Source organism: Prosthecobacter sp., assembly GCF_044222345.1.
Lineage (GTDB): Bacteria > Verrucomicrobiota > Verrucomicrobiia > Verrucomicrobiales > Verrucomicrobiaceae > Prosthecobacter.
In genome coordinates, this window is record NZ_JBGANL010000020.1 from 1 (window position 1) to 57,671 (window position 57,671).

A 57,671-nucleotide genomic window follows, 5' to 3' on the forward strand; every position below is an offset into this window, starting at 1 on the left:
CGCGCCGCCTGCTGCTCCTGGTCGCACTGGTGGCCGTGTGCGTTCTGGCGCTGCGTGGTGGTTCATTTCATGTTCTTCGTTCCTGGATCAACTACGCCCTGCAAATGGTCACGCGTGAATCTTTGTCTTTGCCCTACCCTGCTCCGCCTTCGCCGGAGGAATGGCGTAGTCTAAAGGCGCTGGAGCGGCTGGCTGATGTGCGTGCGCGGCTGCTGCCGAAGCTGCAGGAGGAACTGGCGGCGCGGAAGTGTGCGCTGGGTCAGCCGGCTTTCATTCGCATTTTCAAGGAGAGCCGTGAGCTGGAGCTGTGGATGCAGGGGAGCGCGGGCGAATGGCGGCTGTTCCGCAGGTATCCCATCGCGTGTTTTTCGGGCACGCTGGGGCCGAAGACGCGTGAGGGGGACCTGCAGGCACCGGAGGGTTTTTACAGCGTGACGCAGCAGCAGATGAATCCGGCGAGCAGTTATCACCTAGCGTTTAACATCGGGTATCCGAATGCGTATGACCTGGCGCAGCAGCGAACGGGCAGCCTGATCATGGTTCACGGGGATGTGTGCAGCGTGGGGTGCTTTGCGATGACGGATGCGGTGATTGAGGAGATATATCTGGTGGTGGAGGCGGCGGTCAGCGGTGGTGGGAGCGTGGCGGTGCATTGTTTTCCGTTTCGGATGACGGCGGAGAGGATGGGGAGCGCGGAGGAGGCGAACCGGGAATTTTGGCGAGGGCTGCAGGGAGGCTATGATGTTTTTGAAAGGGAGAAGCGGGTGCCGGATATTGCGGTTGTGGGTGGGAGGTATGTGGTTAGGTGAAGGAGTGGTGGTGGAGATGCCGGGGCGTTTGTGAGGGGAGCGCGGGGAGGTGGACAGGATTAACAGGATGCAGGATTACAGGATGGACGGAGGTGGAGTGGTGCGGTTTTGGAGAGTCAGCGGACGCGCGGGCCGCACATGGAATGTGCGGACCACTCCGCGGTGGGTGATGGAGAAGCGGGTGCCGGATATTGGGGTAGTGGGTGGGAAGTATTTGGTTAGGTAGAGGAAGTGGTGGTGGAGATGCCGGGGCGTTTGTGAGGGGAGGTGGACAGGATTAACAGGATGCAGGATCACAGGATGAACGGAGGTGGAGTGGTGGGGTTTTGGAGAGTCAGCGGACGCGCGGTCCGCACATGGAATGTGCGGACCACTCCGCAGTGGGTGAAGTGGTACGGTGGGTAGAAAGACGGGGGCTCAATGGGCTGATGGGGGTGGATTTTTTTGAGGGAATTTTATTCGGTGTTCGACCTGACAGGCGAGCCCCCCTATCCTCTGGTGACCCAACAGGCGGGACGCCTGTTCTACGATTTTATGAACTCACTTACGCTTACTGCTGCCAGGACTTTTGAATGGACCACGCTGCCGGAGGCTCTGGCTCCGGGACCGGGAGAGGCGCTGGTGGGGATTCGGGCGATTGGGATCTGTGGGACGGATTTCAGCGGGTATCTGGGGAAGATGCCGTTCATTGAGTTTCCACGGATTCTCGGGCATGAGCTGGGGGTGGAGGTGCTGGCGGTGGGTGATGGGGTGACGCATGTGCAGGCGGGGGATCGGTGCTCGGTGGAGCCGTATCTGAACTGTGGAGAGTGTCATGCGTGCCAGCGGGGCTGCACGAACTGCTGTGAGACGCTGCAGGTGCTGGGGGTGCATTGCGACGGGGGGATGCGGGAGCGGATGGTGCTGCCGGCGCACAAGCTGCATGCGTGCAATGCGCTGGACTTTGAGCAGCTGGCGCTGGTGGAGACGCTGGCGATCGGCTGCCATGCGGTGAACCGGGCGCAGGTGGCTGCGAGTGATGACGTGCTGATTGTTGGCGCGGGGCCGATCGGGCTGACGGTGCTGGAGTTTGCGCGGGCAGCGGGGGCGGCGATCACGGTGCTGGAGCTGAATGCGGCGCGGCGGGAGTTTGTGGCCAAGCACTACGCAGGGGTGAAGGTGGTGGAGACGCTGGCGGATGAGGAGGCGTTTCAGGTGGTGTTTGACGCGACGGGGCATGCGGGGTCGATGGCGGGGACGCTGAGGCATGCGCGGTTTACCGGAAGGATTGTGTATGTGGGGATCACGAAGGAGCCGGTGATGATTGATGATCCGCTGTTTCACCGGAGGGAGCTGACGCTGCTGGCGAGCCGCAATGCGGTGGCAGCGGATTTCCCGAGGATTCTGGGGATGATTCAAAGCGGGCAGATTGATACTAGGCCGTGGATCAGCCACCGGTGCGAGTTTGCGGAGCTGCCGGGGGAGATGGAGGGGTGGCTGAAGCCGGAGGCTCGGGTGATCAAGGCGGTGGTGTCGGTGGGTGGATTAGGGGCTCTTACTGCTTGAGAGGCTGAATCATTGGATCGATCCGTGCTGGTCGTGAGATCCGTGGCTCAAGTCCGGAGTTTTTAACCACGGATTTCACGGATTATCACGGATGACAGAGGCTGAATCATTGGATCGATCCGTGCTGGTCGTGAGATCCGTGGTTCAATGTTGAAATTTACAACCCATGAAAACAGACAAGATGCTTTACCGCCCCCAGTCGGAGTCGATTATCGGCGCGGCGATGCTGGTGCTTAACACGTTGAAACCCGGCCTAAACGAAAAGGCTTATGAAAATGCGATGGTCATCGAGTTGAAGAAGCGGGGGCACCGCATCGAGCAACAACGACGGTTTGATGTTTATTACGACGGTCAGTGGGTGGACACGCTGGTTCCTGACCTGCTGGTGGATGATCTTATCATCATTGACCCCAAGGTTGTCACCGACTTCAATGAGACCCACATCGCCCAGATGATGGGGTACCTCGCCATCACAGGGTTTCGACTAGCCCTCCTGATCAACTTCAAACATGCCGACCTTCGCTGGAAACGCGTCGTTAACTGAATGAGTGGCCGACCTCAATTTTTTCAGAACTCTCAAGCACGGATTGTCACGAATGACGGAGATTGGGAAAATCGGCATTCGTCATTTGGCTGCTCTACTGTACCATCTCTCCCACTACTGTTTAACAACCCTCCCCTTCCCCTCCAGCCATGCCTACTCTTACTGTCCAGCCACGCGCGCGTCTTTTTCACGGTCACCTTTGGGTTTATGCGACGGAGATCCAGAAGCGCTTTGGGGATCCGAAGCCGGGGGATGTGGTGCATTTGCAGGATGTGAGGGGGAAGCCGCTGGGGAGCGCGATTTACAATCCGCAGTCGCAGATTTCGGCGCGGCTGTTTTCGTATCGTCGGCAGGATCTGGACCTGGACTTTTTCACGCGGCGCATCCAGCGGGCGATGAAGGTGCGCGAGGCGGCGGGAGTGGATTTGAACCTGTGCCGCATCGTGTGGAGCGAGTCTGATGGGCTGCCCGGCCTTATTGTGGATCGCTACGGCGACTTCCTGGTGCTGCAGACGCTGACGCTGGCGATGGATCTGCGCAAGGACCTCATCATCCAGGCGCTGAACGATGTGCTGAAGCCACGGGGGATCGTGGAGCGCAACGAAGGGGCAGTGCGCAAGGCCGAGGGCATGGAGCAGATCAAGGGTGTGGTGAGCGGTGAGACGCCGACGCCGTTTGTGGTGCGGTATCAGGGCAGCGCGTTTCATGCGGACCTGCTGGAAGGTCAGAAGACGGGGCTGTACCTGGATCAGCTGGACAACTACCAGCTTGTGTCCGCCCTCGCGAAGGGACGTCGGGTGCTGGACTGCTTTTCGAATCAGGGCGGCTTCGCCCAGGCCTGCGCGCTGGCGGGTGCCAGTGAGGTGACGGCGGTGGACATCAGCGAAAGCGCCACGGAGGTGGCGAAGCAGAATGCGGCGATTGCCGGGGTGCAGATCAACTGCATCGCTGAGAACTGCTTCGACTTCCTCAAGCGCAACGAGGCGGCGGCGGCGCGGTATGATTTGATCATCCTTGATCCGCCGTCGTTCACGAAGACGAAAAGCTCGGTGCGAGATGCGCTGCGTGGGTACAAGGAGATCCACCTGCGGGCGATGAAGATGCTGGAACCGGGCGGAATCTTTGCAACCTTCACGTGCTCCCACCATGTGAGCGCGGAGGAGTTTCACAGCAGCATCACGGATGCGGCGGTGGATGCGAAGAAGACGCTGCGGCGGGTGACGACGTACACGCAGCGTCCGGATCATCCGATCCTGGCGACGATTCCGGAGACGGAGTATCTGCGCGGGTATGCGTATGAGGTGGTGGCGAGCTGGTAGAGGTGAAACAAGCAGCCATCTGGGCTACGCCCTCTCGAAATCAAAAACCATGCATCTTACCATTGCAGCGGCCTCCACAGCACTCTTCTCGACTTGGGTGTTTGTGGAGAACTTTGGCCTGCTCTTTGATGCCGGAGATGGCATCAGTGCATCGTTAGGTCAAAAGGGACGCAAAGTACGGCACGTGTTCGTCACTCATGCGGATCGGGACCACGTATGCGGACTGCTTCAGCTCCATCAACTCAACGCACGTGATGGCATCCCTCATATCTTCTATCCGAAGGATTCCGGTTCATTTCCCGCGCTGAAGGACTTCATGGAAAAATTTGATCCTCAATCCGGCCCGGCCACGTGGAGAGGACTCGCACCGGGAGAAACGGTGCCGCTGGATAAAACGCATTTCATCGAAGCCCGCACCTCGGAGCATGTCACGATGGGAGATCTCACGAAATCTCTCGATTACACGCTGTGCGCGGTGCGCCGGAGTTTGAGGCCGGAACTAACAGGAATGAACGGCGCGGAAATCGGAGCACTGAGAAAGGAGCACGGAGAAGACGCTGTCACCGAACCTCAGATCGAAAAGCTCGTCGGATACTCCGGAGATGCACCGCAGCTGCGTCCTGAACGCTGGTCCGGAGTCAAAATCTTGTTTCACGAAGCCACATTCCTGGCTCCTGAAACCGCACGCAGTTCCCACTCCAACCTTCCCGATGTGATCGCTTCAGCGGCCCAACTTGATCTTGAAGCTCTGGTTCTCCTCCACTTCTCAGCTCGATACAAAGCCGACGAAATCGTGCAGGCCGTCCGTCAGCACGCTGCGGCCGCGAAGGTCGGTTTTCCGGTGTTCGTCATCTTGCCGGGTCAGGTTTATTCGGATCTGCTTTCAACAGAACCTGTTTGGGAGCCGGGTTGCTTTCTTGATCGGGAAGACTGCGAAGAGCGCCAGGAAGGGCTGATTTAAACCGCAGAGAATGGACGGACGCAGAGATTTGTGTTTGAGATGGTGGAGCGGGGTGGCGGTGCTGGGGAATGTGGGGGCCGGGGTGATTGAGGGGGCGCTGATCGACAGGCATGAGTGCTTATCGTACTGATCTGGAGGCGGGATCATGAGGGTGTCTGAACAACACGGTCATCAGGAGAGGCTGCGGAAGCGGCGGCTGCGTGTGTGGTGCTCCGAATTGGCCGGGTGCGCGGGGCGTTTCTCCGGAGTGAGCTGAAGCTCACGAGTGCTTTATTACTCGGTGATAAGCTTGTTGAGCGTGTAGTAGGCCATGCGGTGCCAGAGCGGGGTGCCGTCTTTGGACTTGAGCTGGGGGAGCTGGAATTCGTGGACGTAGCCGGGGCGGAGGGTGGTGGGGCACTGGACTTCGAGGGTGAGGCCGTCGGGGCTGAGCTGGGCGGAGTCGATCTTGAGGGGCTGGGTGTCGAGCTCGTCGCCGCCGTATTTGCTCTGGAAGGGGTAGGTGTAGCTGGTGCCGGTGAGGGTGGTGAGGGAAGCGGGATCTACCGGGAGGGTGAAGGTGAAGCGGAAGCCGGATTGGGTGAGCTGCAGGGTGCGCACTTCGAGCGGGGTCTTCTGCGTCCAGACGATGCGCTGGAGGCCGAAGGGGCGATTGCCTTTGCTGTTCCAGCCGCGGTTTGACTGGCCGACGACGAGGGAGCCGTCCTGGAGGAAATTGAGCCCAAGTGCGGCGCACTGAAGGCCGTCAATAAATGGGAAGCAGGCGCCCTGGTATTCGCCGCCGACTTTTTCGAGGAAGACGCGGTTCACGCCGCTGAGGACGAATTCGCCGAGGAAGAGCTGCTTTTCGAAGGGGCCGAATTTGCCGGGGCTGAGATCGCAGGCGATGCCGGTGCCGCTCTGGCCCATTTTCACATAAGGGAGCCAGACGGCGGGCGGGGTGTAGCCCTGCACGGTCTTCATGGCTTCGGCGACGGTGATGCCGTCGGGCTGCTTGGGCGCGATCTTGACGGGCGATTCGGGACGCATGGCGTCGGGGATGGAGTCGGCGTGGGAGAAGTAGGCGCCTTTGCGTGCGTGCATCAGCGGGGTGGTGGGCATCCAGTTGCCCTGCTGATCGGTGATGAAGATGTCGCCTTCGGCATTCTGGCCGATGCCGCAGGGGCTGCGGAAGCCGGCGCAGAAGGGTTCGAGTTTTCCATGCGGGGTGCTGCGCACGACCCAGCCGCGCCAGAGGGGATGCTTTTCTTCATCGCCTGCGCCTTTCCAGGCTTTGCCCATGCTGCAATTGAGCGAGGTGTAGAGATTGCCTTCTTTGTCGAACACGGGGCCGTAGGCGTACTCGTGGTAGGCGCCGGAGACGCCCCAGCCGGTGGAGGCGCAGAGGTATTCGTCGGCCTTGCCGTCGGCGTCGGTGTCGCGCAGGCGGGTGACTTCGGAGCGCTGGGTGGCATAAAGTGCTCCATCATGCCATGCGAGGCCGAGGATCTCGTGGAGGCCGGTGGCGAAGAGCTTGAAGCCGGGCCTGGCGGTGTCGGTGGGATTTTGGGAGATCCAGACTTCGCCTTTGCGGAGGCCGACGGCGAGTTTGCCATCGGGGAGGATGGCGATGCCGCTGGCTTCGAAGTTGACGCCTTTGGGGAGCTCGTAGGTTTCGGTGCGGTAGTAGGCGGACTGGTCCTGGGCGTTGGCAATTGAAGCGAGGGCCAGGAGACCAAGGATTAGCCGCAGAGGGGCGGAGAGGCCGAGGGAGCAGAGGCGATGGACGGAAGCGTGCGGGCTTCGCTGGCGGGCTGTGGTCTGCGAGGATGGCGCGGACTCACGCTGCGGGCTGAGGACAGCCCGCCCTACCTGAATCAAGTTTACCATGACAGGATCTCCTTTGTTTGCTGGCCGTTGATGGTGATGATGTGCTCGAAGCCGCCTTTGACGGGGCGGAGGGTGTCTTCGATTTGCCGGCCGTTTTCGCGGTAGCGGAAGGTGGGGATGCCGTCTTTGCCGAGGGTATAGCCGCCGTAGGTGCGCGCGCTGGCAGATGCTGGCATTAGCTTGACCTCGGTGCCGAGGGGTTTGATGGGGGGCATGGAGCGGTCCTGCCAGTTGCTCATGGCATCGAGGAAGCGGCCTTTCCAAATGATGGCCCAACGGCTGGTCTTGGCATCGAAGGCGGCATTGAGTCCGCCGGGGAAACCGACACCGATGGCGTGGGTGCCGACGCCTTCGATGAAGCTGCGGAAGATGATGGGGCGCTTGCCGGCATCAGGCTTCAGCTCGAAATCGGCGGAGGACATGAGGCCTTCGGGCAGCGGCTGGCCTTCGATCTCGCGGAGGTAGGTCCAGATGCTTTCGATCTCCTGATCGGCCTTTTTGCGGCCGACGAACATGGGAGGCATGACGGTGCCGGGCTGCGTGACCTGGGGATTGAGGAGGAGTTCTTTGAAGTACTCGGGCTGCAGGCGCTCGGCGGTGTGGGTGAGGCGGATGACGGGCGGGCCGAGTGATTTGCGATCCTTCATGCCATGGCAGGAGACGCAGGCGAGGCCCTTAGCACCGAGGAGCTGACGTCCGGCTTCGGCGCGGTGATGCTTGGCGAGGCCGCTGACATCGATCTGGAAGGGTTTTTCCAAGGCATCGGCTTCATTGAGCCAGGTGATGAGCATTTCGGTTTGTTCGCGGCCAAAGCTGGGCATGCGGGTGTCCATGTAGGGGCGGACGCTGCCGTCTTTGCCCCAGAGGATTTTTTCAAACCAGCCGCGGGTGAGCTTGCGCCCGACTTTGTCGAGATTGGGCGGGAGATTGCCGAGCTGGCCGAGTGACTCTGCGGTGGAGTCGTTGACGCCGAAGTATTGGGCGCGGGGATCTTCGGGGCCGCCCTTGCCATCGCGATCGTGGCAGGCGTAGCAGTTGAGGCGGGTGAGCTGCCAGTCCACTTTCTCCTGCGCGGTGAGTGTGGGGGCGTCTTCTTTTTGGATGAGGGCCAGAGCGAGGGTGATGGCGCGTTTTTCGAGGGCGTTGAGATCGTAGCGAGGAGTGCCGGAGGGTTGTTTTTCGGCGAGGCAGCCGAGGGTGGGAGAGAGGGCTTTGAGGGGTTTTGTGGCGGTGGATTTAGCTGAGCTTTCAGAGGCGGCTAAAGACGGGACTGCATCACTCGTTTTGTGGCAGGCGATGCAGTTCAGCTTTTGGAAGAGTTCGCGGCCTTTTTCGATGGTTTGTTTGGGGAGCTTGAGGGCTGCGCGGGCGGCGGCTTTTTCGGCGACGCGGCCGACGTGGAGGTAGGCGGCGATGTCGGAGGCCTGCTGGGCGGAGAGGCGCATGTCGGGCATGCGGCCTGAGGGGCGGACGGAGAGAGGATCGTGGAGGAAGTGGGAGAGGGCGGTAAAGTCGTAGGCGTCTGCGAGGGCGATGGGCACGGAGGCATTGCCGGGTTTTTCGACTTCGGCATCTGCGGCCACTTTGGGAGGGCGCACGTCCTTGGCGGGCTCATGGCAGGCGACGCAACCGACTTTGTGATAGAGGTCCTTGCCGCGCTCGGCATCGCCAGCGGGGACTTTGGGCAGGTCTTGTTTCAGGCTGCTGAGGTATTCCACGAGGGCTTCCACTTTTTCGTCATCGCCTTCGGCACCTGCGAACAAGCCGGGCATCTGCGTGCCTTTCTTGCGTGACTGCGGGCTGCGGATCATGAGCCAGAGGGTGTCGGGATCAAGGCGGGAGCCCACGGCACTGAGATCGGGGCCGGGCTTTGGCTTGAGGCGCTCCTGCCATGACTTCGGCACGGCATGGCAGGTGGTGCAGTTGAGCTCCGCGAGGAGCAGCAGGCCGCCGTTTACCAGTGATTCGTCCGGGTCTTCGGGAATGTGGAACTGATCGAAGGTGTAGACGAAGGCGTGATTGATGGGCTCGGCCTGGAGAGGATGGGCCTGAACCTGGCCGCAAAAAAACGCAGAGGCCGCAAAAAGGGTCCAGAGTTTTGAGGTATTCATTTTTGCGTGTTCTTGCGTCGCTTTGCGGCCATTCAGATCCGATTTAAATGCCCATCTTGGCACGCTCGGCGTCGAGGGCTTTGATCCAGGGTGCGACGAAGTGGCCGGAGTCGTGGTAGGTGCGGCCGGAGTACATGTGCTGGTCGATGACGCAGGGTTCATTGACATAGATGCCGCCGCAGATTTCGAGGTCGAATTTGCACTTGGCGACGGTGGCCATGCGGAGGCCTTTGACGATGTCTGCACGGGCGGGGATTTCGACGCCGTGGCAGACGCTGGCGCAGGGTTTCTTCTGCTCCCAGAACCACTTGGTGATGCGGAGGAGATCAGCGTCTTCGCGAATGTACTCAGGGGCGCGGCCGCCGCTGAAGAAGATGCCGACGTATTCCTCGGGATTGATGTCTTTGAAGGCGATGTCGGCATCGATGCTGTAGCCTTCCCACTCCTTGGTGATGGTCCAGCCGGGCTTGATTTCGTGCAGCACCATCTGGTATTTCCGCTTTTCCGGCGCGGCGACGACGGGCTTGTAGCCTCCCTCGATGAGGCGGTAGAAGGGGTAGAGGGTGTCAACGGTTTCGGTGGCGTCGCCGACGATGATGAGGACTTTGGCTTCGGACATGGTGTGTGGGTGGAGTGTTGGTGTGTTGATTAAAGATTGGTGACGAGATTGTCGAGATGGTTCTTTGCGCGGACGATTTCCGCGGTGGTCTCTGCGGCGGTGGGGAGGATAGGGATGCCGCGGGGGGTGGGGTGCATGAAGATTTCGGTGGGGCCGGTGAACTTGATGGCTTTGAGGGCTTGCAGCAGGGGTTTCCAGTCGAGTTTGCCGCGACCAGGGAGCTGCTGGAGTTCTTCGTTCTTGGGCATGGGCTTGAAGCAGCCGTGACCAAACTCCCAGGCGTAGAAGAGGGTCATCTTTTGGTCGATGTGGGTGATGAGATCTGAGAGCAGCTTTTCATCCTGCGGGAGATGGTAAGGGGCGAAGGCGATGCCGATGCCGGGGATGCTGCGGATGTCATCGGCGAGCCAGCGGAGGGAGTCGGGGGTGTCGATGAGGTTGTTGACGTGGTTTTCGATGCCGAGGGTGAGGCCGTTTTCCGCAGCGAGCGCGGCGTGGGGTTTCATCTTTTCCACGAAGGCTTTGACGTTCAGCTTGAGCTGCTCGGGGGAGACCTTGTAGTCCCCTGCCCCGCCGGTGACGATGAAGGTGCCACCGAGTTTTTTCACGATGCCAATCTCTTCGGTGAGTCGGAAGGGGCCGAGGTCATAGCGGGTGGTGCCGCCGAAGGTGAGGCCGTGCTGCTGGAGCATGGCGGCGAATTTGTCGTGGCCGATGGCGTCGATCTCCTCGCGCTGGGTGCCGTGTTTTTTGGGCCAGAGTTCGATGCTGGTGGCGCCGGTCTTTTTGACTTCGGGCAGAATTTCCGTCAGGGGAAGGCTGCCATACATGGAGGAGGCGAGCATGTAGTTCAGCTTCCACGGCGGTGCGTCTGCCGCAAAGGCTGGAGCGGCGGAGAGAGCGGAGAGTGTTTGCAGGAAGCGACGGCGGCTGGTCATGGGGGAGTAAACGACGAGGAGGGCGCGTCTTCATTCAGACTTTGATTTGGGTTCTTCAGGTTTTGCGGCGGGGTGGAGGAGGTCGATTTAGCACCTGTACAAGAGCGGGATTCCGACGACCTGGCCGCAGACGCATGCTGGCGAAGGTGATTCGAGCGCCCCTCACCCCGGCCCTCTCCCCGAAGCCGGTCTTAGAGCAGTGTGATCAGGGGCGGGTAGAGGGAGACTGATTTGGCATCGCTGGATTTATAGCGATTGGCAAAACTCGTTTCCTAGGAGGGCGAGTTTGGGGAGGTTCGGTTTGCCGCAGAGAGGCAAAGGAGCAGAGGGAGCGGAGATTTATCTCAAACGTGACTGCATGCCGTGGCCACGCGGTTTTGCTGGAGTCGAATGCCGAAGGGAGGGAGGAATCGAATTTGAACCGCTGATGAGACGCTGACATGACGCTGATTCAGAATCCGGAATCCAGAATCTGAAACCTGGGGACTTATGGCGTGCGTTGTGAAACAACGCAGCTGCGTCGCTCGGACGACCAGAGGCGGCATCGGAGTGCCGCGCTCCCAGGGCAGCAGATTCACTTATCCTGAACGCGTTCGAGCTGGGCACCGAGAGCGGCGAGTTTGTCGTCGAGGTGTTCGTAGCCGCGGTCGATGTGGTAGAGGCGGTTGATCTCGGTTTTGCCTTCGGCGACGAGGCCGGCAAGGACGAGGGCGGCGGAGGCGCGGAGATCGGAGGCCATGACGGGAGCGCCTTTGAGGACGCTGCCGCCGCGAATGCGGGCGGTGGCGCCCTGGAGGTCGATATTGGCCCCCATGCGCTTCATTTCGGCGCAGTGCATGAAGCGCTGCGGGAAGATGGTCTCGGTGATGGTGCTGGTGTCATTGATGACACAGGCGAGGGCGCACATCTGCGCCTGCATGTCGGTGGGGAAACCAGGATAGCAGAGGGTGGTGAGATCGAAGCCTTTGGCGTTTGGATTGGGCTTCACGGTGATGCTGTCCTTGGTGATGTCGATGGGGAAGCCGCATTTGATCATGGCATCGGTGACGGCTTTCATGTGCTCCGGCATGACGCGCTTGAGGGTGACGCCATCACCAAGCATCGCACCGGCGACGAGGAAGGTGCCTGCCTCGATGCGGTCCGGAATGACGACGTGCTCCGCGCCATGCAACTCCTTCACGCCTTCAATGGTGATGCGGTGGGTGCCTGCGCCTTCGATCTTCGCGCCCATCTTGATGAGGAAGTTGGCGAGGTCTTCGACTTCGGGCTCTGCGGCGGCGCCTTCGATGATGGTGGTGCCCTTGGCGAGCACGGCGGCCATCATGACATTGTCTGTGCCGAGGACGGTGGAGCCGTGCTTGCCCATGAGATTCATGGGGCCTCCCTTGAAGCCTTTCTTGGCATTCACGAAGATGTCGCCGCCTTCCACGGTGATCTGCGCGCCGAGGGCTTCGAGGCCTTTGAGATGGAGATCCACGGGGCGGTCCCCGATGACGCAGCCGCCGGGGAGTGAGACCGTGCATTTTTTCAAACGGCCAGTGAGGGGGCCGAGCACGCAGATGGAAGCGCGCATTTTGCGAACGAGATCATAGGGCGCGACGGATTTGATCTTCTCCGCCTTCACAACGACGACGCCGCTGGCGCGCTCGACCTCGGCACCGAGTTCGCCGAGGATGCGGACCATGTAATTGGTGTCGCTGAGATCGGGGACGCGGCGGATGGTGCAGGTGTCCTTGGTGAGGAGGGTGGCAGCGAGAATGGGCAGCGAGGAGTTCTTAGAGCCGCTGATGTTGATGCGGCCCTTCAAAGGTGCGCCGCCTTGAACGATGAGTTTTTCCATGTGTGAGTGCTTTGTGCTGCGGAAAGAGGCAGTGGCAAGCCATTCTTCGAAATCCTCGCACAAGAAAGACTGCTTGAAAAAAAGTTCTTGCCGAGTCGGATTACATGCGTAATCCGTGGATCACATTTGTAATCCAACCATGGCTCGCCGAACTCCCCATCCCCCTGCCCCGAAGATTTCTGACGCCGAATGGACGGTGATGAATGTCTTCTGGCAGCGCGGGACGAGCACGCTGGCGGAGGTGGTGAAGGAGCTGGAAGGGCGGCTGCACTGGAAGCCGCGCACGGTGCAGAGCCTGATCCGCCGACTGGCTGACAAAGGGGCGCTGGCGGTGGAGGCAGTGGGGCGTGAGTTTCGCTACACGCCTGCGGTGGCCCAGGACCAGTGCCAGCATGAAGAGAGCCGGAGTTTTCTGGACCGTGTCTTCAATGGCCGCCTCACGCCCTTCGTGGCCGGGCTCATGGAACGTGAAGATGTGACGCAAGATGACCTGGCCGCGCTGCGTGAAGTGCTCAACCAGGCCGAGAAGAAACTTAAAAAGTAATCCACCCATGAATGCCGATGCCCTCCTCCACTGGCTGCTGCGCACGTCGCTCGAAGCGAGCCTCCTGATACTGGCCGTTCTGGGGCTGCGGCTGATGCTGGGGACGCGGCTGAGCCCGTCATGGCGCATTGGCTTGTGGCTGCTGGTGGGGACGAAGCTGATGCTGCCGGCTTTTATTCCGGCAGGATTTGGGCTGGGGGCGTGGTTCCAGCAGGATGAGGCGGCGCGCATGACTGAGGCGGCAGCGCCAGTCGTTGCAGCGGCGGATGTGCTGAGAACTGCTGACGCGGAGAACGTGCGGATTGTTTCTGAATCCATCGGTGGTGGGGCTGAAACTGCGGGAATGATTTCTGGGTACACGCTGGCGTTGGGAGTGTGGCTGATGGGGGCGCTGTGGGTCTTTGCGGCAGCGTTGTATCGGCAGCGGCGGTTTGAACTGGAACTGCGTAAGCGTCCGCTGGCCACGGCTGCGCTGCTGCGGGCACTGGTGGCGAGTCTTTGCCAGAAGGCGGGCGTTCGCAAGCAAGTGCGCATCGTCCTGATGCCTGCGGGCAGCACTCCGGCGGTGGTGGGCATCATGCAGCCGAGCATCCTACTGCCGGAGGACTGGGAGACGCGCTTTGATGAACGCAGCCTGCGCCATGTGCTGCTGCACGAACTGCTGCATGTGAAGCAGCATGATCTGGCATGGAACTGGGCCGCGACGGCGGTGCAGGCGCTGCATTGGTTCAATCCGCTGGTGTGGTTTGTGGTGTCGCGCTTTCAGGCGGACCGCGAGCTGCGCTGCGATGCAGGGGCGCTGGCGCTGCTGTCACCCACGGAGCGGCTGGACTACGGGCACACGCTGCTGCGCATTCAGGAAAGCTTTTTCGCACCACCGGCCATGGCAGGGTTGGCCCCATGCGTGCGCAACCACCCCACCCTGCGCCAACGCATTCATATGATCGCCCACCCAACCGCCCGCCAGCCCGTGATTCAACTGCTGCTCGTCCTGACGCTCAGCGCTCTTGTTTGCTACTCCTTCACCACGGCGCGTGCGGTGGAAAATGAAGTGCCCGCCAAGGAACGCACACGGGAGGGCTCGCGCGCACCTGCGGCTGAGACGAGAAATGCTGCAGCCACGGGCCGTGAAGCAGGCACCGCCACCCGCACGCGTGAAGCCGAGGGTGGCAGCCAGAGAAGCGGCATGCGCGATGGTGAAAAGCCGCGCTCTACCGAAGGCGATGGCACACGCAAGCCCGGCGCACGCGATGGCGAAACGCCACGCTCGGGAGCGCGCGATGGTGAAAAGCCGCGCTCGGGGGCACGCGATGGTGAAAAGCCACGCTCTGCCGAAGGTGATGGCACACGCAAGTCTGGTACTCGCGAGGGCGACAGCGGCAGGAAGACTGGGGCGCGTGAGGGTGATGGTGGCAGAAAAGAAGGGGCACGTGACGGTGAGGGCAACCGGAAGACGGGAGCGCGTGATGGAGACAAGGCCACCTCTTCAGGCGAGACGATCACGCTCAAGGTGATCAAGAACGGCGAGGCCGTGATGGTGGGAGAGACGGAAGTCTCGATGGGAAGACTGCGCGGGCACCTGAGCACTTTTCTGCCCGAGCATGCCGGAGCCAAGGTCGTGGTGACCGGTGATGACAATGTGCCGCTGGGGGCGCTGCATAACACGGTGGATGCCGTGAGAGATAATGGGAACAGGAATGTGGGGATCAAGGCGGAGTAGCCGGAAACTGGGCTGTCAATTTTCGTGGGGTCATGTCCACGGCGGGTGAAGCAGCGGGTTCAAATGACGAATGAGTCGGTCTGAATGACGAAATAACTCCCGATGTCGAAGCCGGATTCTAACCTCCACTTTATGCCTGGTTCGTCATTGGGACTTCGGCAGTCTTTGGTCATGCTGGCTTGGGCATTCGGCTTGTCTCTGTCCTCCGAGGCTGCGACGCCTCAGGAGATCACGGCGGCGATCACGAAGGCTGTTTCCTTTTATCATGCCAAAGCCGCGGCTCATGGGGGTTACGTGTATCGTTACAGCGCAGACTTCACTCTGAGGGAGGCGGAGGGGATTCCGGGAGCGGACACGATCTGGATTCAGCCGCCGGGGACGCCTGCGGTGGGCATGGCGATGCTGGATGCCTATGAGGTGACGAAGGATGAGAAGTGCCTGGCGGCTGCGGTGGCGGCGGCACATGCGGTGTCGCGCACGCAACTGGCTTCGGGAGGCTGGGATTACTCGGGGCATTTTGATGCGAAAAACCGTGCGGTGCAGCTTTATCGGCATGATGCGGATGGCAGGCTCATCGAGCGGAAAAAAGCACCTGAGGGTGAAGGTGGGTGGGAGGTGTGGAAGCGCCACCAGAACAAGAACAACTACTCCACCTTTGATGATGATGTCTCGCAGGCGGCCACGCGGCTGCTGGTGCGCGTGGACCATGCGCTGGGCGGCAAGGATGCGGAGATCAAGAAGGCGGCGGATTATGCGCTGAGAGCGATCCTGGCGACGCAATATCCGGCGGGTGGATGGAGTGCGAACTGGGACACGTGGCCGACTGCTCCGCCGCCGGTGGCCAAGTATCCGGTCAAGGCGGGGAGTTATCCGGCTGAGTGGCCGCGCAAGTGGCCGAAGGATTTCACGGGATGCTATGTGCTGAATGACAACACGCACGCGATGCTGATGAGCACGCTACTTCTCGCGTGGCAGCTGCGGGGGGATGCGAAATACCTGGAGGCGGCGAAGCGCGGGGGAGATTTTCTCATCGCCGCGCAGATGCCGGAGCCGCAGCCGGCGTGGGCGCAGCAGTATGATGCGGAGATGCACCCGGCGTGGAGCCGGGCGTTTGAGCCGAGTGCGATCTGCGGGCGAGAAAGCCAATCGGCGATGTGGGCGCTGCTGAGGCTGGCGGCGGCGACGGGAGACAAGAAGTATCTGGCACCGCTGCCGCGTGCGCTTGCTTATTTGCGGAAGTCGCTGCTGCCGGATGGGAGGCTCGCGCGCTACTATGAACTGCAGACGAACAAGCCGCTGTACTTTGAGCGTGGTGAAGGCGGCAAGGGATTTGTGCTGACTTATTCTGATGCGAAGGCCTCCTCGAACTATGGCTGGAAATGGGAGAGCGAACTGGAGGCGCTGGAGAGTTTCCGACAGAAGATTGAGCGCGGGGAGGCGGCGGTGTTTCCACGGGTGGAGAAGGAGCGCTGGGCATCGCCGCCGACGGAGGCGGACGTTGCGACGATTTTGAAGGAGCAGCAGGCGGATGGCTCGTGGCCGGTGACGGATGAAGAGCGGGGATGGATGCGCGACGCGGGCGGGAAGAAAACGCGGCCTGCGGGCGGGGTGCTCTACAGCCTGGATTTTGTGCAGAATGTGAGGGCGCTGTGCGTGTGGCTGAAGGCGCAGTAGATGCTTTTATTTGTAAACACTGACTGACACTGACTTTCACTGATGATCCGAACCATGAGAACTTCGTCCGCAGAGCGTTTTCAATTATTCCATGACCTTGCTGCCTTATGCTCTCGGGAGCGGCGGAAAGATTGCCCCCTCACCCCAGCCCTCTCCCCGAAGAGCAATGTTTGTTGCCGTCGTGAATCAGGGGCGGGGAGAGGGAGGGCCGCGTTTGGCGCTCTCTGCGTTCTTTTGATCTCTGGTGCGCTTCTCCCTGCGGCGGAGAAGTATGAGAACGAGACGCCGTGGTCGTATCAGCGGATTCTGAGGCCGGTGGTTCCGGTGGTGAAGGATGGGGCGTGGCCGAGGGATGACATGGACCGGTTTATCCTGGCGAGGCTGGAGAAGGAGAATCTGCGGCCGATTGGCGATGCGGCGCGGCTGACGCTGATACGGCGGGCGTCGTTTGATCTGCGTGGACTGCCACCGACGCAGGAGGAGGTGGAGCATTTTGTGAAGGATGCGGCGGCGGATGATGTGGCGTTTGCGAAGGTGGTGGATGCGTTTTTGCAGTCGGAGCGTTTTGGCGAGCGGTGGGCGCGGCACTGGCTGGATGTGGTGCGGTATGCGGACAGCGTGGGCCGGGTGTGGAATGCGCCGTTTACGTATGCGTGGAAGTATCGCGACTGGGTGATTGATTCGCTGAATGCGGACAAGGCTTACAACCGATTCGTGGCGGAGCAGATTGCGGGGGATCTTTTGCCGGCGACGACGGTGCTGCAAAAGCGGGATCAGATTGTGGGCACGGGCATGCTGGCGCTGGGCAGTGTGAATTTGCAGGAGGGGGACTATGAGCAGTTTGTGCTGGATCAGGTGGATGACCAGATTGATGTGGTGTCGCGGGCGTTCATGGGGCTGACGCTGAGCTGTGCACGCTGCCATGACCACAAAACGGAGCCGGTGAGCCAGAAGGATTATTATGCGCTGGCGGGCATTTTTTACAGCAGCCGCACGCTGCCGGGTCAGGCGAATCGCAGCGACATGAAGGGCTCGGGCTATGTGGATCCGGAGATGCTGGTGGATCTGCCGACGAAGCTGGATGAGGCGGTGGGCCCGCCTGCGAAGCTGCCGGAGGGGATTCATTCGATGGATGACATCCGGGCGCTGGGGAATCCGAAGACGACGATCCGCTACGATGTGGATCCGCACTTTTGCATGGGGGTGATCGAGGGAGAGATCAAGGACTGCGAGCTGGCGGTGGGTGGAGATCCGCATGATCGGCAAGCGGCACCGGAGCGCGGCCAACTGGGACTGCCTGCCCTGCCGCAGCTGCCGAAGATTCCGGCGAAGGCCTCGGGACGGCTGGAACTGGCGCAGTGGATGACGCAGGCGACGCATCCGCTGACTTCGCGCGTGGCGGTGAACCGGATCTGGCAGCATCTGTTTGGTGAAGGGATCGTGCGCACGGTGGATGATTTTGGGATCACGGGGAGTGACCCGACGCATCCGGAGCTGCTGGACCATCTGGCGATCCGGTTTGTGGAAGGCGGGTGGTCGGTGAAGAGGATGATTCGTGCGATGATGCTGAGCCGCACGTACCGGCTGGCGAGCACGGGGAATCCGGAACATCCCGATGCGGGAAACAAGCTGCGGTGGCGCATGAATGCGAAGCGGCTGGAACTGGAACCGCTGCGGGACACGCTGCTGCAACTGGCGGGGAAGCTGACGTTTGACCGGCCTGAAGGCATCCAGGTGGCGGGCACGGGTGGCAAGGGGCGACATGGTTTGACGCGCGGGTTGCTCAGTGTGGAAGACGGGTATCGCACGATCTATTTGCCGGTAGTGCGGGACAATGTGCCGGAACTTTTCAGCACGTTTGATTTCCCCGGACCGACGCAGATCAAGGGACAGCGCGATGTGACGACGGTGGCACCGCAGGCTTTGTTTTTTATGAACAACCCGATGGTGGAGGAACTGGCGGGCGAGATCGCGGCGAAGGCCGGGAAGGATGTGAAAGCGGTCTATCGGCTTGTGCTGGGACGGGAGCCTTCGAGCGAGGAGTCGCGTGATGCGGGTGAGCTGGATCTGCAGACGCTGGTGCAGGCGCTGCTGGGAACAGCGGAGTTTCGATATGTGTTTTAACCTTTCATTTTCTACCATGACCACACGTCGTTCCATCCTCCAATCGACTTCCACCGGCTTTGGCTGGCTGGCTTTTAATGCCTTGCATCAGCAGTGGGCGGGGGCTGCGGCACCGCCGAAGACGATCAATCCGCTGGCACCGAAGGAGCCGCATTTTGCGGCGCGGGCGAATCGGGTGATTTTTATGTTCATGCAGGGCGGGCCGAGCCACCTGGACACGTTTGATCACAAGCCGGAGCTGGCGAAGGCGGAGGCGAACAAGGTGCAGAAGTACATGGGGTCAGTCTTTGAATTCAAGCCGCGAGGGAAGAGCGGGCTCATGATTTCGGAGGCATTTCCGGAGCTGGCGAAGCATGCGGATGAGCTGTGCCTGCTGAACGGGATGCAGACGCGCACGAACGCGCACCAGATGGCGACGGTGGCGCTGCACATCGGGAGTGAGACGTTTGTGCGGCCGTCGATGGGGGCGTGGATTGTGTACGGCCTCGGTACTGAGGCGGAGGATCTGCCGGGTTTTGTGACGATCAATCCGGCGGCGGACAATGGCGGGGCGATGAACTATGGCTCGGCGTTTCTACCGGCAACGTTTCAAGGGACGCGGCTGAGCAGCGGCGGTGGCGGTGTGCCAGACCTGAGCAATGGCAGGCTGAGTGATGCGCAGCAGCGGAAGCAGATTGAGTTTATTCAGAAGGCGAACCGTAAGCTGCTAAGCGGTGATCCGGGGAATCCGGAGATCGAGGGGATTATTCAGAGCTACGAGCTGGCTTACAAGATGCAGACGAGTGTGCCGGAGGTGCTGGATCTGGACAAGGAGCCGCAGAGCATTCGGGAGCTGTATGGGCTGGATGAAAGCGCGACGGAGCGCTTTGGGACGCAGTGCCTGATGGCGCGGCGCATGGCGGAAAAGGGCGTTCGTTTTATACAGCTGACTTCCCCGGGGTGGGATCATCACAACGGGCTGCGGGACAATCTGGCGCGGCAGTGCACGTCGATCGACAAGCCGATCGCGGGATTGATCGCGGACCTGAAGCAGCGGGACATGCTGAAGGACACGCTGATCATCTGGGGTGGTGAGTTTGGGCGTGGCAGCGGGTATGACAATGAGCCGTACAATGGCCGTGGTCACAATGGTGGTGGCTATACCATGTGGATGGCGGGTGGCGGAGTGAAGGGAGGCTTCACCTATGGCAGCACGAATGAGATGGGGGACAAGGCGGAGACGGGAATCATCGGCACGCATGATCTGCATGCCACGGTGCTGCATCTGCTGGGGATCAACCACGAGCGGCTGACATATCGGTATGCGGGAAGAAATTTCCGGCTGACGGATGTGAGCGGCGAGGTAGCGAAGGCGATTTTGGCGTGAGGGGCGTCACTCGACGAACACGGCCTGCCCCTCGCGCCGCAAACACTTTGATCCGTGATGTGGCGAGATTTAAGGGGAAGCTCGGAGTATCGCTCGCTGCGGAGTGCTGCGGAATCAATTCCGTGCCCCACTAAGGGCTACGCACCGAGCGCCCGCTTCAGCAGATTCGCGGTGATGCGTTGGACGCGTGCGTCGGTGCCATGCGGACGTGAGTAGTGGCTCCACACCGGCATGTGGCCGGGTGGTTTGCTCAGGCCCTGCGCCCACCAGATGGTGGAGGCATTGAAGATGAAGTTGCCCTTGGGGCCGTCGAAGATCACGGCCTGCCACTGCTGTGGATTGGTCCCGCCCTGAAAGGCGGTGCCAGCGGCGAGGATTGCGAGGCCGGGCAGATCTTTGGGTGCATCGCCATGATACTCCCAGCCGATCATGCCGGGAAGGGTGTCGCCCTGCTTCATGCCGGTGCCTTCAAACACCCAGTGCCCGGGCTTGGTGCAGATCCAGTCGCCGCCGCCGTTCACGGGATCGATGTTGCGCACGCCCATGAGATAGCCTTCGTCAGGTCCGCGATGCGGATAGGGTCCGTAATCCTTCTCGCGATCCACGGCATACTTGTAGTCACCTCCGTAGGGGCCGCCGCGAAAGATCCGGCGAAGGGGAGCGCCGTCGGCATTGGGGGAAAAAGGCGTGACCCAGCAGACGGAATTGCCGGAAAGGAAGAGCAGATTGACGCCGGCATCGCGCATCTTTGCCACGCTGTCGTGCTGGCGGATGTCCCAGTATTCGTCGTGGCCGATGCTGATGAAGGCCTTGCACTTCAAACCGTGATCCGGGGTGATCATGTCGGCATTGGAGCAGTAGGTCACATCGTAGCCTTCCTTCTCCAGCCAGTAGGCGGCGGGAAACTCAAAGCACAGCCACTCGCCGCTGCCGACGGACTGCGGATTTTCGTAGATCTGCGCATACTTTGCGTACGGACGATCAAAGCTCACATCGGACGACGACCCCTGGTTGCCCTTTGGATCGGTGTAGAGCGAGTAATTGTCCGGCCACCTGTTGTAGGCCTGCCAGGTGTTGTCACTGCACTGAAAGAGAATGTCCGCCTTGCGATCATCGGTGACGATGAAGACGATGTAGCTCTGCCAGTAGGGTTCGTCCTTCGAGGCTGGCAGCGTGGTGAGCCTGCCTAGATAGACGCCGCTGAGCCAGTCCTGAGGAATGGTGATGGAGGTGGTCTTTTCCCAGCGGCATTCGCGGAGGCGCTTCTCGCCAATCTCGGGCACGGGCTGTTCTTTGCCTTCAAAGGGGCCGAGTTCCGTCATCAAGCGCGCGCCGCAGCCGCCGTAGTAGCCGGTGCGGAAGATTTCGAGCTTGAAGCGAGCGGTGGGTTTGGTGCTGACGAAGATGTCAAGGATCTCGCCTGCTTTCACGGATTGACGCGAGCAGTAGCCTTCAATGAAGGAGGAGCGAAAGCCCTCGTTCTTGTCGAGGCGCATGCGGGTGAGCTGCCAGTCGTGCGAGCCGGGTTTGGAGTTTTCAGCGGTGATCAGGGACATTTAAAGAATACGCCGGCTGAATGCGAAAACGATCAGCCGTGTGTCTGTTGACCTCATTGAACTGGACGCGGTTCCTGTGCTGAAAGCTTTCATTGGCCGACAGATCACCCATCAAAAATTCTGATCTGCGAGAAATCATCCCAAAGAGCGCGCTGAATTTTCTAACCATCCGCGTCCATGTCCGGCGTGTGGAACTCCACCCCGTGCACCTTCTCTGTTTCGTTCGGAGTGGTGAGCACTTTATAAATGCACCAGCCAAACAGGAGAGTGACGGTGCCGACAGAAAGCAGCATGACGATGAGGCCGGAAGTAGTCATGAACAGGAGGGGTGCAGGGTTCGTAATCAGTCGTGTTTGTTCAGGCCCTGCTCCGCGCGCTGGAAGGCCTTGGAACGGGAGGAAAGCAGACCGAAGAAGACGGCCACCACGATGACCAAAGCCACGCTGAGCTGCGCAGCCAGATTTGTCTCCCTCACCCGGCCGTCCTTCGCGCCGCCGATGAGATCAGCCACGTAGGATGACACGCTGCCAAAGGTCCGCGAGCTGAGATCAAAGCCGAACACGCTGGTCAGCACCGTCATGGCAAAGATCGCCAGCAGAAACATCGGGCAGATCCATTTCATGATGAGGCCAAAGAAACGTGGGATGCGAATGGACGCCCCTTGATGGGCCTCGCGCAGGCCGCGCTCGATGCCCCAGTGCCAGCCGAAGATGAGGATCTGGATCGTGGCGAGAATGAAGATGAGGAAGGTGCCCACCCAGAAGTCCAGCGTGTCGAGCGCCTTCAAGTCCTTGGTGAAAAAGACCACGAAGCCGGTGCCGAGCGTGGTGAGCAGGCCGAGTATAGTGACGCTGACCTTGCGTCCCACGTTCATCGCTTCCTCCAGAAAGGCGATGCCGGGCTGGAGCATGGAGATCGAACTGGTGATGGCCGCAAGGAAGAGCATGAAGAAGAAGGCTCCGCCAAAGAACGCCCCCAGCGGCATCTTGGCAAACACCAGCGGCAGCACCGTGAAGCCAAGCCCAAAGGTCCCCTGCCCCGCCACCGAGGCCAGCCCCAAAAACGCCACCGCCGCCGGCACCGTGATCAGTCCGCCCAGAGCCACTTCGCAGAATTCATTCGCACTGCTGGCTGTCAGGCCGCTGAGCACCACGTCGTCCTTCTTTTGCAGGTAGCTGGCATAGACAATGATGACGCCAAAGCCCACGGACAGGCTGAAGAAAATCTGCGCCGCCGCCGCCATCCACAGCAGAGGGTTTTGAAGCTGCTGCCATGGGGTAATGGTGACCAGCTTCAAGGCGCCGTTGCTCGCCGCCACCTTCTGCTCCGCCGCCGTGATGGCCGCCGCCCCCACCAGTTCCTCCACCACCTTCGCCTCACCCGGCGCAGGCTGGGTTCGTTCGATCTGCACCTTGCTGGGATTCCACATGTAGCCCAGGCCATTCACCACATTGTCGTGCGGCCTCGCGGGATCAGGGGCACCCAGCGTCATGACACGCGCCAGCACCAGCAGCGCCAGCACAATGAGCAGGGGCATGCCGTAGTTGCACATTTTCTCAATGCCGCCGGAGATGCCGCGATAGATGAGCCAGAAATTGAAGACAAAAACCAGCGCCAGCCATGGCAGCGCCGTATTCCATGAGACTGTCAGCGCCGAGCCATCCGCAAGCTGTCCGCTCATCATTTTAAACATGACCACCGCCTGATCGGGCGATTTCAAATCCACACTGCCCGTCCAGAACTTGACGGCATAGCCGAGGCACCAGGACTCGATGAAGACATAGTACATGTAGATCATCACGGGGACGATGACCCCGATGATGCCGATATATTTGGCCCAGCGCTTGTTCAAGATGACCGCGAAGGCGCCGGGGGCGGAGTTGAAACCCTTGCCGCCCGCATAGCGCCCCATCGCCCACTCCGCCCAACCGATGGGCAGGCCGATGATCAAAAACGAGATGGCATAGGCAAGCATGAAGGCCCCGCCGCCATACTGCGCCGCAAGCCCGGGAAAGCGCAGGAAATTCCCCAGGCCCACCGCGCTGCCCGCGACGGCCATGATGACTCCAAGACGTGATCCCCAGGCTTCTTTCTTTTGCGACATGGGCGTGAAGTTAGGGAGTGCGTGGAGTCACAACAAGGTTGTTGTTCGGAAAAGTGCCGTGCATTTCCACAAAAGCAGAACTCGCGCCAGTGCGTCGATGTGCGAAATTTTTCGGGTTCATGCGCCCCAACCGCCTGCCAGTCCTGTTTTTCGCCACCGCCGTGCTGATCATGGCAGGTTCGATGCTGTGGCTGTTTTGGGTTTCCAATGTCGAGCCTTCCCTCAAAACAGGTGTGACACCGGCAAAACGCAGCCTGAATTCAGGCAACTCACCCGCGCTCACGGCGATGCCACAAACACCGGCTGCGGCCTCCCCTGCCCCCTCCAATCCGACGGCCACGCCAACCATCGCCACGCTCAACGTGCCCGGCTCCATGCCGAACGAAGCGCTCCTCACCTTCCGTACTCCCGAAGCATTGGCCGCATTTCGGGACCGCGCCGCATCCCTCGGGCTCGAAGTTCTGGGATACGACATCAAACTGCGCACCGCCCGAGTCCGTGTTCGGGACACCACGGCGCTTGAACGGGATCTCAATGCGCATGCCGAGGACTACACCCATGTCGGCCCAAATCTCATCACCCGCATTCCCGGCTTGCCGCCTCCTCCTGCGGAATCCGACACATCGAATCCCGGTGGAAAGACCCCATTTCGCAGCCAGGGATTGGATGTCATTGGTGCAAGCGGCGACCGCTCGGCCTGGGGTCAGGGAGTCACCGTGGCCGTCATCGATTCCGGCATCACCAGCCACCCATCACTCGCGAATGCGAAGATCACGCACTACGACCTCGTCAACGACGGCAGCGCCTTCAACGGTCACGGCACCGCGATGGCCTCTCTCATCGCAGGCAACGACCCGAACGTCGGCGGCGTGTCGCCCGCAGTCAAACTGCTGGACATCCGGGTGGCTGACACGAACGGCGAGAGCAACACCGCGCTGGTTTCATCCGCCATTATCAAGGCTGCTGATCTCGGTGCGCGTGTCATCAATATCAGCCTCGGCGCCAATGGCGACTCCCCTGTGCTGGATGAAGCGGTGCGCTATGCACAAAGCCGCAACGTCGTGGTCGTGGCCGCAGCGGGAAATGAAAAGCTGACCGCGCTCTCCATGCCGGCCGGCCTTCCCGGTGTGCTCAGCGTGGGTGCGGTGGATGCCAATGGCACGCAGGCGTATTTCTCCAACTCAGGAGCGGGACTTACCCTCGTCGCTCCTGGGGTCGGCATCGTTTCTGGCTATGCCGACAACCGATTCGTCATTGGCAGCGGCACCTCGCAGGCGACGGCGATCACCAGCGGTGTGGTGGCCTACCTGCTGGGGCGTGGATATTATGGGCCGAACATCATCCCGCTGCTGACGCGGACGGCGGAGCCGCTGCAGGCCCCCGCGACGGCGGTGGGGGCGGGATTGATCCAGGTGCCGAAGTAGGCGTCAACTGCCGCATTCGCAGCTGCATTCAATCCCGACGGCTGTTCCAGACCGAGTATGTGGCTGCGCTAAATAGCACGGCGACCACGCCCGCTTTGATCCAGGCCGACCTCGTATCAGCCATGGGCTCCAGTCCACCGGAGAAAACGAACGTCACCCCTGTATAAAAAAGAGTCTCCACGATGCCGCACAGGAGTCCCAGATCTCCCACCAGAACAATCATCAGCGACAGTCCAAGAATGCCACCGGGGATCGCCAGCCAAGGTGTCAAAACAGCAGCCACCGAGCCACCTGCGATGGCTCCGACGATGACCAAAGGGAACGCCCCCAAAGCCAGCAGCACCTCCCCCCGGCCATTAACGCGGCGATGAATATTCGAACCACCTCCGGACGGTAGTCTGGGAGGATTTAAACGAGTCCAGTCAGGGAGCGGAATCACGGCGGCTTGGGTGAATGAACAGCCGAAAATGTGGATCGGCAACCTGGAATAGGCACGCGGCCTCAGGCAAGATCCTGATTGTCATGCCCCGAGGGACTTGCTTGACGGCGCAGCCAGCTTGACCTCATGGCCCTCCTCCCCTACTTCCAACATGGCCCGGAACTACACGCTGCACACTGCGCACGAACCTAGCAACCGCATCGACTACAAGGCGGAGCTCAATGAGCAGCAGTATGCAGCAGTCACGAGCCCCCCGGGGCAGGCACTGGTCATTGCGGGGGCAGGCAGCGGCAAGACGCGTACCTTGACGTATCGAGTCGCGTGGCTGCTGGACAACGGCATCCAGCCAGAGTCGATCCTGCTGCTGACCTTCACCAACAAGGCCGCACGTGAGATGCAGCAGCGGGTGCAAGAACTCGTCACTCAAGATGCGACCCGCATCTGGGGCGGCACCTTCCATTCCATCGGCAACCGCATTCTGCGCTACAACGCTGAACGCCTGGGTTACCGCAAAGGCTTCTCCATCATGGACCGCGAGGACCAGAAGGACCTCATGGAAACCGTTCTTGGCAGCAGCGGCATCGACACCACCACCTACCGCTTTCCCAAGGCGGAGGTGCTGGGAGACATCTTCTCGCTGGCCGACAACACGCTCTGCGGACTGAAGGAGATCATCCACACGCGCTATCCCTACTTTGAGGAGGTGGCCTCGGGCATCCTCAAGATGCGGACGCTTTACCAGGAGAAGAAACGCGAGACCAACTGCATGGACTTCGATGACCTACTGGCGCTGACGGTGCAGCTGCTGGAGGAAAACGAGGATCTGCTGGAACGCTACCGCCACCAGTTTGAATTCGTCCTCGTCGATGAGTACCAGGACACCAACGGCCTCCAGTGCCGCATGGTGGAGCTGCTGACCGGGCCGCAGGGAAATCTCATGGTCGTGGGAGATGACGCACAGTCCATCTACTCCTGGCGCGGGGCGGACGTTTCCAACATTCTCGAGTTCGACCAGCACTGGCCGAGGGCCCGCGTGCACAAGATCGAGGTGAACTACCGCAGCGTGCCGGAGGTGCTGAACCTGGCCAATGCGGCCATCGCCATGAACCGGGGGCAAATCCCCAAGAACCTCCTGCCCGCGCGCGAGTCCAAGGGCATGCTGCCCGCGCTGGTCTCGCTGGACAGCTCCTCCGCACAGGCAGCCTTCGTGGCGCAACGCATCCTGGAACTGCAGGATGAAGGCACAGAGCTCAATGAGATCGCCGTACTTTATCGTGCCCACTTCCACAGCATGGAAATCCAGATGGAGCTCACCCAGCGTGGCATTCCATTTCAGATCACCAGCGGGCTGCGCTTCTTTGAGCAGGCGCATGTCAAAGATGTGGCTGCGTTCATGAAGTTTGCGGTGAACCGTCAGGATGAGGTCAGCTTCATGCGCATGGTACGCCTCGTGGAAGGCATCGGCAATGTCAGCGCCGCGAAGCTCTGGCAGGAATGGCTGAAGTCCGACGCCGCCAAGGCGGAGACGATGCCCTCCAGTTTCTCCGAAGTGCTCATTCCTCTGAAGGTGCCGAAGAAGGCAAAGACCACCTGGGAGCAGTTTGCCTACACGCTGGATGAACTCATCGACAAAGAGGGCAAGGTCGCGGCCCCGGCGCAGATGATCCGCAGCATCACCGACGGGGTGTATGAGGACTACATGAAGGCCAAGTTCAAGAACTACGAGCAGCGCCAGCAGGACCTGGAACAGCTCAGCAACTTCAGCGACCGCTTCACCGATCCGCTGGAATTTCTCAGCCAGCTTTCCCTGCTCAGCGGTGTGGACACTGACAACAAACCGGCTCAGCAGGAACAGCAGGATCGTGATGCCGTCACCCTGACCACCGGTCATCAGGCCAAGGGCTTGGAATGGAACATCGTCTTCGCCGTGTGGCTGGCGGATGGCATGTTCCCCCATAAACGCGCCATTGATGAAGGCGGTGACGCGGCACTCGAAGAGGAACGCCGCCTGTTTTATGTCACTGTGACCCGGGCGAAGGATGAGCTGTATCTGACTTATCCCGTCATCAATCACCAGGCGCGCGATGGCGACATCATGATGCGGCCCTCACGATTCATCACGGATCTGCCGAAGGATCTGGTGGAGGTGTGGAATGTGAAGAGCGGGTGGTGAGTACCAGCTGTAAAACCCATGTAAAACTTGCAATGCATCCGCCGCTTTCGAAGACTCAGATCGACATGCACAATAGTCTTTATCATTGCGCATTTGCTTTGATTAAAGGCGAAATCTTTCTGGACTATGTTACTGACCCGAACGCGCCAGGCTTCTTCACAAAGCGAAAGCTCAGAAAAGCGATAAAAACTTTTCAAAAAGTCATCTCCATCAATCCGATGAATTGGAATGCAATGTTTGCTATTGCGAAAGTGCATCAGCGATTAGGAGACATACAGGCATCTTTCGAATGGTTGTTAAAAGCGCGAGAGTTTGCGCCGGACAACCCCAGCCTGGCAAAAGAGACAGCACTCACAGCAGCCCATCTTGGAATGTACGACAAGTCGATCGAGGTATCCATCGAAGCTATTTCAGTGAAACCCGACGACCCTGTACTTCACTCCAATCTCGGCATGTCTTTTCTTCTCGCCAACAGACCAGATGAAGCAGTTGATTCCTTCAAAGAGGCCTTGCGACTGGAGCCTCGACATCCAGCAACTCCAAAACTCCTTTCTTACGCGAAATATGTTCAAGATGGACACTTTCCCGTGCCAAAGTCTGAGCGGGAAATCATTCAAAACCTTCCAAGAACCGCCTAATAGGCGAATTAAGCACATCGATGACGAGCATTGCCCTGTCCTTTGTTGTAATCGGAGCAGTCTTCGTCTTCCTAAATTGGTCTTGCCTGATCACATCTTTAGCCACCAAAAAACACCACTCCATGGTGCCTCCTCTTGGTGGCATGCTGATATTGACAGGCTTGCTCTTCGACCCTCAATGGCGACATAAGGCCTGGGTGGGGCTGGTAGTCGATCCTGGATTCTGGGCTATGATTATTGGCCTGCCGTGGATCATTTTTCGGCTCCGCCGTTCTTCGAAATCCCGTTTGGAGTTAAGGTTGTCCGGGCAATCTGAACAATTGGAGGTTCAGCTTCGTTTGTTTCGCCCTGACTATTACGAGATCAAGCTGACGCGAATACCTGCGTCGAACCGATTCGGATGGCAGTCGCTTTGTTCCTTGGGCACCTGGATACAGCACGATGGACGCATCGAACTCGTTTCACACACTAACAAGCCCGATATGCCCTCAAGAGCTGTGTTAGTCCGATCTTTGGACTCGCTCGAATATAGCGTTACAGAATCGACCTTGATTTTGCCTGGTCCAAATGAAGCGCCGGAACTGCCACCCGTTTCATTTCATTTGAAAATCGAATAAGCCATCTCCCCGCCCTCCTCAATCCATCACATCGATCAGCTCCACAAGGAAGTGGAGTGTCGCATTGGGTGGGATTCCGGAGCCTGGCTGGCCCTGCAGGCCGTAGCCGAGGTAACCGGGGATTTCGAGTTCGATCATGCCGCCTTTGCCAATGAGCTGCATGCCTTCGGTCCATCCTTTGATGACTTGATTCAGACCAAAGGTGATGGGCATGCCGCGGAGATAGGAACTGTCAAAGACCCGGCCATTGAAAAGCCAGCCGTGGTAGTTCACCTGAACCCTTTGCTGGGGAGTGGGTTTGGCGCCGGTGCCTGCGCGCAGAATGCGATACTTCAAGCCTGACTCGGTGGCGGTGAAAGTCTTGGCCGCCTTCGGGCTGATCTCTCCCGCTCCTTCGGGAAGCTTGGGGAATGGGACGGCCTCCTCGGCTCCGGCCCATCCTGCGGCCATGAGCAGGCCCCCGAGCAGGGCGGCCCTGAATGCACGACGACGATGGAAAGAATGGAAGGGGCTGGTGGAGAGAACGTTCATCGGCCAGAACTGACTTCATGACCGACTTTCGTCAAGCGTTTAGCCACAAAGTCCTGTGCTCTTCAAGACATCGAGCGTGCAGGACATCTGTTGCCAATTGGACCTGCTTCATGATAAAAATCTGAAGTCTTTTATTTGCTGCAAGACACCGAAAACCAAGCCATGCCCGACTACAACACCATCAGCACCGAGCATTGGCAGATCTTGCTGCCATGCGACTGGGTGCAGAAACCTCAAACGGATGGGCCCAGATCATTCTATTTCGAGGCCAGTGACGGGACCAAGGGGGCCTATATCTCCGTTTTCACCCGGACCAACCCTTGTTCCTCTGCCCTGGCAGATTTGGCGACCTGGCGCGACATGGAAATTCGCAATCTGCATGCGATGACCGACCACCATTGGGAGATTATCGAAGAATGGCAGCATGATGAAAGCGAGACCGCCATTTCGGCAAGCGACTGTCTTGAACGGAACACTCATTACCGCATCGTATGCCTGCGCATGACGCAGTTTCCCTGGATGGTGCGCGTCAGCCTGCATGATTACAACTGCACCGACTACGAGACTTCAAAGCAGGCTTTCCTGCCTTTGATCGATTCGTTTGCGCCGGTGTTTGCGTAGCGGGGGCGAGTTTTTTGCCTTCCAGAACGCACGGAGGCTCGGGAGTACTTTGCTCAGAGTGATGCGGTGGTCATGGCTGCCGCTGCTGCGGCCTCCACTTCGTCCACGTAGGGTTCGCCGGTGATTTTTTCGATCTTTTCCCGGTTTTCCTCTTCGCTGAGCGGGGGCTCTTCCTCACCATCTTTGGAGGCAGGGCCGTGCCAGCTCACATGCCAGGTCATCCGTTTCCAACCGCCTTCCACCCGCTTGAAGGTGTAGTGAAGCTTCGGTTTGCGGAAGCCGAAACCATCATCAATCGGGCCGATGGTCATTTCGACCTTGAGGGGTTTGACATCAGCCATCTGCTTGATTTCGACAGGGGTCTGGGATTCGTCGCCTTTGAGCAGGAAGTGATCCTCCTTTTCTTCGGTCAGCCCATCGCGATGGAAGGCATTGATGGACCAGTCATAGGCGGGAAAGGTCTGGGCGATTTCCCACATGGAGGGTTCCTTTTCTTCAGGCAGTTTGACCACGTCCTCGATGATTTTTTCAGCCATGGCAGGCCGCTTGACGACGAGGAAGCGCTCGTCTTTGGTCCTCTGCGCCCTTTGAGCGGGAGTCTCGCAGCTTGCGAGTGTGAAGATGAAACATAGGGCGGTGAAAAGGGCGATCCGTGAATTCATGTGGAAACCAGCAATACTTCTCTGACACAGAAGGATATAGGCCAATTGGAAAGTTTAAAGCGTGTTTTCTTTGCCGCAGGCAAAGATCTTCCGGGTGAATCTCCAAGGTCCGCCTCCCCCAGCTAAAGGATTCGTAAAAGAACTGAAACTTCTGTGTGGCCTCGTCGTTTAACCGGCCATCGGACCCGGATCTGCGGACGATTCCATCATGAAAACGCGCCTTTGCCTATCCCTTGCCTGTGCACTCTTCGTCACCGGCCTTCAGGCTGACAATGAAGTTTACCGCACCTGGACTGACGCCCAGGGACGAAAGCTGGAGGCGACCTTCCGTGGCATCGAAAACGGGAATGTCTTCCTCCAGGTTCGCAATGGGTACGTCTACCGCCTTTCGCTGGACAAGCTCTCCGCCGCCGATCAGCAGGCCGCCAAAACTCTCAAGCCTGAGGGGCTAGGGATCCCGTCTGACCCCAATCTGGCGCAGGCGGCGGCGCAGATCGACATGCTCGTGGAGGCCGGCCTGAAGAAGTCGGAGCAAAAACCCAACCCGCTGGCCTCCGATGAACAGTTCGTCCGACGCGTCTTTCTGGATCTCGCGGGACGCATCCCCACGCGGGAAGAGGCGCTGGAATTCATCAATGACACCAGCCTGTCCAAGCGAGCGAAGGTGATCGACCGGCTGCTGGAGTCCGAGGGATATCGCAGTCATTTGTTCAACTACTTTGCCGACATGCTGCGCATGGCGGACGTGGCCCAGAAGGCGCGCTTTTACACCTACCAGGACTGGTTGAAGGGGCAGATCGCCGGGAACGTTCCTTGGAACAAGATTGTTTACTCCATGATGACAGCGGATGGCAAACTGCTGGACAATGGGGCCACCGGTTACCTGCTGCGTGATGCGGGCATGCGGCTGGACAATCTGAGCCTCACGCTGAGCACCTTCATCGGCGCGAACGTGTCCTGCGCGCAGTGCCATGACCACCCCTTTGCCGACTGGACGCAGCGTCAGTTTTATGAAATGGCGGCCTTCTTTGGTGCCACGGAAACCTACGGGGCCAAAGGCAATGCGGGCGCAGGCATGCAAGGCATGCGCAAGGTGATCGCCTCTCTGGACAACAAGAAACTGCAGCAGCAGGCGAAGAACCTTCTCCGCGTCAACGCCCTGGCCGTCGAAGACTCCAGCACGAATGATCTGAAGATCCCGGATGATTACAAATACCCGGATGCCAAGCCCGGAGATCTTGTGACCCCCAAGCTGATCACCTGGAGTGACGACAAAAACAAGAAGGCCTATCAGGGCGTGCAGACCACGAAGCATGATGAGCAGCTGCGCGAACAGTTTGCCAAGTGGATGACCTCTCCGGATAATCCGCGCTTTGCCATGACGATTGCCAACCGGATGTGGAAGCACATGTTCGGCATCGGCGTGAAGGAGCCGGTCGCGGATCTGGATGACCCGAATGCGAGCGTGAATCCGGCGCTGCTGCATCACCTGGCCAATGAAATGGTGCGGCTCAAATTCGACCTCAAGCAGTTCCTGCGGGTGCTGTGCAACACCCAGACCTACCAACGCGAGGCCACGAGCCATGAGCTGGCGGACAACAGCGCCTATCTCTTTCCTGGCCCGATTCTCCGCCGCATGACCGCCGAGCAGGCCTGGGACTCCTGCGCAACGCTCGTCGTTGGTGCTGACGTGGACAAATTCAAAGGCCATCGTGGCGAAACCTACGCCAAGGCCATGAGCGTTGACCTGAGCGGCGAGGCTTCGCCAGACGTGGTCAAAGGGCAGATCGAAAACGCTATCGCGAGCATGCGGCAGTTTGGTGGTGGCGGGGGCAATCCGAAGAACAACGCGAAGAAGAGACGCATGATGAATCAAGGTGGCGAAGAAGACCTGACCCTCGCGCCGCCGGTGCGCGACGGACTGGTGCTGGCCCGCGCCTCGGAGCTGCCGCAGCCGGAGAAAGACCAGCATTTCCTGCGCATGTTTGGCCAGAGCGACCGCCAGATCGCCGACAGTGAAAGCGAGGAAGGCAGCATCCCGCAGGTGATGATGCTCATGAATGGCGAGGCCCAGCGCGTCATCGGCCAGAATGATTCGCTGGTGGTGAAAACGGCCAGCGCGCAGAAGACACCTGAGCAGCAGGTGGAAAGCCTCTACCTCAGCTTCTTCAGCCGCAAACCCCGGGCCGAGGAGCAGGCCACCGCCGTGGCCGGACTCAGCAATGGCATGACCATGCGCGATCTGACCTGGGTGCTGTTCAACACCCGGGAATTCATCTTCGTGGAATAACCCCCTTACCCTTTCGCAGCCATGAATCTTCACAACCAGCTTGATCCCCTTTCCCGCCGTGCTTTTTGCGAGCGCTGGGCGAGCGCCGCCCTGGGCGTCACTGTTCTGCACGGCTTGGGAGGCCGGTCGTTTGCGGCAGAGGCAACCGCTGCCGCAGCCCCCTCGGGCCCCGGCTTTGGCAAGGCGAAGAACGTCATCTTCCTGCAGATGGTCGGCGGCATGACGCACATCGACACCCTGGACCCCAAGGAGGGTCCGACGCAGGGACCGAAGGCGCCGATCAAGACCAAGGCGGATTTCCAACTGGGTGGAACGATGGAGAACCTGGCCAAGCAGGCGGACAAGTTCAGCATCATCCGCAGCATGACTTCCAAAACGGGAGTGCATGCCGCCGGGCAGTATGTGATCCGCACCGGCTACGAGGAGCGCGGGACGATCAAGCATCCGAACATCGGCGCATGGGCGCAGCATTTCCTGGGCTCCAGCCACAAGACGCTGCCTTCCAGCGTGTGCGTGAACCGTCAGCCGCAGAATGGCAACGGCTTCTTCCCATCCAGCTTTTCCCCGCTGCCCATCCTCGACCCGGATGTGGGGCTGCAATATGCGAAAAGCGAGGCCACGCCGGAGCAGATGACCAAACGCCTCGCGATGCTGGACCAGCTCGATGCCGGATTCCGTGACCGCTTCAAGACTTCGGAGGTGAAGAGCTACACGCAGTTCTACGACAAGACGATCAGCATCATGTCCAGCACGGACCTGGAGGCCTTTCATCTGGATGACGAGCCGGAGGCGCTGAAAGAAAAATACGGCAAGAACAAGTTTGGCCAGGGCTGCCTGCTGGCGCGGCGCCTGGTGGAAAAAGGCATCCGATACATCGAAGTGGCCAAAGGCGGCTGGGACATGCACAACAACATTGACGATGGTCTTGATGAACACGGTGCCGAGCTCGACGTGGCGCTCTCCGCGCTGCTGGAAGATCTCAAGGAGCGCGGCCTGCTGGAAAGCACGCTGGTGGTGCTTTGCTCGGAGTTTGGCCGTGGTCCCAAGATCAATGGAAACGCCGGGCGCGACCACCATCCCAAGGTTTTCTCCACGCTGCTCGCCGGTGGCGGGATCAAGGGCGGCTTCATTTACGGCTCCAGCGACAAGGAAGGCATGGCGGTGGCCGACAAGCAGACGAGCCCGCAGGATTTCCTTTCCACGATTGGCTGGAGCCTGGGGCTGCCGGTTGATGAAGTCGTGATGTCTCCGAGCAACCGGCCGTTTACGGTCGGGGACAAGGGGAAGCCGGTGATGGAGCTGTTTGCGTAGAGTCGCAGGGAGTAAGGACTGCCGAGCTTTAGCTTGCTCTGGGAGAAGCGGCGCGTTTTTCCAGAGCGAGCTAAAGCTCTCGAGTACTTTGTCTGGCCTGAATTCTCCGCAAAGCCTTCTGTATGGCTGGCGTATTCTGGAGCCGCATGCTTTCATCGTTCCCGTCTATGACCTCCCGCCGCCATTTCATTTCCGCCACTTCCGCCGCGTTTGCGGCCTCCTCGTTTCACATCTTCGGGGCAGATCCGGCGAAGAAGTACCGCACGGCGCTGATCGGCTGCGGCTGGTGGGGCATGAACATCCTCAAGGAGGCGATCGCTTCGGGTCGCGTCAAGGTCTGCGCCCTGTGCGATGTGCATGAAGATGTGGCCTCGAATTCCAGCGATGAAGTCAACGGTCTCTCAGGCGACGAGCCCAAGCTCTACAAAGATTACCGGGAGCTGCTGGACAAGGAAAAGCCGGAGATCGTGATCATCTCCACGCCGGACCACTGGCATGCGCTGCAGAGCATCGCCGCGTGCAAGGCCGGGGCGCATGTGTTTGTGGAAAAGCCGACAGGACACACCATCAATGAGAGCAAGGCGATGGTGAAGGCCGCACGTGAGGCGGGCGTGGTGGTGCAGGTGGGCCTGCATCGGCGAATCGGCCCGCATCATGTGGAGGCGATAAAGTTTCTCAAATCCGGTGCGGTGGGAAAGGTGGGCATGGTGCGCGCCTTTGCCGACAGCAAGGGCGGCCCGGAAGCGCCCAAGCCCAACAGCCAGGTGCCCGAAGGCATGGACTGGGAGATGTGGTGCGGCCCGGCCCCGCTGCGCCCTTTCAACACCAAGCTGCACCCCGGCGGCTGGCGCCACTTTCTCGACTACGCCAATGGCACCATGGGCGACTGGGGCGTGCACTGGCTGGACCAGATCATGCTCTGGAGCGGTGAAAAGGGACCGAAGAAAGTCTTCTGCACTGGCGGGCGTCCCATCGCCGGGCCTGCCGTGGTCAATGACAAGGAGCAGACCACCGATGCGCCGGATCATCAGGTGGCCACGTTTGAATTTGAGCAGTTCACCGCCGTGTGGGAGCACCGCAAGTTTGCCGACAACAACAATGAGAAGCACAAGATCGGCTGCTACTTCTATGGCGAAAAAGGCGTGCTGCACATCGGCTGGCGCGACGGCTGGACCTTCTACCCCGTGGACCCGAAGAGCCCCGAACAGCACGGCAACCACCAGCTTCAGGAGCCGCATGGCCACAACATCGCCCTGCTTTGGAACGACTTCATCGACGCCATCGAAAAGAAAAAGCAACCCGTGGCGGACATCGAGAGCGCCCACCGCTCCTCCTGTCTGCCGCTGCTGGGCATGATCAGCTACAAGGCCGGCCGAAGCATCCAGTGGGACGCGGAGAAGGAGCTGATCATCGGGGATGAGGAGGCGAGCAAGCTCATGAGCCGGGAGTACCGCCAGCCTTGGGCCTACCCGGTTTAAAAGCTGACATTCCGGCGATTGCCGCTTGATCTTGGCTTTTCCATCGGCTTTCGACATGGCTCTGTGAATCAGGCATCCTTCCTGCTTTGATTCGCAAGCTCCCCCCAGCCATGTCCGAATCTCCCCCGCAAAACCTCCGCACCCTCGGCTTTCAACTTCTCGAAGACGATCTGCGCTACCTCATGGAGGCCTTCTCCGCCGTGCTGAAGAAGCTGGGGGAACCCGAACTGGCGGTCAGCCTCCCATGGATCGGCAGCGGGGTGCCGCAGAAGACGAACCGGTCCCTCGGGCAGGCCTATTCGATCGCTTTTCAGCTGCTCAATGTGGTCGAGGAACGGGCGGCATCGCAAATTCGCCGGTTGCGTGAGAAAAAGAGCGGGCCTGAGGCCGAGAAGGGCCTGTGGGCGGATAATTTGAAGCAACTGCAAGCTCTTGGCCTGAAGGAGGCTGACATCCTCGCGGCGCTGAAGGACGTCTGCGTGGAGCCCGTGCTCACGGCGCACCCCACCGAGGCCAAGCGCGAGACCGTGCGCGAGCTGCACCGGGAGATTTACAGTCTCATGAACCGGCATGAGAACCTGGCGTACACGCCGCGTGAGCAGGCCCGGCTGCAGAGCCAGTTGCAGACCCAATTGGAGAATCTGTGGCGCACCGGGGAGATCCATGTGACGCGCCCGAGCATCGAGGCCGAGCTGCAAAACGCGCTGCATTACCTGCGTGATGTCTTTCCCGAGGCGCTGACCCGTGCGCATGTACACCTGCGCGAAGCCTGGCAGGCGGCTGGCTATGATGTGGCTGAGGTGGATACCCTGCCGCCGCTGATCCGCTTTGGCTCCTGGATCGGCGGTGACCGCGACGGGCACCCCTTCGTGACGGCTGATGTCACGCGGCATGCCTTGCAGATGATGCGCAAGAACGCGCTGCGGGTACAGCGCCGTGGGCTCGAAGCGCTCGCTTTCCACCTGCCGCTCAGCTCGCTCTTCCAGATCACGCCGCCGAAGCTTACAGAGCTGATCGCAACCCTCACTGCGCAGCTTAAAACAGAGCCGGGAGTGGATCTTGCCTACATCCTGGAGCGCAACAAGGAAGAGCCGTGGCGTGCCGCCGTTTACCTCGTGCGGGCCAAGGTCGTGCTGGCCATTGAGCATCCCGGCTCCCCCGCCGCCTACGTTCAGCCGGATGAACTGCGTGCAGACATCGAGATCCTGGCGCAAACGCTTCTGGATGTCGGCGCAAAGGCTGTGGTCGAGGAGCAGATTGTTCCTTTCCGCCGCAATCTCACGGCGTTTGGTTTCCACTCCGCCGTGCTGGATGTGCGTCAGAATTCCGCTTTTCATGAGAAGGCGCTGGATCAGCTGCTGCGTGCTGCGGGACTGCTGGACGGCGGCTCCTTCATCGCGTGGAGCATTGAGAAAAAGCGTGAACTGCTGGAGCGCGAGCTTGCCTCACCGCGCCCATTCCTCGCTCCGGGCATTTCCGCAGGGCCGGAGGCGGACACGGTGCTGGACTGCTATCGGGTGCTGGCGGACCACCGCGCCCAGTTTGGCAATGCAGGGCTCGGCTCCCTGATCATCTCGATGACCCGCAATGTCGAAGACATGCTGGTGGTGTTTCTCCTGGCCCGTGAAGCCGGGCTCATGACCTGGAGCGATGAAGGCCTCGTGTGCCCGCTGCCGGTGGTGCCGCTGTTTGAAACGATGGGCGATCTGGAATCCGGACCGGGCATCGTCGAAGCCTTCCTGTCCCACCCGATTGCGAAGCGCAGCCTGCTCGCGCAGAGCAAGGGCGGCACGCCAGTGTTTCAGATGATGGTGGGGTATTCCGACTCCAACAAGGATTGCGGCATCGTGGCCAGCCAGTGTGCGCTGCATCGTGCGCAGAGGGAGCTTTCCAGCACGATCCACCGGCATGGTGTGCGTCCGATCTTTTTCCATGGCCGCGGCGGCACCGTCGGGCGTGGCGCGGGCCCCACGCATTGGTTCATGGAGGCGCTGCCGCATGGCTCGCTGAGCGGCGGCATGCGCATGACCGAGCAGGGCGAAACCATCGCGCAAAAATACGCGCACATTGGCTCCGCCGTGTACAATGCTGAGCTGCTCATGGCCTCCGCCACGGCAGCCACGGCACGCCATCGCTGCACCGAATCCAGCGCACCGCCGGAACTGGAGCCGCTGTTTGAGAAACTGGCCGCAGACAGCCGCGATGCCTACCGCGCATTCCTACATGCGCCGGATTTCATGAAGTTCTACCGGCAGGCCACGCCGATTGATGCGCTGGAAAACTCCCGCATCGGTTCCCGACCCGCCCGCCGCACCGGGCAGGCTTCGCTGGATGATCTGCGCGCCATCCCATGGGTCTTTTCATGGACGCAGTCGCGCTTCTACCTGCCTGGCTGGTTTGGTGCTGGGAGTGCCCTGACCAAGCTCAAGTCCGAAGATCCGAAGAGCTACGCTACACTGGCTGCATCCCTTCCCGGCTCTGCTTTCCTGCGCTACGTGCTGACCAACATCGAGAGCTCGCTGGTCAGCGCCAACACCGACCTCATGCGCGCCTACGCCGCGCTGGTGGAGGACAGCGCCGTGCGTGACCGATTTCTCGGCACGATCCTCAGCGAATACGAAACCACGCGCGCCATCATCGACGATCTTTTCCAAGGCACCTTTGAAGGACGCCGCCCGCGCCTCGCCTACACGCTGAACATCCGTGAAGAACCGCTCAAGGTGCTGCACCATCAGCAGATCGCCCTGCTGCGCGAATGGCGCGGGCTTGTGGCTGCGGAAAAGACGGAGGCCGCAGATGCGATGGTCACGGATCTGCTGATTTCGATCAATGCGATCGCGTCGGGATTGAGGACGACGGGCTAGGACAGGACCGGCTTCGCGGGCTGCGCACGGAGGTCATTTGGAGCTGGTTGCGCCCTTTGGCGTGACCAGTTCCGGGATGTCCAGTGCGTGGAGTTCCCGCCCGAATTGATCGTTGACGGAGGTGACAAGAATCATCCCATTGAGCACGGCGACGATGTCGGTCCCCCTTTCGAGCGATGCCAGCTTGCGGCTCCCGTCTTCTGTTCCGTCAGTGAGCCAAGCGTCCGCACCCGAGTCTGCGTTCTTGCGTTGAAACAACACACGACCATCGGCCATGGGGTGCAATTTGAAAATTTCAACATCCTCATTTCCAAGCACAATGTCGATTACGAGGTGGGTACCCTTCTTGGTGCCGTCTGAGCACCAAAGCTCAACACCATGCTGGCCGTCATCCATGGTAAAAAAGAGCCGGTCCCCGGCGACCACCGGGCGGGGATGAATATCTCCTGAAAATGAGAAGGAGGCTTCTTTATATGGATCACTATCAACAATGGTCTTGGATCCTGCGGGCGTGCCATCACTGCACCATAAGCCGCAGCGCCGGGTGCGATCATAGGCGAGCACCATGCCGACATCACCCACACGACCAAACCAGAGTTGAGATGCAGGATTACCAGGCCACCATGATGCAACTTTAGCGACGGATTTTCCATCGGTATGCCATAACTCCAATGGCGGTTTCAGTTGCCCATTGGGGAGCATCAGTACGCCATTGGGCAGAGAGACGAATTGATTGAGGCCATCATCATTTTTAAAGGCGGGCAGCCCCGACAGCGGCAGGTTTTTCAATCCGGAGCGTGTGCCATCGATGCTCCATAAGGCCTTGCCATCAAGGTCCAGCTTCAGCAACGCTCCGTGAAGCATTGCTCCATCAGTGTAGTCTTCCCAACCTTCGAACGGCACGGCAATGGTCTCCGTCTTGAGTGTGTGGAGATTGAGCGCCACCAATCCATGTCCTTCGTAGTCGCCATGAAGCGAGAGCACCAGACGATCTCCGATCAGAACCGGCTTGTACTCATCACACACATCTTTGCCATCTTCGGAAATGGGCTGTGTGCCGGTCTCCGTGCCATCAGTCACCCAGATCCGACCACCCTTCCCAAGAGCGGCGTTGGGTCCTTGGAAGTACAGACGGTTTTCGAAGACGAAGGGATTGTCAAAAATGGAACTGCGTTCCTGCCATGGAAGATCCTTGATGCGACGCGTACCAGCCGTGGTGCCGTCCGAGCAGTACAAAGACGTTCGTGACTGACCACGCTCGTCGGAGCCAGCCACAAACCAAACAAGATCTTTCCAGATAAAAAAACTCCTCGCACCGGAACCGCCGCCACCGGGATTCAAATCTGCGACCAAGCGCAGCGGAGTGTATTCCGCAGCCATGACTGTCATGGCCAGAATAACGCCACTGCAAAGTAGAAGGCGAAACATAATGCCCAAGATAACGAAAGTGACAGGACTCCGTCAATATTTCAGTCGTCGTCATATTCTCCAACTGGGGCGGCTCATCGTTACATGCCGAAGCGCCGTGAGGCTGCGTGTTCGCAATGCATTGCAAACCGGGACTTGGCAAGTCCCGCTCCTTGAAAGGGATGGCTCACAGGTGCTTCCATGAGGAGCCGACGATCCTTTTTCCCAGCAGGGAGGAATAGGCGAGCGCAAACGGAAGCAGCAGCCAGCCCAGCCACCAGAACTCCACATCGCGGTGGATCAGGCCGAGCAGCAGAGAGCAGATGACCGGGGCCAGCAGGCCCGCCCAGTAGGGGGGCTGCACAAAGAAGACCTCCGCCTGGGCCACCACATGATGCCACCAACCGGGCGGCACCGTCCCGCCGACCGGACGCAGAATGAGCAGGCTGCTGCCTTCTTCCGTCCCCTCTCCGGCTTGGGCCACACGGCACTGGTAGGAGGCATGCGCGCTCAGCGCCGTGGACACCAGCGCCAGGGCAGCCAGCGCAAGGCTGGCGGAGAGCTTCACATTCACCATGGGGATGGTGATCTGCTCGTTTTCATAGGCATAGCGGCAGGCGGCGTAGAGGCTGTCCACCGAATCCGTGGCCTGGGTCCATGCCTGGGCTTTGAGGCGGATGCGGTTTTCAATGTCCGTGGCGCTGAAAGGCTCGTCATGGTGGTCTGCCACCGCACGCACGGCCATGAGCTCCCATGAGGTTTTGCCAGATGCCGGGTGCCTGCTTTTCTCCGCGTTGGTCAGCTTGATGGCGTAGGGAGTCCTGCGGTGCAGATCTGAATTTTCGCCAACGAGGATGGTGATTTCATACAGAGGAACGACACTGCCTGCAGGAGGCGGAGCGAGCTCTTTGAACGAATGATGACTGGCGCGAAACCTGAGCCACCCACCGCTGGGAAGCGCCAGACGATGCACCGGCGGATCATAATCCGCCTTCGTCTTCGACAGAAACACCGCCAGGGAGTCCACCTCCAGCGCCGTGGTGCCCATGGTAAATCCGCGCTCCATGTCCGCCGCCAGCTTGTCGGAAACCGATTCGTCGAACTCGCTGTCGTCATGCCGCACATCGCCCGTCGTGGCGGTCAGCAGCCGATGCGTCACATACAGCTTTTCCAGCTCCACCATGTCGTTTGTCTGCAGATGACGGCTGCTGGAAAAGGAGACGCAGAGCACCACAATGAGAGCCTGGGTGAGGAGATTGCTGCGGATGCTTTCTGCGAGATCGTGTTGCATATCAAAGTCATCAGACTAGGAGCCAAATGTAAAAATGGCAAGCGGCGGGATTCATCACACGCCGCCCCGGTACTCACCCGGCGCCACGCCGACCCAGCGCCTGAAGACACGGGAGAAGATGGCTGCATTGGCGTAGCCGACATTTGAGGCCACGACTTCCAGCTTGTCGTTTCCGGCTTCCAGAAAGCGGCGTGCCTGCTCCATGCGCAGGCAGGTGAGGTGCTGCATGGGGCTGCGGCCGAGTTCCTTCATGCAGAGGCGGCGCAGGTGCTCGGGGCTGCAATGGCTGCGGTGCGCCAGCTCGGCGAGCGTCCAGTCGCGCCTGAGGTCTTTTTCCACATCCGCCCACAGTTTGGCCACGCGGGGCTCACGGCTGCGCCAGGGCTGCGCGATGCGACGGATGGTGCCATGCAGCAGCTCCAGCCAGTGATGCATGAGACGAGGCTCGCGCTCCCCTTCCCATTCGGCACGTATGCCATGGATAATGCGTGCAATTTCATCCGCATGGGCCGTCGGCATGACGGGTGAAGCTGCGCCGACCACGGGAGTGACAAAGCTCGGCTCATCATAGCGAATCCAGGCGAAACACCAACGTTCGCGGCCTTTCGCCTCAAAGGCATTCAGCACGCGTGGCGGAGCCAGGCAGACCATGCCGGGCTTCACGCGCTGCCAGCGGCCATCGAGCAGGATGGAGCCTTCGCCACTTACACAGGCGAGAACAAAACTGCCCGTGGGACTCATGCGTACTCTGCGGTATGGCGGCAGCGCCTCATCCATGCCAAAGCGTGCGATGCGGTGCGTGGTCATCTCCACGCACTCGCGGGACTCCACCACCCAGCGCCGTGTGCGCGGGCCGTCGAGGGTGGTTTCGGTGAGGTCGGGGGGCATGGGGGGAATTACGGCGTGCCAAACAGGGTTGGCAAGGAGCGGCACTTGCCAAGTGCCGAGGTTTGGGTGTCTGGTACCATCTTTCCAAGCCGGGACTTGGCAAGTCCCGCTCCTTGAGGAGTCAGGTGCATTTCAGGCATGACACCGTGCATGCGATCCTGCTAGCCTGCGTTTAACCAACCCGTTATTCGAACTTATGAAGCACTTCCTCTCTTTGCTCTTTCTCACCACCGCGCTGCACGCCGAACCGGTTTCCCTGTTTGATGGCAAGACGCTCGACGGCTGGGACTATGATCCGAAGATCTGGCGGGTGGAGGATGGCGTGATCACAGGCGGCTCCACCACGGAGAAGGTCAAGGAGAACTATTTCATCTGCACGAAGAAGAGCTACCAGAACTTTGAGCTGAAGCTCAAGATCAAGGTCACTGGCGATCCGAAGACCGGCCTGCTGAACAGCGGCATCCAGATTCGCAGCCTGCGGGTGCCGGGTGGTGCGCACATGACGGGGTATCAGGTCGATTGCGGTGCAGGCTGGTTTGGCAAAATTTATGATGAGTTCCGCCGCAACAAGGTCATCTGGTCGCCCACGCCGGAACAGCAGGCCGCGCTGGACAAGGCCGTGGATGTCTTCGGCTGGAATGAGTATCGCATCCGCGCCGAAGGGCCGCGCATCCAGACCTGGATCAACGGTGTGCAGTGCATGGACTACACCGAGGCGGACAAGAACGTCGCGCTGGACGGACTCCTCGGCCCGCAGGTGCATAGCGGCGGCGTGTGCCTCGTGCAGGTGAAGGATGTGACGATTGAAGAACTCCCAGCCACCCCCGGCGCGCCCACGTGGGAATCGCTCGGCGGCATTGATGCCGCGCGCAAACTTGTGGCCCCGCCGCCGAAGCCGCAGGCTGATGCCGCAAAGCCGAAGCGGGACATCAGCTACAATAACGTGCAGGGCACTGCTCTCACGGCACAGGAGGAGTTGAAGAAGTTTCATGTCGCTGATGGTTATGAAATCGAGCTTGTTGTTCAGGAGAGCGACGGCATCGGCAAATTCGTCAGCGTCTATTTTGATCAGCGAGGGCGAATGTGGACGCAGACGGCGCTGGAGTATCCGGTGGATGCGAATGAAAACCCTGCCGCCGCCGAGGCAGTGTATGCGGCGCGGGGCAAGGACAAGGTGCTGGTCTATCCGCGGGAGTCGGTGAATGGGCCGATTCCCGCGGGTGGACTCACCAACCCCACCGTCTATGCCGACGGACTCGCCATCCCGCTGGGCATCCTGCCCTGGGGCAATGGCGACACCTGCTATGCGCTTCACGGACACGACCTGCTGCTGCTCAAGGACACCAATGGCGATGGCAAATCCGACCAGCGCGAGGTGATTCTCACCGGCTTCGGCGTGCAGGACTCGCACCTGTTTCCGCATCAGTTCACCCGTGCGCCCGGCGGCTGGATCTGGATGGCGCAGGGGTTGTTTAACAACAGCAAGGTACACAAGCCCGGCAGTGATGTGGTGGTGGATTACCCGAAATGCGGCATGGCCCGCATGCGCCCGGATGGCAGCGAGTTTGAGATGACGAGCATGGGCCCGAACAACATCTGGGGGCTTGTTTTGACAGGCGAAGGCGAGGCCTTCATCCAGGAGGCGAATGACTACGGCTACCCCGTGATGCCTTTCCACGAGTACGCCTACTACCCCGGCGGCATGGAGGCGCTGAAGAAGAGCTATCAGCCCGACTTCCCACCGACTGCTGAGTTTCGCATGGGCGGCACGGGATTGAGCGGTCTGGCGCTGATTGAAGGGCCTGCAATGCCGGTGTTGGCCGACTCTCCAGAACCGGCTAAAGCCGGTGCGACAATACCCAAACCGGCGCATGTGATGGCGGTGGCCAATCCGATCATCTCGAAGATCCAAACCATCGGCATGCATCGAGATGGTGACTATTGGAAGCTGGAGCAACTCGCTGATCTCCTCACTTGCGACGACCCTTTCTTCCGTCCGGTGGGTCTGACCAATGGGCCCGATGGCTGCATCTATATTGTCGATTGGTACAACAAGATCATCTCACACAATGAAGTGCCACGTGCGCATCCAGACCGGGACAAGACACGGGGAAGAATCTGGCGGATCAAGCCGAAGGGGGCGAAAGCGGAAGTGGCTGATTTTACCAAGCTCAGCAGCGATGAACTCCATGCGGCACTCAAAGAGGGACCCGTCGGCAAAACTCAAATGGCGTGGCAGACTCTTGGCGAAAGAAAGGAGCTTGCCGCGAGCCACTGGGCTGCGTCTGAGTATGCTTATCCCCATAAGAGCAATCAAATCCGATCGCTTGGCCGGAATCTGTCGGATCAAAACATCGGTGAACTGCTCTCCTTTGCAAAACCGTCTCTCCCCGGTCCGCTCGCACAATCCTCCCGCAGTCCCAAGCAGATCCCCGTTCGAGAGGCTTATGATCGTGAGTTTGAGCGCTTTCTTGTGCGCATGTTCCTGGAACGGCACCCTGATGTGGTGGCAAAGTTCCTCGACTCTGATGCGGCTGCCAAGCTGCCCGTGGAGGCGCGGGTGCTGGCCTCGCTCGCGCTGGAGCCAAAAAGCAGCGCCTCGCGTGTGGCCAAGCTGCTGCCGCAACTGGATCGTGCGCTGAACGATGAAGAGCTTCTGCGTCTGGCGCAGTTCCCCGAGGAGCCCGGAGTGGGAGATGCTCTGAAGGTGCTGCTCACGAATGAAAAGTCCCGCACGGCCGTGGCGGAAAAGCTGCTGGCCCAGCGCACGAAGCTGGATGCCGCCAAGATCGCGCCTCTGCTCACGGAAGCAGCCAAGGAGATGCTTCTTCGTGATGCGGGCAAGAGTGCCCGCATCACCTTGGCCCTCCAACTGATCGGCGGCTTTCAGCTCAGCCTGCTCGAAAACGACCTCGTGGCACTTCTGGAACGGCAGCGCAGCGCCGCCATTCTCAACACCTTGCGAGATCTCCGCAGCGGTGCAGCCGAGCTTTTCGTCTCCATCGCCAAATCCGACTCCGATCCCCTCACCCGCGAGGCCGCACTCGGAGCTCTCGCCGCCTCACGCGCACCTGATGCCGCAGCCAGGCTCCTGACGCTTTATCCCAATCTCCCGCCTGCACAACGCCGTGCGGCGCTGAACACCCTCGCCAGCACCAAGGCGGGAGCACGGACCATCGTCGCCGCCATGCTCGACAAAACTCTGCCGCAGGCGGATCTTGACGGCCCCACGGTGGAACGTCTTGCCACGGTGCTGGGCAATGACCCCGCACTCGAAAAACTCCAGCAGCAGCTCGGCGGCATCTTCCGTGAAGTGTTGTTGCTCGATGGCGAAGACACGGCAGTGGTCGATTCGAAGATCACGCTCGATGGCCCCTTCACCGTCGAAGCCTGGGTGCGTCTTGCCGAGGGCATTAGCAATGCTGACAGCCTTCTCGCCACCATGGGTGGCGTGGACATGAACTTCTTCGCCTCCAAATTTCGTGTCTATGCCGGCAGCGAATTGAAGGATGTCTGCGTGGCGACGAAGCCCATGACCCCCGATCTGTGGACGCATCTCGCCGTCACACGTGATGACAAGGGCATCCTCCGCATCTACCAAAACGGCGAACTGGACGCCACGGGCACGAAGCCCGCGCCCGCGAAGTGGGAGAACTGCAAAATCGGCTGGAGCGGGCCCAAGCAGGGCACGGAGGGTGTCATCACCGAATTTCGCGTCTGGAAAACAACTCGCAGCGCTCAGGAGATCCGAGCGAACTTTGACCGCAGCCTCTCCAATCCCCCCTCCATCATCACAGGGACCTCCAAATTCGGCAAAGGCGCACGTCTTGCCAAAACCATCGACACGCCGCCGCTGCTCACCGAAGAGCAGGCGAAGGCGCTGGATGCCAAGTTCGCGCGCTTCACCGCACTGGCCCCGAAGGGTAACGCTGCGAATGGCAAGGCCCTCAGCGCCCTCTGCATGGCCTGTCATCAGATTGGCAATGCGGGCGGGCAGATTGGTCCGAATCTCAGCGGCGCTGGCGCGATGGGACTGGAGGCGGTGTTGCGTAATATTTTGACCCCGAATGCCGCCATGGAGCCGGGCTACCGGATCTACCGCGTGGAGATGAAAAACGGAGATCTGATTGATGCATTCTTTGTCAGTGAGGACAAGGATGCCACCATCATCCGCATGCCCGGCCTGCCCGACCGTCGTCTCGATAAAAAGAACATCCGTAGCACCAAATTCATTCGACGCAGTCTCATGCCAGAGGGCTTGCTCGATGCGCTGCAGGAGCAGCAGGTGGCGGATCTGCTGGCGTATTTGATGACGCTGAAGGGGTAAGCGCGAGATGCCCCCTTTGCCAAGGAGCGCGTTGCCTTCCTTGACTCGACATACTCCCTGCGATAAGCGCTGCCATGCAGCCCGTTTCAGTTGTCCCCTCCCCCAAGCCAGCCGCTCCGGCGGATCTGGAAATCAAAGATGCCCAGCTTATATTCAATCATGTCTGGAAACAGCTCGAAGAGGACTATGGCCGCGAGAAGCTGCGGTTTCCAAAGGAACTGATCCTGCTGGGCGGAGCACCGGGGGCGGGCAAGGGAACGAACACAGACTTCATCCGTGAAGTGCGAGGCATTACTGCGAAGCCGATCGTGGTCAGCGCGCTGCTCGACAGTCCGGAAGCGCAAAAGCTCAAAGCCCAGGGCGGCATGGTGGGCGACCGCGAGGTGGTGGGCATCCTCATCCGCAAGCTGCTGGAACCCGAGCAGCAGAACGGCGCGATCCTCGACGGCTTCCCCCGCACGAAGGTGCAGGTGGAGTGCTTGAAGATGCTCTTTGATGAGATGATCCGGCTGCGTCGTGACTTTTCAGAAACGCCTGACGCGGCGCATTTCAAGCAGCCCATCTTCCATATCATGGTGCTGTTTGTCGATGAGGCGGAAAGCATCGCCCGTCAGCTCAAGCGCGGTCAGGAAGTGCTGGCGCACAATGCCGAGGTCCGCAGCTCGGGCCTGGGGGAACTGTGGGAGGAACGCGCGACGGACTTTGATCCTGCGCTGGCACGCAACCGCTACCAGGTCTTCAAGGAGAAGACTTACGACGCGCTGGTGTCGCTGAAGGAGATCTTTCACTACCACTTCATCAATGCGCAGGCACCGCTGGAACTGGTGCAGGACAACATCATTCGTGAGCTGGAGTACCAAAGCTCGCTGGAGCTTGATCCGCGCACCTTTGACCAGCTTCGGGACCTGCCGCTCGCCAGTGAGATCGTGCGGCATGCGCGTCAGGATCTGGTGCGCCGCCTCGACAGCTACAAGGCGGACATCAACACCGAGGACAAGCTCTTTCATGATCCTGAGGCGCTGGCGATGCTGATCGACATCTTCTCCGAGCGCGGCTACCACGCCACGGCGGACCTGCACCGCATTGAGATCCCTGAGCGCTTTGATTTGCAGACAGGGCTGATTCAGTGCCGGAAGAAGAAGGTGTTCCGCTTCCGCATCATCTTCAAAGGGTCGGAGATTCGGCGCGGGCAGTTCCTGCCGTGAGGGGCCGAGGTGCGGCACTTGCCAAGTGCCGCTTTTATGAAGTGCTGCGACGACGGAGTGTGAAAGCCAATCCCAAACCGGGACTTGGCAAGTCCCGCTCCTTGGTTCGTGAGTCACTTGCGCTGGCGCATGGCCACCGCTAGTCATGCGGCCACATGTCAACCATCGTAGTTACTCAGAAGAATGGCGTCGCCTGCATCGGCGCTGACACGCTCAGCTGTCTCGGCTCGTTGAGGCAGAAGGCGCAGCATGTCGTCAACAAGACCAAGATCACCAAGATTGCGGACACCTACATCGGCCTCACCGGCACCTCGGCGAGTCTGGTGGTGATGAACAGCTACTTCTCCAACCCAGACCGCCCGCGCGATTTCTCCTCCTGCGAGGCCATCTTTGAAACCTTTCGTCATTCGCACGCCTGGCTGAAGGTGGAATACTTCATGGCCGCCATGCCCGACAAGGGAGAGGAGTTTGAAACCACGCAGTTTTACGGACTGCTGGCCAACCCGCACGGGATCTTCGCGATCTACTCGTACCGATCTGCGCAGCAGTTCCACAAATTCTGGGCCGCAGGCTCGGGCCGCGACTATGCACTGGGGGCGATGCAGACAGCGTATGACCAGTGCAAGACGGCCGAGGAAGTCGCACGCGCCGGGCTCGAAGCGGCGGCTGAGTTTGACAGCGCCACCAGTGCACCCTTTGAAATTCACAACGTGCCGCTGCTCTCGGCAGCAAAACCGAAAACCTCCCGCAAGAAATAGTCTCTTTCGTCTTTCTCTCTTCTCCCACCATGAAGCGTCTTCTCCTCCCCTTCCTCGCGCTCAGCGCCGCCCTTGCCGATGGCCCCAAAGACAACAGCATCGATAATGTACGCCCCGTGCCGCCTCCGGGCGTGGCCGTGCCTGATGCGGATCGCGCACGCCTAACGGAATGCTTGAAAAAACTGCGCACCGCCATTGATGAGGCGGCCAAGGCGCAGGCGAAGAATCCGCAGCTCGCGGATCTGCTGCCCGACATTGAGATTTACCACAAGGCGGTGGACTGGGCGCTGCGCTACAACGAGGTGCACAAGCTGGGCGAGCTGAAAAGCGCGGACGAGATCATCGCGGAAGGCCTGCAGCGTGCCGAGCAGTTCAAAACGGGTCAGGCACCGTGGACGAAGCAGAAGGGCCTGGTGGTGCGTGCCTACCGCTCCAAAATTGACGGCTCAGTACAGCCTTACGGCATGGTCATTCCTGAGAGCTATGTGGGCGCCCCCGTGCGAACGGACATCTGGTGCCATGGACGTGGCGAGACTCTCAGCGAACTCTCGTTCCTTGATCAGCGGCGCAAACAGGTGGGGCAAATCACTCCCAAGGGTGCGCTCGTGCTGCATGCCTACGGTCGTTACTGCTGTGCGAACAAATTTGCCGGTGAGATCGATTTGATCGAAGCCATTGATCATGCGTCCAAGTTTTATGCCATTGATGAAGACCGCATCATCGTGCGCGGCTTCAGCATGGGCGGCGCGGCGGCGTGGCAGTTTGCGGTGAACTACGCGGACAAGTGGTGTGCGGCCAATCCCGGCGCGGGCTTCTCTGAAACGCCTGAGTTCCTCGGCGGATTCCAGAACGAGGACGTCAGCGGTGCGCCCTGGTATCAGCAGAAGCTCTGGCACTGGTACAATGCCACGGACAACGCGCTGAACCTGGAGAACTGCCCCACCGTGGCCTACAGCGGCGAGATCGACAAACAGAAGCAGGCTGCCGACATGATGGAAAAGGCGCTGCGCGGCGAGAACGTGGATCTGCTGCACATCATTGGCCCGCAGACGGCGCATAAGATTCATCCTGATTCGCTTGTCGAAATCGAAAAGCGTCTGGCCAGCATCGCGGCCATTGGTCGCAACCGCATGCCCAAGGAAGTGCATCTTTCCACCTGGTTCCTGCGCTACAACCACATGTTCTGGGTAAAGGTGGATGCGCTGGAAGAGCATTGGGTGCGCGGCCGCATTCATGCGCGCATCACCGGCCCGTCTGAGATCACGATCAAGCTGCAGAACATCAGCGCCTTCACGCTGGACATGCCTTCCGGCCACTGCCCGATGCCGCTGCTCTTCAAGCCGGTGGTCAGCATTGACGGCCAGCTTCTGGAAGTCACCCGCCCGAAACTGGACCGCTCCTGGCTGGTGCATTTCCAGCTGAAGAACGGCAAGTGGACGCAGACGCTCGACAACGAGGGCGACGGCAAACTGGTCAAGAAGCACGGCCTCGAAGGGCCCATCGACGATGCGTTCATGGACAAGTTCCTGTTTGTGAAACCGACGAAGGCTGGAGCCAGCGAGAAGGTGGATGCCTGGGCCAAGGCGGAACTGGAGCGTGCGCAATTTGAGTGGCGCAGGCAGTTCCGTGGTGATGCGCCGACCAAGGACGACACCGCTGTGAGTGATGCCGACATCGCCGCGAACAACCTTGTGCTGTGGGGCGATCCGCAGAGCAATGCTGTGCTGGCGAAGATCGCCGACAAGCTGCCGATCCAGTGGTCCAAGGACAAGCTGGTGGCGAATGGCAAGACCTACGATGCGGCCACAAATGCCCCGGTGCTGATCTACCCGAACCCGCTCAACCCAACGAAGTATGTCGTGATCAACAGCGGCTTCACCTATCGCGAATACGATTACCTCAACAATGCACGCCAGGTGGCCAAGCTGCCAGACTGGGCGGTGATCGACCTCACGAAGCCCAAGACCAGCCAGGCCCCCGGAGGCATCAGCGATGCCGGGTTCTTTGGCGAAAGCTGGGAGTGGAAAGCCGCCCCCGTGAAGAAATAAGCCGCCATGCCGCGCCTGCTCACTGCCTTCGCTCTCCTGCTGCTGGCGCCCTGCGCCAGCGGTCAGTTGACGAAGATCGAAACGACGTTCACGAACAGCTTGGAAATGCCGTTCGTGCGCGTCGCGAGCATTGGTGCGCTGGTATGCCGCTATGAGACGCGGGTGAAGGATTATCAGCCGTTCGCTGCGGCCACGAACGTGGAATGGAAGAAGCCTGAATTTCCGCAGACGGCGGATCATCCTGCCATCAACGTCAGCTTCACCGAGGCACAGGCTTTCTGTGATTGGCTGGGCAAGAAGGAGGGCCGCAAGTACCGCCTGCTGACCGATCAGGAATGGAGCGTGCTGGCGGGTTTGCAGGAGAAGGAGAGCATCGCCCCGAATCAGCAGCCGGCCAGCACGGGAGTGCATCACTGGGGCAAGGGGCCGCTGAGCAAAGAGGTCGGCAACTTTTGCGATGAGGCTTTTGGTAAAAAGTACCGCAACAGCTACGACGCCAAGTGGCTGGAGATGGACGACGGCCATCCAGATACCGCTCCCGTGGGCAGCTACCCTGCCGATGCGAATGGACTCTACGACTTCGCCGGCAACGTGTGGGAATGGGTGGATGGCTGGTATGATCCGCCGCACAACACCCTGCGCATCGTCCGCGGCGGCTCCTTCCGTGCGGGCAGCGAGAAGCGCCTGCTGGCTTCATTTCGCGGACCCGACCCGCACAATGTGCATCTGGACAGCGTGGGGTTTCGGATTGTGTGTATGGAGTAGTCGAGGTTAATGCAAAGCCCTCGCAGGCAAACAGCAATATTTCTCGGCATCAAGCCATTCAATAAAGGCAGGGTGCCTTTTGCGAAGGTGTTGATGCCAAGCCAAAGGACTCATTCTTGATCCAAGGTGTTTCACAAAGATCAATTCTGTTGAATTGCCTTCATATTGGATCATCGCACTCCTGCCATGACAGGCTCCCACCTTTCCAGTCATCTGAATCCTGGCTCCAGGGAAGCCAAGCTGGTTTACTGCAAGGTTAAAACTGTTGGCCGCTTGTATAAAATTATAAAAGGCCGTGTCTTGCCAAAAGCGATCGCGATCAAAGCGATCTGTACTCATTAATAAACGCGGGATATTCTCGTATGTCTTGATCTTGCATTTACGCTTGAGCATAAATTCATCAAAGGCATGCCGGGTGTGCATGGCATCTTCCTTGTGACTTTGCAAAAGCTCGATGTAGCGCTCTTCAGTTACCTCACCAAAATAATGTGATTCACCGACGATCAGCAATCTTTGCAAAGGCTTCCGGCTTGAGAAATTGATTCCAACCCAAGGCAGCCAAGCCAGATTCCCAATTTGCCGGAACCTATCATCAAATTCCAACGAGGAAGTTAGTTCAACCATATGCCCCCCCTCACCCCATCAGAGGCGGATGCATCTCAATCGGCGGGATCTTGGTGCACACGCGCCGTCCATCGGGTGTCGTCCCAAAGAATGAGCCCGTAGCCGTACTTTCCGTTTTAATAACGTGATAGGAATTGTAGCTGAAGGTTTCGCCCGGGGATAGATTGGGGAACTGGCCGACGACGCCGTCGCCTTCGACCACCATGGTGTCGCCGTCGGAATCACGCACGATCCATTTGCGGCCGAAAATGCGCACAATATCGGGCGAGTCGTTGTGTATCGAGAGATGATACACAAACGGATGGGGGCGGTCCGGCGGAGCAGGCCGAGTGGGATCGTAGGCGATGCTGTCCACCGTGACCGTGAGTCCTGGCAACGGATCGAAATTCATAGGATGAGTTTAGTCCATACGCAGGATGCCACAAGCCGGGGTTTGCAAAAAGCAGCCAGACTCGTACCATCCAGCCAACCGCCACCATGCCCTCCTCCCCTCCCGTCGTTCTCACCATTGCAGGTTCAGATTCTTCATGCGGAGCGGGGGTGCAGGCGGATTTAAAGGCGATTTCAGCCCTCGGCGGCTACGGGCTGAATGCGCTGACGAGCGTGGTGTCGGAGACGCCGGGCCTCGTCTCGCAGGTGCGCCTGCTGGATGCAGACTTTATTGCCGATCAGATGCGTGTGCTGTTTGGGGGCTTTCCCATTGCCGCCGCGAAGACCGGCATGCTGGGTGGGCAGTCTCAGGTGCATGCAGTGGCGAAAATGTGGCAGCAGTTTGGCCATGGGCGCATCCCGCTGGTCGTTGATCCGGTCATGATCGCCACCAGCGGAGGCAAATTGCTGGAAGACGATGCTGTGCGGAGCTTGATCGATGAACTGCTGCCGCTTGCTTCGCTCATCACGCCCAATCTGGACGAGGCCCGCGTGCTGTGGGACCGGGAGGTTCCCGATCTCGAGGCCATGGAGGCCTGCGCGCGGGACCTGAGCGAGCGGTTTGATGCCGCTGTGCTGGTGAAAGGCGGGCACCTGAAGGGTGAAGCGGCCGATGTTCTCTGCCTGGATGGCGAAATCTTCTGGCATACGGCACCGCGCACGCCGGGGGTGCGCACGCATGGCACGGGCTGCACGTTTTCCGCCGCCATCGCCACCTGCCTGGCGTATGAAATGGGGCTGAATGAAGCGGTTGCCCAGGCCAAGGAGTTCGTCAGCCGCGCCATCGCCCAGCATTTCATGTGGCAAAGTGCTGGCGCAGGGCCCGTACATGCTCTCAATCATCTGCAGCAGACCGACGACGCATGAGACGACTCGCCATCTTTTTGACCTTCACCGCCTCGGTGTTTGCCGCCAGCGGCCCGGAGCAGCCGAAGGACGTCAGCCAGGCAGGCATCCAGACGGCGTTTCGGATTCTGCAGAAGGAATACATCCGCAGCAGCGAGCTGACCTTTGATGTGCTGAACCGTGCGGCACTTTCCGGCCTGCTGCAGCGTCTTGATTTCGGTGCGGAACTGGTGGCCCGCACCAGCGAGGCCAAATCCGGCGCGCTCTCTGGTGTGCGGGCCGAACTGCTGACGCCACAGACCGGCTACTTGCGGCCGCGTGAGTTCACGCCGCGTGAAACGAAGGAACTGGAGAAGCATCTTCAGGATTTCGTGGTTAAAAAAGTGAGCCATCTCATCCTGGATCTGCGCAGTCCGGCTCCGCCGGGGAATTTCAATGACGCGGCGGACATGCTGAGCCTGTTTGTGCCCAAAGGAGAGGTGCTCTTTAAAATGAAGCAGATGGGGCAGGCGGCCTCCGAAGTCGAAACCAACCTGCGCGAGCCTGTGTGGGCGCAGCCGCTTCTTGTCCTCGTGGATGATGAAACCAACAATCTGGGCGAGACCATGGCTGCGGTGCTGCGCCAGCGGAAGCAGGCGCTCTTGATCGGAGCCCGCACACGCGGCGGAGCCGTGCGCTATGAAACGGTGCCGGTGGATGCGGAGTGGTCCCTGCGCTTTGCGCGTGCCGAGGTGCTGCTGGAGGACGACAGCTCGGTGTTTCAAAAGGGGCTGCAGCCTGATTTCCCGGTCTCCATGCCGACCAGCCTCAAGCGGCAGGTGTTTAGCGCCACCGATGCCAAGGACGTCAAAAGCTCCATCATCGACAAGCCGCGCCCGCGCTTCAACGAAGCCGCGCTGGTGGCCAACACCAATCCCGAACTCGACTCCTACCTCAGACGCTCCGCCGGCAAGCCCCTGCCCGAGGATTCCCCGCGCCCCTCTGACACTGTGCTGCAGCGCGCGGTGGATCTCATTACGACGCGCACCTTGTTTCAATCCGCCAAGATCGACTGGAACCGCAAGACTCCTGTCAGCAACAATGAACCTCCGGCACGCCGTGCCATTCCCGTGACCAAGTGATGGATATTATCACCCGAGTTGAAACCACCGCCACGATTCGCCGCGTGCTCAGTCCGCGCACCTGCCACGCCGTGCTGCCGAATGGCAAAGAGATCTTTGGCACCATCCAGAAAGAACTGCCGGATTTTCCGCTGGCGGAAGGTGCGCTGGTACGCGTGCGGATGCACGTCTGCGACTTCTCGTATGGGGAGATGATGGGCGCAGTGTAAGCGTCCCGCCCCCCGCTCATGGGTGAGCGGAAGGCTGACGTGTTTGCGGAAGCGCTGAGCGACGGACAGGAGAGTCCATCGCACTTATGCATCACACCTCATCCGGCACGACAAACGGCGCGCGATACTTGTCCTTGAGCATGGCATTGGCGGCGTCTTGATCGATGAAGCGTTCGGTCTTGCCGTCCATCTTGAGGACGGGGCCGAGGGTGAGAAGATCTTTGGTGATATCGACCTCGTTTTTTCCCAGGTGCTCCTTCATGCGCCCAAAGCTTTCGGTGGCGAAGGAGTCGCCTTTGATCTTTTCCAGGATCGCTTCAGGCTTCTCTTTCTGGCCGAGGCGATAGCTGATGTTGGCGGTGTGGCAGAGCGCGCTGGAGAGGTGGCCTTCGAGGATGTCGGCATTCAAATCGTCCACCCGGCGGCTGCGGCAGGCATTGATGAAGTTTTTGAAATGATCTTCACTGCCTTCGAACTTCTTCACCTCTTTGCCTTCCTTGTCGAAGACCACGCAGCCGGAGTAGTTCGGCACGACGATGGTGCCGCCTTCGCACTCGATGATGACTCCGACGCCTGCGCCGGTGATGCCTTCCTTGCCATCTTTGCCGGGAAGAGGCTGAAACTTCACGCCTTTGCTGGTTTGCGAGAGCTTGTCCATGTTCTTGCCGTCCTTCGCGTCTGGCAGGCCGCGCACTTCAAAGATGAGCGGGGCCTTTTCATAGCCGTGGTAGATGATCTGCGTGTTGGCGGTTTCACCGTCATCTTCATAGCCGAGACGACCGCCCACACTCCACACGCTGGGGGAGAGTTCCGATTCGCCGAGGAACCAGCGGGCGATGTCCATCTGGTGGATGCCCTGGTTGCCGAGGTCGCCATTGCCGTAGGCCCAGGTCCAGTGCCAGTCGTACTTGAGCTTGGCGCGCATGAGCGGGCCTTTCGGGCCCGGGCCGCACCAGAGATCGTAGTCGATGCCTTCGGGAACCGGTTGCGGGCCTTCGGTCTTGCCGATGCTGGGGCGGCGTTTGTAGCACAGGCCGCGTGCGAGCAGGATCTTTCCGAGATTGCCCTCCTGCACATACTTCACGCCTTCAGCGAGGCCTTTGCGGCTGGAGCGCGACTGCGTGCCGGTCTGCACCATCTTGCCGTACTTGCGCGCGGCCTTGACCATCTGCCGGCCTTCCCACACGCAGTGCGATACGGGTTTTTCGACATACACATCCTTGCCGGCCTGCACGGCCCAGATGGTGGCCAAGGCATGCCAGTGGTTGGGCGTGGCGATGCTCACGGCATCGATGTCCTTGTTCTCCAGAAGTTTGCGGAGATCGTTGTAGCCGGTGACCTTGATTTTCTCCTTGTCGTAAGAGGCAAGCCCTTTGCTGAGCGTGTTGCTGTCCACGTCACACAGGGCGGCGACGCGTACGCCTTCGCCGTCTTTGTTGAGCTTGTTGTAGCCGCTGATGTGCGAGCCACCACGGCCGCCGAAGCCGATGACGGCCATGTTGATGGTGTCCCCCGGACTCTTCTGGGCCCAGGAGGTTTTGGCGATGTAGAACACGCCGGTGGAAGCGGCGGCGGACTGTTTGAGGAAGGAGCGGCGGTTGGTCATGGCGAGAAGGAAAACGCCACACGGCGCGGACGCCTTTCCTTTTTGACAAAGACGACGTGTTCCCTTCGTTGGCAGAGTCCAATCATGATCCGTCTCTACACCCTGCTGCTTTCATCATTCGTCATGCTGCACTCGTCATTCGCGGCGCAGCCGAATGTGCTTTTCATCCTTTGTGATGACCTGCGCCCGGATGCACTCGGCTGCTACGGCTCGAAGCATGTGAAGACGCCCAACATTGACCGCCTGGCCGGCGAAGGGGTGCGCTTTGCCAACACGTTCTGCACCACCTCTCTGTGCTCGCCGAGCCGAGGCTCCATTCTCAGCGGGCTGTATGCGCATGCACACGGAGTAACGAACAACTTCACCGAGTATCCAGCCACGCTACGCAGCTTCCCCTCCGTGCTGCATGATGCGGGCTACGCCACCGCCTACTTTGGCAAATACCACATGGGCGAAGAGAATAATGATCCGCGTCCGGGTTACGACACCTTTGTGACGCACAAAGGCCAGGGCAAATACTATGACACCGAGTGGAACCTCAACGGCAAGAAACGCGAGGTCATCAAAGGCTACTACACCAACGTCGTCACGGATCTGGCCATGGACTGGTTGAAGCAGCAGAGTGCGGACAAACCCTGGTGTGCGTGCATCGGCCACAAGGCCCCGCATAGTTTTTACACGCCCGAGAAGAAGTATGAACATGCCTTTGACGACGTGCGGGTCCCCTACCCGGCCACGGCCTTCATGCTGGATGACAAGCCGGAGTGGATCAAACAGCGCCTCTACACCTGGCATGGCATCTACGGCCCGCTGTTTGAGTGGCGGAAAAAGTTTCCCGATGACAGCCCCGCCGCCGTCAAAGATTTTGAAAACATGGTGCACGGCTACTGGGGCACCGTCCTGAGTGTGGACGACAGTGTGGCACGTGTGCGCGCCTGGCTGGAGGAGACCAAGCAACTCGACAACACGATCATCGTTTTCATGGGGGACAACGGCCTGCTAGAGGGGAAAATGGCATGGTGGACAAACGGACCGCGCATGAGGCCAGCCTGCGCATTCCGCTCATCGTGCGCAGCCCGCAACTCACGAAAGCGGCCAAGGTCATCCCACAGCAGGTGCTCACCGTCGATGTGGCTCCGAGCCTGCTGGCGCTCTGCGGAGCCCCAGCGCTGGAAAACATCCATGGCAAATCTTTCGTGAAGCTGGTGCAAGGCGGCGATCCCGACTGGCGCAAAAGCTGGTTCTACCACTACAATTATGAAAAGCAGTTCCCCTACACGCCGAATGTCCGCGCCGTTCGCACCGACGACTGGAAATTCATTCACTACCCGCATGGCGACGGCACGGCTGACAGGCACATGGCCGAATTGTATAATCTGAAGAACGACCCCGGTGAAACCAAAAACCTCATCGGCAAACCGGAACTGGCCGACAAAGTGAAGGAACTGCAGGCGGA

General features: G+C 59.9%; 45 protein-coding genes and 1 pseudogene (1 of these 46 running past the window's edge). 29 read left to right on the forward strand and 17 right to left on the reverse strand.

What is annotated here, in order from left to right:
* The 5 genes from ACILSL_RS12530 to ACILSL_RS12550 form a co-directional block, all read left to right on the forward strand.
* The coding region (locus ACILSL_RS12530) for a murein L,D-transpeptidase family protein (protein ID WP_395732377.1) at positions 1-809 on the forward strand (809 nt) is incomplete at its 5' end.
* A 534-nt stretch (positions 810-1,343) separates the two neighbouring features.
* Positions 1,344-2,354 (forward strand): zinc-binding alcohol dehydrogenase family protein, encoded by a 1,011-nt coding sequence (locus ACILSL_RS12535; RefSeq protein ID WP_395732378.1) that lies wholly within the window; start codon positions 1,344-1,346, stop codon positions 2,352-2,354.
* A 166-nt stretch (positions 2,355-2,520) separates the two neighbouring features.
* A complete protein-coding gene (locus ACILSL_RS12540) occupies positions 2,521-2,898 on the forward strand; it encodes a GxxExxY protein (protein WP_395732379.1) in 378 nt (125 codons plus the stop codon).
* Positions 2,899-3,047: 149 nt separating this feature from the next.
* Entirely contained in the window at positions 3,048-4,217 is a 1,170-nt protein-coding gene (locus ACILSL_RS12545) for a class I SAM-dependent rRNA methyltransferase (RefSeq protein WP_395732380.1), read from the forward strand.
* Between the two features lie 49 nt (positions 4,218-4,266).
* Positions 4,267-5,178, forward strand: a complete 912-nt coding sequence (locus ACILSL_RS12550; protein WP_395732381.1) for an MBL fold metallo-hydrolase — start codon at positions 4,267-4,269, stop codon at positions 5,176-5,178.
* Positions 5,179-5,451: 273 nt separating this feature from the next.
* Here ACILSL_RS12550 and ACILSL_RS12555 read toward each other — a convergent pair whose 3' ends face one another.
* The 5 genes from ACILSL_RS12555 to murA form a co-directional block, all read right to left on the reverse strand.
* Positions 5,452-7,047, reverse strand: a complete 1,596-nt coding sequence (locus tag ACILSL_RS12555; RefSeq protein ID WP_395732382.1) for a hypothetical protein — start codon at positions 7,045-7,047, stop codon at positions 5,452-5,454.
* Positions 7,041-9,158 (reverse strand): c-type cytochrome, encoded by a 2,118-nt coding sequence (locus ACILSL_RS12560; protein ID WP_395732383.1) that lies wholly within the window; start codon positions 9,156-9,158, stop codon positions 7,041-7,043. The genes ACILSL_RS12555 and ACILSL_RS12560 overlap by 7 nt, the downstream gene beginning before the upstream one ends.
* A gap of 43 nt (positions 9,159-9,201) precedes the next feature.
* On the reverse strand, positions 9,202-9,777 hold the full coding sequence (locus ACILSL_RS12565) for a DJ-1/PfpI family protein (RefSeq protein WP_395732384.1): 576 nt from the start codon (positions 9,775-9,777) through the stop codon (positions 9,202-9,204).
* Between the two features lie 29 nt (positions 9,778-9,806).
* Complete coding sequence (locus ACILSL_RS12570) at positions 9,807-10,715, reverse strand: sugar phosphate isomerase/epimerase family protein (protein WP_395732385.1); 909 nt, start codon at positions 10,713-10,715, stop codon at positions 9,807-9,809.
* Between the two features lie 574 nt (positions 10,716-11,289).
* Positions 11,290-12,555: a UDP-N-acetylglucosamine 1-carboxyvinyltransferase gene (gene murA / locus ACILSL_RS12575; protein ID WP_395732386.1), complete on the reverse strand. Its 1,266-nt coding sequence runs from the start codon at positions 12,553-12,555 to the stop codon at positions 11,290-11,292.
* Between the two features lie 139 nt (positions 12,556-12,694).
* On the opposite strand from murA, the gene ACILSL_RS12580 reads away from it, so the two are divergent.
* The 5 genes from ACILSL_RS12580 (at position 12,695) to ACILSL_RS12600 (ending at position 19,983) form a co-directional block, all read left to right on the forward strand.
* Positions 12,695-13,099: a BlaI/MecI/CopY family transcriptional regulator gene (locus ACILSL_RS12580; protein WP_395732387.1), complete on the forward strand. Its 405-nt coding sequence runs from the start codon at positions 12,695-12,697 to the stop codon at positions 13,097-13,099.
* A gap of 7 nt (positions 13,100-13,106) precedes the next feature.
* The gene (locus tag ACILSL_RS12585) at positions 13,107-14,819 is read left to right on the forward strand and encodes a M56 family metallopeptidase (protein WP_395732388.1); all 1,713 of its coding nucleotides are present in this window, start codon (positions 13,107-13,109) and stop codon (positions 14,817-14,819) included.
* Positions 14,820-14,990: 171 nt separating this feature from the next.
* A complete protein-coding gene (locus tag ACILSL_RS12590; RefSeq protein ID WP_395732389.1) occupies positions 14,991-16,493 on the forward strand; it encodes a polysaccharide lyase in 1,503 nt (500 codons plus the stop codon).
* Between the two features lie 357 nt (positions 16,494-16,850).
* Positions 16,851-18,617: a DUF1549 and DUF1553 domain-containing protein gene (locus ACILSL_RS12595; protein WP_395732390.1), complete on the forward strand. Its 1,767-nt coding sequence runs from the start codon at positions 16,851-16,853 to the stop codon at positions 18,615-18,617.
* A gap of 16 nt (positions 18,618-18,633) precedes the next feature.
* Positions 18,634-19,983, forward strand: coding sequence for a DUF1501 domain-containing protein (locus tag ACILSL_RS12600; protein ID WP_395732391.1), 1,350 nt, complete (start codon positions 18,634-18,636; stop codon positions 19,981-19,983).
* A 137-nt stretch (positions 19,984-20,120) separates the two neighbouring features.
* Here the strand turns inward: ACILSL_RS12600 and ACILSL_RS12605 are convergent, their stop codons facing one another.
* The 3 genes from ACILSL_RS12605 to ACILSL_RS12615 form a co-directional block, all read right to left on the reverse strand.
* Entirely contained in the window at positions 20,121-21,539 is a 1,419-nt protein-coding gene (locus ACILSL_RS12605) for a N,N-dimethylformamidase beta subunit family domain-containing protein (protein WP_395732392.1), read from the reverse strand.
* A gap of 161 nt (positions 21,540-21,700) precedes the next feature.
* Positions 21,701-21,856, reverse strand: a complete 156-nt coding sequence (locus ACILSL_RS12610) for a hypothetical protein (protein WP_395732393.1) — start codon at positions 21,854-21,856, stop codon at positions 21,701-21,703.
* 26 nt (positions 21,857-21,882) lie between these two features.
* A complete protein-coding gene (locus ACILSL_RS12615; protein ID WP_395732394.1) occupies positions 21,883-23,643 on the reverse strand; it encodes a sodium:calcium symporter in 1,761 nt (586 codons plus the stop codon).
* A gap of 119 nt (positions 23,644-23,762) precedes the next feature.
* Here ACILSL_RS12615 and ACILSL_RS12620 point away from each other — a divergent pair, with 119 nt between their 5' ends.
* The gene (locus ACILSL_RS12620; RefSeq protein ID WP_395732395.1) at positions 23,763-25,067 is read left to right on the forward strand and encodes a S8 family peptidase; all 1,305 of its coding nucleotides are present in this window, start codon (positions 23,763-23,765) and stop codon (positions 25,065-25,067) included.
* Positions 25,068-25,095: 28 nt separating this feature from the next.
* Here the strand turns inward: ACILSL_RS12620 and ACILSL_RS12625 are convergent, their stop codons facing one another.
* Positions 25,096-25,548 carry a hypothetical protein gene (locus tag ACILSL_RS12625; protein ID WP_395732396.1) on the reverse strand — a complete coding sequence of 151 codons (453 nt, stop codon included), beginning with the start codon at positions 25,546-25,548 and terminating at the stop codon, positions 25,096-25,098.
* A gap of 109 nt (positions 25,549-25,657) precedes the next feature.
* Between ACILSL_RS12625 and ACILSL_RS12630 the strand changes: the two genes are divergently transcribed.
* The 3 genes from ACILSL_RS12630 to ACILSL_RS12640 all read left to right on the forward strand — a co-directional run bounded on the left by ACILSL_RS12630 (position 25,658) and on the right by ACILSL_RS12640 (position 28,934).
* Positions 25,658-27,679, forward strand: coding sequence for an ATP-dependent helicase (locus tag ACILSL_RS12630; protein WP_395732397.1), 2,022 nt, complete (start codon positions 25,658-25,660; stop codon positions 27,677-27,679).
* A 65-nt stretch (positions 27,680-27,744) separates the two neighbouring features.
* A complete protein-coding gene (locus ACILSL_RS12635) occupies positions 27,745-28,317 on the forward strand; it encodes a tetratricopeptide repeat protein (protein ID WP_395732398.1) in 573 nt (190 codons plus the stop codon).
* Positions 28,318-28,337: 20 nt separating this feature from the next.
* A complete protein-coding gene (locus ACILSL_RS12640) occupies positions 28,338-28,934 on the forward strand; it encodes a hypothetical protein (RefSeq protein ID WP_395732399.1) in 597 nt (198 codons plus the stop codon).
* A gap of 18 nt (positions 28,935-28,952) precedes the next feature.
* Here ACILSL_RS12640 and ACILSL_RS12645 read toward each other — a convergent pair whose 3' ends face one another.
* Complete coding sequence (locus ACILSL_RS12645; protein ID WP_395732458.1) at positions 28,953-29,384, reverse strand: FKBP-type peptidyl-prolyl cis-trans isomerase; 432 nt, start codon at positions 29,382-29,384, stop codon at positions 28,953-28,955.
* A 243-nt stretch (positions 29,385-29,627) separates the two neighbouring features.
* On the opposite strand from ACILSL_RS12645, the gene ACILSL_RS12650 reads away from it, so the two are divergent.
* Positions 29,628-30,086 (forward strand): hypothetical protein, encoded by a 459-nt coding sequence (locus ACILSL_RS12650; RefSeq protein WP_395732400.1) that lies wholly within the window; start codon positions 29,628-29,630, stop codon positions 30,084-30,086.
* Between the two features lie 53 nt (positions 30,087-30,139).
* On the opposite strand, the gene ACILSL_RS12655 is transcribed toward ACILSL_RS12650, so the two are convergent.
* Positions 30,140-30,748: a hypothetical protein gene (locus tag ACILSL_RS12655; protein ID WP_395732401.1), complete on the reverse strand. Its 609-nt coding sequence runs from the start codon at positions 30,746-30,748 to the stop codon at positions 30,140-30,142.
* Positions 30,749-30,956: 208 nt separating this feature from the next.
* Between ACILSL_RS12655 and ACILSL_RS12660 the strand changes: the two genes are divergently transcribed.
* The 4 genes from ACILSL_RS12660 to ACILSL_RS12675 all read left to right on the forward strand — a co-directional run bounded on the left by ACILSL_RS12660 (position 30,957) and on the right by ACILSL_RS12675 (position 38,691).
* Positions 30,957-33,038, forward strand: coding sequence for a DUF1549 domain-containing protein (locus tag ACILSL_RS12660; RefSeq protein ID WP_395732402.1), 2,082 nt, complete (start codon positions 30,957-30,959; stop codon positions 33,036-33,038).
* A 21-nt stretch (positions 33,039-33,059) separates the two neighbouring features.
* Positions 33,060-34,349, forward strand: a complete 1,290-nt coding sequence (locus ACILSL_RS12665) for a DUF1501 domain-containing protein (RefSeq protein ID WP_395732403.1) — start codon at positions 33,060-33,062, stop codon at positions 34,347-34,349.
* A gap of 167 nt (positions 34,350-34,516) precedes the next feature.
* On the forward strand, positions 34,517-35,827 hold the full coding sequence (locus tag ACILSL_RS12670) for a Gfo/Idh/MocA family protein (RefSeq protein ID WP_395732404.1): 1,311 nt from the start codon (positions 34,517-34,519) through the stop codon (positions 35,825-35,827).
* A gap of 110 nt (positions 35,828-35,937) precedes the next feature.
* The gene (locus ACILSL_RS12675) at positions 35,938-38,691 is read left to right on the forward strand and encodes a phosphoenolpyruvate carboxylase (protein WP_395732405.1); all 2,754 of its coding nucleotides are present in this window, start codon (positions 35,938-35,940) and stop codon (positions 38,689-38,691) included.
* A gap of 33 nt (positions 38,692-38,724) precedes the next feature.
* Here ACILSL_RS12675 and ACILSL_RS12680 read toward each other — a convergent pair whose 3' ends face one another.
* The 3 genes from ACILSL_RS12680 to ACILSL_RS12690 form a co-directional block, all read right to left on the reverse strand.
* The gene (locus ACILSL_RS12680) at positions 38,725-40,071 is read right to left on the reverse strand and encodes a hypothetical protein (protein ID WP_395732406.1); all 1,347 of its coding nucleotides are present in this window, start codon (positions 40,069-40,071) and stop codon (positions 38,725-38,727) included.
* A 214-nt stretch (positions 40,072-40,285) separates the two neighbouring features.
* On the reverse strand, positions 40,286-41,389 hold the full coding sequence (locus tag ACILSL_RS12685; RefSeq protein WP_395732407.1) for a hypothetical protein: 1,104 nt from the start codon (positions 41,387-41,389) through the stop codon (positions 40,286-40,288).
* A gap of 54 nt (positions 41,390-41,443) precedes the next feature.
* Positions 41,444-42,277 carry an AraC family transcriptional regulator gene (locus ACILSL_RS12690; protein WP_395732408.1) on the reverse strand — a complete coding sequence of 278 codons (834 nt, stop codon included), beginning with the start codon at positions 42,275-42,277 and terminating at the stop codon, positions 41,444-41,446.
* A 196-nt stretch (positions 42,278-42,473) separates the two neighbouring features.
* On the opposite strand from ACILSL_RS12690, the gene ACILSL_RS12695 reads away from it, so the two are divergent.
* From ACILSL_RS12695 to ACILSL_RS12715, 5 genes are all read left to right on the forward strand, one after another.
* Complete coding sequence (locus ACILSL_RS12695; protein WP_395732409.1) at positions 42,474-46,604, forward strand: family 16 glycoside hydrolase; 4,131 nt, start codon at positions 42,474-42,476, stop codon at positions 46,602-46,604.
* A gap of 74 nt (positions 46,605-46,678) precedes the next feature.
* Positions 46,679-47,809 carry a nucleoside monophosphate kinase gene (locus ACILSL_RS12700; RefSeq protein ID WP_395732410.1) on the forward strand — a complete coding sequence of 377 codons (1,131 nt, stop codon included), beginning with the start codon at positions 46,679-46,681 and terminating at the stop codon, positions 47,807-47,809.
* A 155-nt stretch (positions 47,810-47,964) separates the two neighbouring features.
* The gene (locus ACILSL_RS12705) at positions 47,965-48,567 is read left to right on the forward strand and encodes an MFS transporter (protein ID WP_395732411.1); all 603 of its coding nucleotides are present in this window, start codon (positions 47,965-47,967) and stop codon (positions 48,565-48,567) included.
* A gap of 29 nt (positions 48,568-48,596) precedes the next feature.
* Entirely contained in the window at positions 48,597-50,615 is a 2,019-nt protein-coding gene (locus ACILSL_RS12710; RefSeq protein ID WP_395732412.1) for a prolyl oligopeptidase family serine peptidase, read from the forward strand.
* A 6-nt stretch (positions 50,616-50,621) separates the two neighbouring features.
* Entirely contained in the window at positions 50,622-51,380 is a 759-nt protein-coding gene (locus ACILSL_RS12715) for a formylglycine-generating enzyme family protein (protein ID WP_395732413.1), read from the forward strand.
* 6 nt (positions 51,381-51,386) lie between these two features.
* Here the strand turns inward: ACILSL_RS12715 and ACILSL_RS12720 are convergent, their stop codons facing one another.
* A complete protein-coding gene (locus ACILSL_RS12720; RefSeq protein WP_395732414.1) occupies positions 51,387-52,004 on the reverse strand; it encodes a hypothetical protein in 618 nt (205 codons plus the stop codon).
* Positions 52,005-52,014: 10 nt separating this feature from the next.
* Positions 52,015-52,395: an ApaG domain gene (locus ACILSL_RS12725; protein WP_395732415.1), complete on the reverse strand. Its 381-nt coding sequence runs from the start codon at positions 52,393-52,395 to the stop codon at positions 52,015-52,017.
* Positions 52,396-52,481: 86 nt separating this feature from the next.
* On the opposite strand from ACILSL_RS12725, the gene thiD reads away from it, so the two are divergent.
* Genes thiD through ACILSL_RS12740 form a run of 3 tightly spaced genes read left to right on the forward strand, consistent with a single transcriptional unit; the run spans position 52,482 to position 54,609 of the window.
* Positions 52,482-53,300, forward strand: coding sequence for a bifunctional hydroxymethylpyrimidine kinase/phosphomethylpyrimidine kinase (gene thiD / locus ACILSL_RS12730; protein ID WP_395732416.1), 819 nt, complete (start codon positions 52,482-52,484; stop codon positions 53,298-53,300).
* The gene (locus ACILSL_RS12735) at positions 53,297-54,400 is read left to right on the forward strand and encodes a S41 family peptidase (RefSeq protein ID WP_395732417.1); all 1,104 of its coding nucleotides are present in this window, start codon (positions 53,297-53,299) and stop codon (positions 54,398-54,400) included. The genes thiD and ACILSL_RS12735 overlap by 4 nt, the downstream gene beginning before the upstream one ends.
* Positions 54,400-54,609, forward strand: coding sequence for a hypothetical protein (locus ACILSL_RS12740; protein ID WP_395732418.1), 210 nt, complete (start codon positions 54,400-54,402; stop codon positions 54,607-54,609). The genes ACILSL_RS12735 and ACILSL_RS12740 overlap by 1 nt, the downstream gene beginning before the upstream one ends.
* Before the next feature lie 91 nt (positions 54,610-54,700).
* Here ACILSL_RS12740 and ACILSL_RS12745 read toward each other — a convergent pair whose 3' ends face one another.
* Positions 54,701-56,215: a Gfo/Idh/MocA family protein gene (locus tag ACILSL_RS12745; protein WP_395732419.1), complete on the reverse strand. Its 1,515-nt coding sequence runs from the start codon at positions 56,213-56,215 to the stop codon at positions 54,701-54,703.
* A 123-nt stretch (positions 56,216-56,338) separates the two neighbouring features.
* Here ACILSL_RS12745 and ACILSL_RS12750 point away from each other — a divergent pair.
* Both ACILSL_RS12750 and ACILSL_RS12755 read left to right on the forward strand, forming a co-directional pair.
* A pseudogene (locus ACILSL_RS12750) lies at positions 56,339-57,154 on the forward strand (sulfatase-like hydrolase/transferase); the annotation flags it as partial.
* Between the two features lie 77 nt (positions 57,155-57,231).
* Positions 57,232-57,671: the 5' portion of a sulfatase/phosphatase domain-containing protein gene (locus ACILSL_RS12755; RefSeq protein WP_395732420.1), read on the forward strand. It continues 103 nt past the right edge of the window; the window shows 440 of its 543 coding nt (coding positions 1-440); its start codon is at positions 57,232-57,234; its stop codon lies off the right edge, out of view.

What these genes read in the sequence shown, in the direction of transcription:
- ACILSL_RS12535 (WP_395732378.1), top strand. Translation starts at nt 1,344, where the DNA reads ATGAACTCACTTACGCTTACTGCTGCCAGGACTTTTGAATGGACCACG.
- ACILSL_RS12540 (WP_395732379.1), top strand. Translation starts at nt 2,521, where the DNA reads ATGAAAACAGACAAGATGCTTTACCGCCCCCAGTCGGAGTCGATTATC.
- ACILSL_RS12545 (WP_395732380.1), top strand. Translation starts at nt 3,048, where the DNA reads ATGCCTACTCTTACTGTCCAGCCACGCGCGCGTCTTTTTCACGGTCAC.
- ACILSL_RS12550 (WP_395732381.1), top strand. Translation starts at nt 4,267, where the DNA reads ATGCATCTTACCATTGCAGCGGCCTCCACAGCACTCTTCTCGACTTGG.
- ACILSL_RS12555 (WP_395732382.1), bottom strand. Translation starts at nt 7,047, where the DNA reads ATGGTAAACTTGATTCAGGTAGGGCGGGCTGTCCTCAGCCCGCAGCGT.
- ACILSL_RS12560 (WP_395732383.1), bottom strand. Translation starts at nt 9,158, where the DNA reads ATGAATACCTCAAAACTCTGGACCCTTTTTGCGGCCTCTGCGTTTTTT.
- ACILSL_RS12565 (WP_395732384.1), bottom strand. Translation starts at nt 9,777, where the DNA reads ATGTCCGAAGCCAAAGTCCTCATCATCGTCGGCGACGCCACCGAAACC.
- ACILSL_RS12570 (WP_395732385.1), bottom strand. Translation starts at nt 10,715, where the DNA reads ATGACCAGCCGCCGTCGCTTCCTGCAAACACTCTCCGCTCTCTCCGCC.
- murA (WP_395732386.1), bottom strand. Translation starts at nt 12,555, where the DNA reads ATGGAAAAACTCATCGTTCAAGGCGGCGCACCTTTGAAGGGCCGCATC.
- ACILSL_RS12580 (WP_395732387.1), top strand. Translation starts at nt 12,695, where the DNA reads ATGGCTCGCCGAACTCCCCATCCCCCTGCCCCGAAGATTTCTGACGCC.
- ACILSL_RS12585 (WP_395732388.1), top strand. Translation starts at nt 13,107, where the DNA reads ATGAATGCCGATGCCCTCCTCCACTGGCTGCTGCGCACGTCGCTCGAA.
- ACILSL_RS12590 (WP_395732389.1), top strand. Translation starts at nt 14,991, where the DNA reads ATGCTGGCTTGGGCATTCGGCTTGTCTCTGTCCTCCGAGGCTGCGACG.
- ACILSL_RS12595 (WP_395732390.1), top strand. Translation starts at nt 16,851, where the DNA reads ATGGACCGGTTTATCCTGGCGAGGCTGGAGAAGGAGAATCTGCGGCCG.
- ACILSL_RS12600 (WP_395732391.1), top strand. Translation starts at nt 18,634, where the DNA reads ATGACCACACGTCGTTCCATCCTCCAATCGACTTCCACCGGCTTTGGC.
- ACILSL_RS12605 (WP_395732392.1), bottom strand. Translation starts at nt 21,539, where the DNA reads ATGTCCCTGATCACCGCTGAAAACTCCAAACCCGGCTCGCACGACTGG.
- ACILSL_RS12610 (WP_395732393.1), bottom strand. Translation starts at nt 21,856, where the DNA reads ATGACTACTTCCGGCCTCATCGTCATGCTGCTTTCTGTCGGCACCGTC.
- ACILSL_RS12615 (WP_395732394.1), bottom strand. Translation starts at nt 23,643, where the DNA reads ATGTCGCAAAAGAAAGAAGCCTGGGGATCACGTCTTGGAGTCATCATG.
- ACILSL_RS12620 (WP_395732395.1), top strand. Translation starts at nt 23,763, where the DNA reads ATGCGCCCCAACCGCCTGCCAGTCCTGTTTTTCGCCACCGCCGTGCTG.
- ACILSL_RS12630 (WP_395732397.1), top strand. Translation starts at nt 25,658, where the DNA reads ATGGCCCGGAACTACACGCTGCACACTGCGCACGAACCTAGCAACCGC.
- ACILSL_RS12635 (WP_395732398.1), top strand. Translation starts at nt 27,745, where the DNA reads ATGCACAATAGTCTTTATCATTGCGCATTTGCTTTGATTAAAGGCGAA.
- ACILSL_RS12640 (WP_395732399.1), top strand. Translation starts at nt 28,338, where the DNA reads ATGACGAGCATTGCCCTGTCCTTTGTTGTAATCGGAGCAGTCTTCGTC.
- ACILSL_RS12645 (WP_395732458.1), bottom strand. Translation starts at nt 29,384, where the DNA reads ATGGCCGCAGGATGGGCCGGAGCCGAGGAGGCCGTCCCATTCCCCAAG.
- ACILSL_RS12650 (WP_395732400.1), top strand. Translation starts at nt 29,628, where the DNA reads ATGCCCGACTACAACACCATCAGCACCGAGCATTGGCAGATCTTGCTG.
- ACILSL_RS12655 (WP_395732401.1), bottom strand. Translation starts at nt 30,748, where the DNA reads ATGAATTCACGGATCGCCCTTTTCACCGCCCTATGTTTCATCTTCACA.
- ACILSL_RS12660 (WP_395732402.1), top strand. Translation starts at nt 30,957, where the DNA reads ATGAAAACGCGCCTTTGCCTATCCCTTGCCTGTGCACTCTTCGTCACC.
- ACILSL_RS12665 (WP_395732403.1), top strand. Translation starts at nt 33,060, where the DNA reads ATGAATCTTCACAACCAGCTTGATCCCCTTTCCCGCCGTGCTTTTTGC.
- ACILSL_RS12670 (WP_395732404.1), top strand. Translation starts at nt 34,517, where the DNA reads ATGACCTCCCGCCGCCATTTCATTTCCGCCACTTCCGCCGCGTTTGCG.
- ACILSL_RS12675 (WP_395732405.1), top strand. Translation starts at nt 35,938, where the DNA reads ATGTCCGAATCTCCCCCGCAAAACCTCCGCACCCTCGGCTTTCAACTT.
- ACILSL_RS12680 (WP_395732406.1), bottom strand. Translation starts at nt 40,071, where the DNA reads ATGGCTGCGGAATACACTCCGCTGCGCTTGGTCGCAGATTTGAATCCC.
- ACILSL_RS12685 (WP_395732407.1), bottom strand. Translation starts at nt 41,389, where the DNA reads ATGCAACACGATCTCGCAGAAAGCATCCGCAGCAATCTCCTCACCCAG.
- ACILSL_RS12690 (WP_395732408.1), bottom strand. Translation starts at nt 42,277, where the DNA reads ATGCCCCCCGACCTCACCGAAACCACCCTCGACGGCCCGCGCACACGG.
- ACILSL_RS12695 (WP_395732409.1), top strand. Translation starts at nt 42,474, where the DNA reads ATGAAGCACTTCCTCTCTTTGCTCTTTCTCACCACCGCGCTGCACGCC.
- ACILSL_RS12700 (WP_395732410.1), top strand. Translation starts at nt 46,679, where the DNA reads ATGCAGCCCGTTTCAGTTGTCCCCTCCCCCAAGCCAGCCGCTCCGGCG.
- ACILSL_RS12705 (WP_395732411.1), top strand. Translation starts at nt 47,965, where the DNA reads ATGTCAACCATCGTAGTTACTCAGAAGAATGGCGTCGCCTGCATCGGC.
- ACILSL_RS12710 (WP_395732412.1), top strand. Translation starts at nt 48,597, where the DNA reads ATGAAGCGTCTTCTCCTCCCCTTCCTCGCGCTCAGCGCCGCCCTTGCC.
- ACILSL_RS12715 (WP_395732413.1), top strand. Translation starts at nt 50,622, where the DNA reads ATGCCGCGCCTGCTCACTGCCTTCGCTCTCCTGCTGCTGGCGCCCTGC.
- ACILSL_RS12720 (WP_395732414.1), bottom strand. Translation starts at nt 52,004, where the DNA reads ATGGTTGAACTAACTTCCTCGTTGGAATTTGATGATAGGTTCCGGCAA.
- ACILSL_RS12725 (WP_395732415.1), bottom strand. Translation starts at nt 52,395, where the DNA reads ATGAATTTCGATCCGTTGCCAGGACTCACGGTCACGGTGGACAGCATC.
- thiD (WP_395732416.1), top strand. Translation starts at nt 52,482, where the DNA reads ATGCCCTCCTCCCCTCCCGTCGTTCTCACCATTGCAGGTTCAGATTCT.
- ACILSL_RS12735 (WP_395732417.1), top strand. Translation starts at nt 53,297, where the DNA reads ATGAGACGACTCGCCATCTTTTTGACCTTCACCGCCTCGGTGTTTGCC.
- ACILSL_RS12740 (WP_395732418.1), top strand. Translation starts at nt 54,400, where the DNA reads ATGGATATTATCACCCGAGTTGAAACCACCGCCACGATTCGCCGCGTG.
- ACILSL_RS12745 (WP_395732419.1), bottom strand. Translation starts at nt 56,215, where the DNA reads ATGACCAACCGCCGCTCCTTCCTCAAACAGTCCGCCGCCGCTTCCACC.